A 55067-nucleotide genomic window follows, 5' to 3' on the forward strand; every position below is an offset into this window, starting at 1 on the left:
GCCGTCGTCGAGGACATCGAGGCGGCGCTGGCCGGCGACCCGCCGCCCGGTCACTGAGGGGTCCGGATGCTGCGGTACGCGCTGCGTCGCCTCGCGATCTCGGTCCTGGTCCTGTTCGGTGCGGCGACGGTGGTCTTCTTCGCGATGCGGGCGGTCTCCGGCGATCCGGCGACCGCGGTGCTCGGGCCCGACGCCGACCAGTCGGCCGTCGAGGCGCTGCGCCGGGAGTACGGGCTCGACGCCTCGCTACCCGTCCAGTACGTCCAGTTCCTCCGGCGGGCCGTCGCCCTCGACTTCGGTGAGTCGTTCCGGCTCCACGACGCCGCGACGGACCTGGTGCTCACCCACCTGTCGGCGACGGCCGCCCTGGCGCTGACCGCCTTCGCGATCGCCCTGGTCCTCGGCTTCGCCCTGGGCACCCTCGCGGCGACCCGACCTAACGGCCTGGTGGACCGGGTGGTGTCGGTGCTGTCGATGCTCACCCAGTCCCTGCCGACGTTCTGGGTCGGCATCATGCTGATCCTGGTCTTCTCCCGGTTCCTGCACCTGCTGCCCAGCTCCGGCGCGGCGTCCCCGACCGCGATGATCATGCCGGCGGTGACGCTGGCCCTGCCGCTGCTCAGCGTGGTGCTCCGGCTGGTGCGCTCCGGGTTGCTCGACGTGCTGCACGAGGACTACGTGGTCACCGCCCGGGCCAAGGGCCTGTCCGAGACCCGGGTCGTCGGCTGGCACGCGATGCGCAACATGCTGATCCCCGTCGTCACCGTGGCCGGCCTGGAGTTCGGCAGCCTGCTGGGCGGCGCGGTGATCGTCGAGACCGTCTTCGCCTGGCCGGGGGTGGGTCGGCTGATGACCGACGCCATCGCCGCCCGCGACTACTCGGTCGTGCAGGCCTGCGTGATCACCGTCGCGGTGATCTTCATCGTCATCAACCTGCTCGTCGACCTGCTGTACGTCCGGCTGGACCCCCGGGTCCGCGAGAGCGTCTGAGAGGTGACCACCGTGTCCGACGGCGTACCCGGCCCGGCCGTGCTCGGCGCCCCGCTCGTGCCCACCGACGGCGGCCCGCCCGACCCGACGCCGACCCCACCGGCCGCCCCACCCGGCCGCCGACGTCGCCGGCTGCGCCTGTGGCTCCCCCTCGGGGTGATCGCCGCCTACCTGGTGGCGGGGGTGATCGGGCCGCTGATCGCCCGGTACGACCCGATCGCGACCTCCGTCGCCGACCGGCTGCTCCCCCCGGGCAGCCGGATGTCCGACGGCGGCCTGGCCCTGCTCGGCACCGACCAGGTCGGCCGGGACCTGCTACCCCAGATCATGCAGGGCGCCCGGATCTCGTTGCTGGTCGGCGCGGCGACCCTGCTGCTGGCCGGCACGGTGGGCGCCGCGATCGGCATCCTCTGCGGCTACCTCGGCGGGGTGGTGGACGCGACCGTCATGCGGCTGGCCGACATCCAACTGGCCTTCCCGTCGATCCTGCTCGCCGTCTTCGTCGCCGGCGTGCTCGGTTCCAGCGTCACCAACGTCGTACTCACCCTGTCCATCACCACCTGGCCGATCTTCGCGCGGGTGGCCCGCGCGCAGACCCTGGCGACCCGCTCCCGGGACTTCGCCAACGCGGCCCGCACCCTCGGCGCCGGCCCCTGGCACGTCGTCCGGCACTGCGTGCTCCCCGCGGTGGCCAGCCCGTTGCTGGTCATCGCCACCGTCCAGCTCGGATTCGTCATCGTCGCCGAGGCGTCGCTGAGCTTCCTGTCCCTGGGCATCCCGGCCGGTACGCCGAGCTGGGGCACCACCATCGCCAACGGACGCGACTACCTGGCCAGCGCCTGGTGGATCGCCACCCTGCCAGGCCTGGTCCTGGCCGTCTTCGTGGTCTGCGTCGGCGTGCTCGGCGACGAACTACGGGACCGCTCCGATCCGAACCTCTCCACCCGGTAACCCGTCAGCGAAATGGGAACACATGAGACCTTCGACCACCCGACTCGGTGCGCTGGCCCTCGCCGGCGTACTCGGACTGACCGCGTGCTCCTTCGGCTCCGACGACTCCGCCGGTGACGGCGGCGGCGTCACCACCCTCCGGGTCGCCAACCCGACCCCGGTGGTCTCGTTGAACCCGTTCGCCGCGAACTCGGCGGACCAGCCCACCCTCACCGTCGTCCAGGAGGTCTTCGAGACCCTCGTGGTCCGCCAGGACGGGAAGATCGCCCCGAAGCTCGCCGAGAGCTGGACCAACCCCGACCCGCTGACCTGGCAGTTCGTGCTGCGCAGCGGCGTCACCTTCGCCGACGGGACGCCGCTGACCAGCGCTGACGCCAAGGCGTCGCTCCAGGCGCTGATCAACGGCAAGGGGCCGCTGGCCGGGCTGTGGGCCACCGTCGACGACATCCGCACCCCCGACGAACGCACCCTGACCATCCACACCACGAGCCAGCTCGGCACCGTGCTGAGCAACCTCACCCTGCTCTGGATAGCCCCCGCCGCCAAGCTCGGCGACACCGCGTTCTTCGACGCCCCGTACGGCACCGGCCCGTTCAAGGTCTCGTCGTTCACCGCCGGCCAGGGCGTGAACCTGGTCCGCAACGACAACTACCGGGGCGACCGGCCGAAGCTGACCAGCATCTCCTACCGCTACATCCCCGAGGTGTCCGGCCGGGTGACCGCGCTGTCGAACAACGAGATCGACGTGACCTGGGGCCTGCCGCCGGACCAGCTGACCGGGCTGCGGGACAACAAGGACCTGACCGTCCGGTCGTTCCCCACCTATGCCAACTACTACATCTGGTTCAACAGCTCCCGCAAGCCGTTCACCGACGCGCGGGTCCGGCAGGCCATGTGGCACGCGGTCGACTTCGCCAAGATCAGCAAGTCGCTGTTCGACCAGGCCGGAACCCCGGCCACCGGCCCGCTGCCGGAGGCCGTGTTCGGCGCCGCCGGGCAGAACCCGTACACCTACGACCCGGCCAAGGCCCGGCAGCTGCTCACCGAGGCCGGCTACCCGGACGGGTTCAGCACCACCATGATGTGGAGCAGCGGCTGCTGCACCAACGGCAACTCCTTCGCCGACGCGATGATCAGCGACTGGGCCAAGGTCGGCATCGTGGTCAAGCCCCAGGAGCTGGAACGGGCCACCTGGCTGGACAAGCTGCTCAAGCTCGACTGGGACAGCACGATGACCACCGGCAGCACGGTCACCGGCGACGCCGACTTCACCCTGGCCCGGCTCTACCTGTCCACCGCCAAGCGCAACGGCTACGCCAACCCGGAGCTCGACCGCGTCCTGCTCGCCGCCCGTGCCGAACTCGACCAGGACAAGCGGGCCACCCTCTACGCCCAGGCCGGCAAGATCGTCTGGGACCAGGCGGTGGGCATCTTCCCGCTCGACCTCAACGGCAACGTCGTGCTGCGCGGCACCGTCGACGGGTTCACCCCGACCCCGAACGACCTGCCCGACTTCGCCGGCGTATCGCTGCGCTGACCCGAGAACCGGACCCGGAGGACCCGATGGTCGCACCACCGCACACCCCCCGTCCCCTGTTGACGGTCGACGATCTCGTCGTCTCGTTCGACGGCCCGCTCGGCGCCTACCGGGCGCTCAACGGCGTCTCCTTCTCCGTCGCCAGGGGCGAGACACTGGCGATCCTCGGGGAGTCCGGGTCCGGTAAGTCGGTCACCGTCCGCGCGGTCATGGCGCTGCTGCCCCGGCACAGCGCGACGATCGAACGCGGCACCATCCGGTACGACGGCGAGGAGATCTCCGCGCTGCCGGTACGGCGTACCCGCGAGTTGTCCGCCACCGAGATGGCGATGGTCTTCCAGGACTCGCTGACCGCGCTCAACCCGGTGGTCCGGGTCGGCCAGCAGATCGCCGAACTGTTCCGGGTCCGGCAGCGCACCTCACGCCGGGAAGCCTGGCGGCGCGCGGTCGCCGGCCTGGAACGGGTCGGCATCCCGAACGCCGCCCGCCGGGCCCACGACTACCCCCACCAGTTCTCCGGCGGGATGCGCCAGCGGGTGGTGATCGCGATGGCCCTCGCCCTGCGCCCCCGGCTGCTCATCGCCGACGAGCCGACCACCGCGCTGGACGTGACGGTGCAGGCGCAGATCATGGACCTGCTGCGCGAACTGCGCGAGGCCGACGGGATGTCGATGATCCTCATCACCCACGACCTCGGGGTGGTCGCCGACGTGGCCGACCGGGTCGCCGTCATGTACGCCGGAACGGTCGTCGAGTCGGGGCCGCTGCGCACCGTGTACGACGCCCCGGCCCACCCGTACACCCGGGGGTTGATGGCCTCGGTCCCCGCCCCCGACCGCCCCGGCGAACGGCTCACACCGATCGAGGGGATGCCGCCGTCGCCGCTGGCCACGCCGGCCGGCTGCCCGTTCCACCCCCGGTGCCCCGCCGCCCGCGCCGCCTGCCGCACCGACCGGCCGACCCTGCGCACCGTCGCCGCCGGCCACGAGGCGGCCTGCCACTACGCCGAGGAGGTGATGGCCGGTGTCGACATCGCCGAAGCGGCTTGAGGTCCGACAGCTTCGGGTCAGCTACCCGACCCACGGTGGCCCGCTGCGCCGGGCGGCGGCCGTACACGCCGTGGAACGGCTCAGCCTCACCGTCACCACCGGCCGCACCCTCGGCCTGGTCGGCGAGTCCGGCTGCGGCAAGTCCACCCTGGCCCGGGCCATCGTCGGCCTGCGCCGACCGACCGGCGGCGAGATCTGGTACGCCGGCGAACGGGTCGACAACGCCGACGCGGCCCACCGACGCCGGTTGACCGCCGAGATCCAGATGGTCTACCAGGACCCGTACTCGTCGTTGAACCCGCGCAAGAAGGTGTCCTTCATCGTCACCGAAGGCTGGCGGGTGCACCGCGGTTCCGTCCCCCGCGACCAGTGGCCGGCCCGCACCACCGAGCTGCTGGCCCGGGTCGGTCTCGCCGCCGAACTCGCCGACCGGTATCCACACCAGTTGTCCGGCGGCCAACGCCAGCGGGTCGGCATCGCCCGCGCCCTGGCCATGTCGCCCCGGATCCTGGTCTGCGACGAGCCGGTCAGCGCGCTGGACGTGTCCGTCCAGGCGCAGACCCTCAACCTCCTCGCCGACCTGCGGGCCGACCTCGGGCTGGGCTACCTGTTCATCGCGCACGACCTGTCGGTGGTCCGGCACATCAGCGATGACCTCGCGGTGATGTACCTGGGCCGGATCGTGGAGACCGGACCAGCGGCGACGGTGTACGACACCCCGGCCCACCCGTACACCCGCGCGCTGATCTCGGCGGCCCCCGTGCCCCGTCCCTGGGCGACGCCGCCGGCCGAACGCATCCTGCTCACCGGCGAGGTGCCGTCCCCGGCCTCGCCACCGTCCGGCTGCCGCTTCCGCACCCGGTGCCGACTCGCCCAGCCGCGCTGCGCCGAGGTCGAACCCGAACTGCGGACGGTCGCCGGACGCGAGGTCGCCTGCCACTACGCCGAGTCCAGCCTCGCCGACGCTTTACCGTCGACCACGGCGGTGACCCGGTGAACGGCGCCGAACCCGTCCGCGTCGGGGTCGACCTGGGCCAGGGCGGCTGCCGCGCGGTGGCCCGGCACGGCCGCTCGACCGGGCACGCCGAGACCCCCGGCTACTGGACCGGTGACGCCGACACCCGGATCGCCGACGCGGTGGCCGGCGCACTGGCCGACCTGGGCCCGCCCGACCCGGACACCACCGTGCTGGTCGGCGTCGGCATGACCGGGCTCAACGGCCGGCCACCGGCGACCGACGCCCTGCAGGCCCGGCTGCGCGCCCTCGGTCGACCCGGGCGGCTGCGGGTCGCCGACGACAGCGTGACCGCGTACCTCGGTGCGCTCGGCCCGGTCCCCGGCGCGGTCGTCGCCGCCGGCACCGGCGCGGTGGTCCTCGCCGCCGACGCCGCCGGCCGGACCGCCCGTTCCGACGGCTGGGGCGCCGACCTCGGCGACCGGGGCTCGGGACACTGGATCGGCCGGACTGCGATCCGGACCGCCCTGCGCGACCGGGACCGCGCCGCGCCCGGCCGGCTCGCCGACGCGGTGACCGACGCCTGGGGGCCGGTCGAGACGCTGCCGGCCCGCTGGCGGGCCGACCCACCGACCCCGGAACGGATCGCGGGCTTCGCCACCACGGTCGCCGACCTGGCCCGCGCCGGTGACGACGACGCCGCACGGATCTGGCGTCGGGCCGGCGAACTGCTCGCCGAATCGGTGGTCGGAGCGCTGTTCCGGGTCGGCCTCGAGGCGACCCCGGTCCCGGTCGCCGGCACCGGCGGACTGTTCCGGGCCACCGACCTGCTGTGGTCGCCGTTCACCACGGCGCTGCGGGCCGCAGCGCCCACCGCGCAGCCGGTTCCGGCCGCCGGTGACCCGCTCGCCGGTGCGCTGGCCCTGGCCGACGGGCCACCCGGCACCGGCCCGTTTCCCGGGCTCACCGTCCAGATCGACTTCGACGCAAAGGCAGAACACCGATGAACGTGGCCGATGCCCTCCGTGGACGCCTGATCGTGTCCTGCCAGGCCCAGGGCCAAAGCCCGTTCCGGGACACCGGACACATGATGGCGATGGCGGCCGCGGCCGTGCTCGGCGGCGCCGCTGGCCTACGCGGGCAGGGCGTGGACCACGTGCGCGGCATGGTCGACCTCGGAGTACCCGTGGTCGGACTGGTCAAGCGGCACACCCCCGGCAGCCCGGTCTACATCACCCCGTCCGAGGCCGACGTGACCGCGCTGACCGACGCCGGGGCGCAGATCGTCGCGGCCGACGCCACTGGCCGCCCCCGGCCCGGCGGGGAGAAGCTGTCCGACCTCGTCGCGGCGACCCACGCCGGCGGGGCGCTGTTCATGGCCGACGTCGACAGCCTCGACGCGGCCATCGCCGCCGTCGACGCCGGCGCCGACCTGGTCGGCACCACCCTGTCGGGATACGTCACCGGCCGCGTCCCCGACGGACCGGACATCGCCCTGGTGGGGAAGCTGAGTCGACATTGTCCGGTTCCGGTCATCGCGGAGGGGCGATACCGTACCCGTACCCAGGTCTCGGCGGCGTTCGACGAGGGTGCATGGGCAGTCGTCGTCGGCACCGCCATCTCGGACCCGGTCAACACCACGCGCAGGTTCGCGCAGGCCTGCCCGCATCCCCGGTTGGACTCGTGATGACCACCAAACTGAGCCAGATCCGTACCGAACTCCGGCACCGCGTCGCGGCACTGCCGGCGCACTCGGCCCTGCCCCGCGAGCGGGACCTCGCCGAGGAACTCGGCGTGAGCCGGACCACCCTCCGGCAGGCGCTACGCGAACTGCTCGACGCCGGCCTGGTCTACACCATCCGGGGACAGGGCACCTTCGTCTCCGACACCCGGATCGCCAAGGGCACCAGCCTCAGCGGGTTCACCGAGGACATGCTGGCCCGCGGCCTGCTGCCGAGCAGCAAACTGATCGTCGCGGACGCGATGGTCGCCCGCGACGCGGACGCCTCGGAACTCGGCCTGCCCGAGGGGTCACTGCTCTACCGGGTGGAACGGCTCCGGCTCGCCGACGGCGCACCGATGTGCCTCGAAGAGGTGCACCTGCCGGCCGACCTGTTCCCCGGCCTGCTGGTCGAGAACCTCGACACCGGGCTCTACGGGATCATGAAGGACCGCTACCACGTCCAGGTCACTGTGGCCCAGCAGATGATCGCCGCCGTCGTGCCCACCCCCCGGCAGTGCGACCTGCTGGAGATCCCACCCTCGGCGGCGCTGCTGGAGGTCCGCCGGATCGGCTACGACGGACGCGGCCGGGCCGTCGAACGCGCGGTGTCGCTCTACCGGGGCGACCGCTACCACTTCTCCCTGACCGCACGACGAGGCGAGGCAGACTGATGCGCACCACCGCACCGACGGCGGAGCAGCACACCGACGTCCTGGTGGTCGGCGGGGGCGTAGGCGGGATCGCCGCCGCGCTGGCCGCCTGCGAGGGCGGCGCCCGGGTCGTCGTCGTCGAGCCGTACCAGTGGATCGGGGGGCAGCTCACCTCGCAGGCGGTGCCGCCGGACGAGCACCCCTGGATCGAGACACACGGCGCGACAGCCAGCTACCGGCGGTTCCGCCAGGCGGTACGCGACCACTACCGGACCTGGTACCCGCTGACGCCCGACGGGTCCGGCCGACCGCTCAACCCGGGCAACGGCTGGGTCAGCCCGCTGTGTCACGAACCCCGGGCCGCACTGGCCGTCCTCCAGGCCATGATCGCCCCCTGGCGGGCGGCGGGGCGGCTGACCGTGCACACCCGGGCGCAGGTCGAACGGGCGCACACCGACGGGGACACGCTGACCGCCCTGACCGTCCGACTCGCCGACGGCAGGCTGCGTCACCTGACCGCCAGCCTCGTCCTGGAGGCGAGCGAGACCGGTGAACTGCTGGCCCTGGCCGGCATCGAACACCGCACCGGCACCGAGTCACAGGCACAGACCGGCGAACCGAACGCCCCGGACCGGCCCGCCCCGCTGAACATGCAGGCGACCACCGTCTGCTTCGCCCTCGAGCACGTCGACGGCGACCACACGGTGGACCGGCCAGCCGACTACGACCACTGGCGCACCCGGACCGCACCCGGCTGGCCGGGCCCCCTGTTCAGCTGGACCTATCCCGATCCGCGCACCGGTCGGGCAATCACCGGCCGGTTCACCCCCAACCCCGGCTCGGCGGCGAACTCGATGGAGGAGGGCCTGATCGCGCCGGAGCTGTGGACGTACCGGCGGATCCTCGACCGGCGGGCGTTCCGGCCCGGCCTGTTCCCCAGCGACGTGACGGTGGTCAACTGGCCGATGAACGACTACCTGGACGGGCCGCTGTTCGACGTGCCGGATGCCGAACGGCACGTCCGACGGGCCAGACAGGCCAGTCACGCGTTCCTGTACTGGCTGCAGACCGAGGCACCCCGCCCGGACGGCGGCACCGGCTTCCCCGGCCTGCGGTTGCGCCCCGACGTGACCGGCACCGACGACGGCTTCGCGCAGGCGCCGTACATCCGGGAGGCCCGCCGGCTGGTGGCGGTGACCACGCCGACCGAGCAGGACCTGTCGGTCGCGGTGCGGGGCGCCGCCGGTGCGGTCCACTATCCCGACACGGTCGGCACCGGTCACTACCGGATCGACCTGCACCCGACGACCGGCGGTGACGGATACCTCGACGTGGCGGCGCACCCGTTCGAGATCCCGCTGGGGGCGTTGCTACCCGAGCGGGTCACCAACGTGATCGCCGCCGGCAAGGCCGTCGGCACCACCCACATCACCAACGGCTGCTACCGGGTGCACCCGGCCGAGTGGTCGATCGGGGAGGCCGCCGGCGCGCTGGCCGCCTACTGCCTGGACCGCCGGACATCGCCGCACGGGGTCCGGGCCAGCCCGAAACTGCTTGCGGACTTCCAGTCCGAGCTGGCCCGGCGGGGGGTCGACCTGCGCTGGCCGACGATGGCGACGGCCCGGGGACCGGCCGGAGGCGGCGCACTGCCGAGCTGAGTCCGATGTGCCGGGAGCCCGGGTGCCGGCGAGTTCCCTCGGCCGGCCGACGCGCTCCTCGACTGGGCCGGGCAGCATCTGCCCGCCATCAAGGAGGCCCGCCGGTCATACGACGAGGCAGGGTACCCCCGCGCATCTCCTGACCGACCCGTCGCGGCAGCGACGCTCCCCCGGGCCACGCATCGGATCCGGCCGGGCCAACTCCCCGACGGCTACCGACACTGCTGATGTACCGCCGACGCGTCGATCAGGCCCTGGTATCGGTGGTTGTCCACGTCGAATCTGCACGGGGCCTCAACGCGGCAGGTGGAGAAGCTGGTCGAGCAGCTCAGGATCGGGGTGGTGCCGCCCGGCGGATCCTGCGGCACTGCCGGACGCATTACCTGCGCAACCCGCTGGCCAATGTCCCCAGATCCGCGCAGCCGTGGATCGTCAGCCTCGTCCGCACGATCTTCGACCATCCCGACCCTACCCCGCTCGCGGCATAGCGTCAGCCCCGAACCCGCAATGACCGTCTCTTACACCACTCAACTGTCGCAACTGCTATCTGCTCGGTGGGTCCTGCCGCCGTACCCCGCCTGCCCACCCGCCTCCGCCTATTGCATCCACCAGAGTGAGAGGGCTATATTCATAGCAGCCACTCAATCGAGGCTTACACGGGGGAAAGGTAACACGATGGAAAAAAGAGTGCCGTGGATCACTGGTGCCAAAAAGTCAATGCAGGTGGCGTTGCTAGTCGGCATGACCATCGCCACTAGCCTCACGGTCGCCACGAACCCGGCTCAGGCAAGGGCTCAGAGCTGCCAGTCCGCTAGCGTCTCAGCGATTCTGGATTACCGTGACGGCACCCAGTCGACGTTCAGCTGCACCGGCACGTACTATCCTTTCAACAAGGACGCGACCAAATTCAGAAGCCGTGGCTGGTCGGGCTACATCACTTACAGCACTGGCAGGCAGGACACGTTCTGCAACAACGACAACTTCTGGTACCCGGACTACGCCAGGGTGACCAAGCTGGTGCTTTCGCCAACCAAACTCTGTTAAGGCAACTCACACCTTTCGCTGAATCCTATCGCCAATAATAGCGGCCCTAGTCCTTTGACTAAGGGACGTCTCGTAACTGGGTGGAGACGTTGTCTACGGCTGGGTCTGTGGTCACCAGGTCAGGGCGATGTTGTGCAGGTTGGCGATGCCGGAAGCAGCAGCGGTCAATGTGCGGGCGGCGCGGCGGTAGTCGCGCAGGATCTTCCAGTTCTTCATCCTGGCCAGGGTGTGTTCGACCTGTGCGCGGACGGTGCGGTGCTGGGCATTCAGGTCCTGCTTCCAGGCCGGTAGCGGGCTGCCGTCGCGGTTCTTGCGGTACGGGATGATCACCTCGGGGTCGCCGCGGTAGCCGCCGTCGGCCATGACGGGCCGTCCGGCCAGCGCCTGGTCGATGCCGGAGGTGCGGTAGACGATCGTGTCGTTGCGGTTGCCCGGCTGGGGCTCGCCGACGGCGATGACCAGGCGGGTGCTGGCGTCGATGGCCACTTGTAGGTTGGTCGAGTACCGGTAGTTCTTGCTCGGCGCCGCGAGGCGGTGGTCTCGCGTCGGGATGAGGGTGCCGTCGACGATGGCGATCTGGTCGACCGGCCGGCGGCGCACGGGTGCGAGGACCAGCAGCGGGCCGAGGGTGTCGATGACTCGGTGCGCGGCGGAATGCGACACTCCGAACAGCGGGCCGATCTGCCGCATCGTCAGGTTCGTGCGCCAGTAAACGGCGACCAGCAGCACCCGGTCGGGAAGATCGAGAGCCCACTGCCGGCCCGGCCGACCGTCAGCAATCCCGTCCCCGCCACGCTCGGCGACCAGGCGGGCCAGCCTGCGGAACTGGGCGGGGGTCAACCCAGTGAACGGGAGGATCCACTCCTGGCGGGCTGCGGAGATCACCTGCACCCACGCATCCTCGATGATCATCCTCAGCGGACAGGCGCGGGGGCCATGAGGAGTGGACGTCTATCAGAGAGGACGACGTGAGCAGCCAGTACATCGTCATTACCGGGGGACCCGGTGCCGGCAAGACCACGCTGATCGACAGCTTGCGGCGTGCCGGTCACGCCTGCGTCGACGAAGCGGGACGACAGATCATCCAGGACCAGCTGTCGATCGGCGGTCAGGCGCTACACGCCGGCGACTCACGACTGTTCGCCGAGGTCATGCTCAGTTGGGAGATCCACTCCTACCGCCAAGCCAGCCAACATCCCGGACCCGTCTTCTTCGACCGAGGGATCCCGGATCTGGTCGGCTACTACCTCCTACTCGGCCAGCCCGTCCCCCCGCATGTGACCGCCGCCGCGCAGCTGTTCCGCTACCACCAGCGTGTGTTCATCGCCCCGCCCTGGCCGCAGATCTACACCACCGACAGCGAACGACACCAAGACTTCGCCGAAGCCGTCCGTACCCACGACGCCATGGTCGCCGCCTACATCCAACACGGCTACCAGCTCAGCACCCTGCCCCGCACCGACGTCGCCTCCCGCGTCCAGTTCATCCAGCAACACACCGCAGCCATCGACCACGGACCTCCCGGATCACCTCGCCCAAGCTGCCCCAAGTTACGAGACGTCCCTTAGGGCCGCTATTTCTACACAGGCGAGGTCTGCCCGCACAGGCCCTCGTGACATCCCCAGGGGTACGGGCAGATTCAACCCGGCCGACACCTGATGGACTCCACACCTACGACCGACAGGCCGGGGCCGCACTCGTCGGGTAATCGACGTCCGTTCAGCGCATGGTCCCCACCCCGTCAGACCATCGGGATGGGGACCATGCTCCCACACAGTTCAGGCGTCACTTGGCGTTGAAGTAGTTCGCCTCCGGGTGGTGCACCACGATCGCGTCGGTGGCCTGCTCCGGCACCAACTGGAACTCCTCCGACAACTGCACCCCGATCCGCTCCGCCCCGAGCAGGTCCACCACCTTCGCCCGGTCCTCCAGGTCCGGGCAGGCCGGGTAGCCGAACGCGTACCGGCAGCCCCGGTAGTCGTTGCGCAGCAGGCCGGCCAGGTCGGTCGGGTCGCCGGTGGCGACCGTGCCGCCGCCCGGCAGGGCCAGCTCGGAGCGGACGCGCCGGTGCCAGTACTCGGCGAGCGCCTCGGTGAGCTGCACGGACAACCCGTGCACCTCCAGATAGTCGCGGTACTCGTTGGCGGCGAACATCTTGGCGGTGTACTCGCTGACCGGCTGCCCGACGGTGACCAACTGCAACGCCACCACGTCCAGCCCGTCGTCCTTCGGACGGAAGAAGTCGGCCAGGCAGAGCCGCCGCTCCTGCCGCTGCCGGGGGAACGAGAACCGGGCCCGCTCGCTGTTGCCGTTCTCGTCCAGCACCACCAGGTCGTTGCCCTCGGAGTAGGCCGGGAAGTAGCCGTACACCACGGCCGCCTCCAGCACCTGGTCGGCGATCAGCCGGTCCAGCCAGTACCGCAGCCGGGGCCGTCCCTCGGTCTCCACCAGCTCCTCGTACGACGGACCCTGGCCGCCCCGCGACCCGCGCAGCCCCCACTGGCCGAGGAAGGTGGCCCGCTCGTCCAGCAGCGCCGCGTAGTCGGCCAGCGGCACCCCCTTGACCACCCGGGTGCCGAAGAACGGCGGGGTGGGCACCGCCACGTCGGTGGCCACGTCGGAACGGACCGAGGAGTCGTTCAGCTCCGGCAGCACCTCGGTGACCATGGCGCGCTGCTTCTCCCGACGGGCCCGCCGGGCCGCCAGGGCCGCCTCCCGCTCCGGGTCGATCACGGGTGCGCCGCCACGCTTGGCGGTCATCACCCGGTCCATCAGGGCCAGCCCCTCGAAGGCGTCCCGCGCGTAGTGCACCTGGCCGGGGAACATCGCCCGCAGGTCGTCCTCGACGTACGCGCGGGTCAGCGCCGCCCCGCCGAGCAGCACCGGCCAGCGCTCGGCCACCCCGCGCGAGGCCATCTCGGCGAGGTTCTCCTTCATGATGACGGTGCTCTTGACCAGCAGCCCGGACATGCCGATCGCGTCGGCCCGGTGCTCCTCGGCGGCGTCGAGGATCGCGTTGATCGGCTGCTTGATGCCGATGTTGACGACCTCGTAGCCGTTGTTGGACAGGATGATGTCGACCAGGTTCTTGCCGATGTCGTGCACGTCGCCGCGCACGGTGGCCAGCACGATCCGGCCCTTGCCGCCGTCCTCGACCGCCTCCATGTGCGGCTCCAGGTAGGCCACCGCCGTCTTCATCACCTCGGCGGACTGGAGCACGAACGGCAGCTGCATCTGCCCCGAGCCGAACAGCTCACCGACGACCTTCATGCCGTCCAGCAGGATGTCGTTGATGATGGACAGCGGGGACCGGCCCTGCGCCATCGCGGCGTCCAGGTCGGCCTCCAGGCCGTTGCGCTCGCCGTCGATGATCCGCCGCTTGAGCCGTTCGTCCAGGGGCAGCCCGGCCAGTTCCTCGGCCCGGGTGGCCCGCGCCGACGCGGCGTCGACGCCCTCGAAAGCCTCGATGAACCGCTGCACCGGGTCGTAACCCTCGCGCCGCCGGTCGTAGATCAGGTCGAGGGCGACCTCGCGCTGCGCCTCGGGGATCTTGGACATCGGCAGGATCTTGCTGGCGTGCACGATCGCCGAGGTCAACCCCGCCTGCACGCACTCGTGCAGGAACACCGAGTTGAGCACCTGCCGGGCCGCCGGGTTGAGGCCGAACGAGACGTTCGAGATGCCCAGGGTGAAGTTGACCCCCGGGTACCGGGCGGCGATCTCCCGGATCGCCTCGATCGTCTCGATGCCGTCCCGACGGGTCTCCTCCTGGCCGGTGGCGATCGGGAAGGTCAACGCGTCGATGAGGATGTCCGACCGGTCCATCCCCCACCGGCCGGTCAGGTCGTCGATCAGCCGGGCCGCGACCCGGACCTTCCACTCCCGGGTACGGGCCTGCCCCTCCTCGTCGATGAGCAGCGCCACCACGGCCGCCCCGTGCTCGGCGATCACCGGCATCACCCGCGCGTAGCGGGAGTCGGGGCCGTCGCCGTCCTCGAAGTTGACCGAGTTGACCACGCACCGCCCGCCGAGCATCTCCAACCCGGCCTCGATCACCGCCGGCTCGGTGGAGTCCAGCATGATCGGCAGGGTGGACGCGGTGGCGAACCGACCGGCCAGCTCCCGCATGTCCTGGGTGCCGTCCCGGCCGACGTAGTCGACGCACAGGTCGAGCAGGTGCGACCCGTCGCGGGCCTGGCTGCGGGCCACCTCCACGCAGGCCTGCCAGTCGGCGGCGAGCATCGACTCACGGAACGCCTTGGAGCCGTTGGCGTTCGTCCGCTCCCCCACCATCAGCACCGACGCGTCCTGGGCGAACGGCACCGGGTGGTAGATCGACGAGACGCCCGCCTCGTGCCGGGGCTCCCGGGTCGCCGGGGTGGCGTCGTGCAGCCGCTCGGCCAACGCCCGGATGTGCTCCGGGGTGGTGCCGCAGCAGCCGCCGATCAGCCCCACGCCGTACTCGCCGACGAACCGTTCCAGGGCGTCGGCCAGCTCCGTCGGGCTCAGCGGGAAGTACGCCCCGTCGGCGGTCAGCACCGGCAGGCCGGCATTCGGCATCACCGACAGCGGGATCCGGGAGTGCTGGGAGAGGTACCGCAGGTGCTCGCCCATCTCGGCCGGGCCGGTCGAGCAGTTCAGCCCGATCAGGTCCACGCCGAGCGGCTCGATGGCCGCCAGCGCCGCCCCGATCTCGCTGCCCACCAGCATGGTGCCGGTGGTCTCCACCGCCACGTGACAGATGATCGGCACCTGCTGGCCCAGCTCGACCATCGCCCGCTTCGACCCGACCACGGCCGCCTTGACCTGGAGCAGGTCCTGGCAGGTCTCGATGATCAGCGCGTCCGACCCGCCGGCGATCAGCCCGGCGGCGTTCTCCTGGTAGGCGTCCCGCAGCGTCGCGTACGGGGCGTGGCCGAGGGTGGGCAGCTTGGTGCCGGGGCCGATCGAGCCGAGCACGAACCGGGGCCGCTCCGCCGTGGCGTACGCGTCGGCGGCCTCCCGGGCGATCCGCGCGCCGGCCTCGGACAGCTCCCGGATGCGCTGCGGGATGTCGTACTCGGCGAGGTTGGCGAGGTTCGCGCCGAACGTGTTCGTCTCGACGCAGTCCGCGCCGGCCGCCAGGTATGCCTCGTGCACGCCGCGCACCACGTCGGGCCTGGTCACGTTGAGGATCTCGTTGCAGCCCTCCAACCCCTCGAAGTCGTCGAGGCTCAGGTCGGCAGCCTGCAGCATTGTCCCCATCGCGCCGTCGGCGATGAGAATCCGGTCGGCCAGCACATCCCGCAACGAAGTCCGCACAGGTTCAGGTTAGTGCGAGAGTCCGGTCGATTGCTGACCCCCGGCGCCGTCCCACTATGTGTCCCTCCGCTCACCGGGCCGGTTCGTGCCGGCTCGGCGACCCGGCGGACCGGCGCGGCCGACGGGCCACCCGCCGCGCCGGGACGTAGGCTGGCGGACGTGAAGGACATCAGGGACGCCACCGTGCACGGCGGGCGGGTGACCGGGCCGACCCCCGGCACCGTCGGCGACGAGCGGGGCGAGGTGACGGCGTGACCGAGTTCGACGGGCTGCCGGTGCTGCGGTCCCCGGTGGCGATCGCCGCCTTCGAGGGCTGGAACGACGCCGCGGACGCCTCCACCGCCGCCGTGGAACACCTCGAACAGGTCTGGCAGGCCCGGGAGATCACCGAGATCGACCCGGAGGAGTTCTACGACTTCCAGGTCAGCCGCCCGACCATCACGATGTCCGACGGCGAGACACGCCGGGTGGAGTGGCCCACCACCAGGTTCATGGTGGCCAGCCCCGAGGGCACCGAGCGCGACGTGGTGCTGATCCGGGGCATCGAGCCGAGCATGCGCTGGCGCACCTTCTGCCAGCAGGTGCTGGAGATCTGCCACAGCCTGGAGGTGGAGCGGGTGGTGCTGCTCGGCGCGTTGCTGGCCGACGTGCCGTACACCCGGCCGTTGCCGATCAGCGGCAGCGCCTCCGACGCCCAGGCCGCCCAGCGGTACCAGCTCACCCCCACCCGTTACGACGGTCCCACCGGCATCGTCGGCGTGCTCCAGGACGCCTGCACCCGGGCCGAGGTCGACGCGGTCTCGTTCTGGGTGCACGTGCCGCACTACGCCAACAACCCGCCCTGCCCGAAGGCCACCCTGGCCCTGCTGCACCGGGTCGAGGACGTGCTCGACCTGCCGGTGCCGATGGCCGACCTGGCCGAGGAGGCCGCCGAGTGGGAGCAGCGGGTCCGCAGCGCCGCCGAGCAGGACGCCGAGTTGGGCGAGTACGTCCGCGAGTTGGAGGAACGGGTCGGTGACGCGGGCATCACCCCGCTGACCGGGGACGAGATCGCCCAGGAGTTCGAGAAGTACCTGCGCCGTCGGGGCGGTTCCGCCGGCCCCACCGCCGGTTCCTGGTGACGACGCCCACCGCCAGCCCGTCCTGATCAGCCGGCCCGTCCTGATCAGCCGGCCCGTCCCGGTCGGTCGGCCGCCGGGGCGGGCCGGGTGCCGTCCGGCCCGGGACGCCGGGCGTGTTCCGCCGCCCCCGCCACTCCCCGCAGCGTCAGCGGTCGCGGGTCCGATCGCCGGGGCGTGACCTGACGTCCGCACGAGTTGTCCGGGGTGATCGTGTGTCCGGGGTGGCGCCGCCACTCCCGCTAGGGCATCCTAGGAACCTAGCTGTCATGAGGAGGCGGGCGTGCAGATCAACCCGGGAGCCGCCGAGTTCCCGCACCGGCAGATCGCCGCGCAGCTCAAGGCCCAGGTACGCCGGGGTGACTGGGGGCCGGGCGAGCGGTTGCCGTCCATCCCGGCCATCGCCGAGATGTTCGGGGTCGCCAAGCAGACCGTGCAGCGCGCCGTCGACCAGTTGCGGGTCGAGGGCATCCTGATCACCAAACCGGGCTCCGGTACGTACGTCCGGGGCACCCGGCGACGGCTCAACCGGCTCTCCCGGGGCCGCTACGGCGGCTTCCGGGGCTACCACGCCGACCTCGCCGCCCGCTACCGTCAGCAGCTCGTCTCGGTCGGCCGGGCACCCGCCCCGCCCGAGGTGGCCGACGCGTTCGGCGTCGCCGACGGCACCGAACTGCTCTGCCGCCGACACCTGGTCCGCACCGACGACTCCCCGGTGGAGGTCGGTGCCTCCTGGTTCCTGCCGAAGGACACCGCCGGCACCTCGCTGGAGCGGGCCGAGGCGTTCGGCCGGCCGCTCTACCAGGAGGCCGAGGAGGCGACCGGCCGCCGGTACGCCACCGCCGCCGACACCATCAGCGCCCGCCAGCCCAGCCGGGAGGAGGCGGAGACCCTCCAGATCCGCCCGGACACCCCGGTGCTGCACCTGCTGCACGTCGCCTACGACGCCCACCGCAGACCGATCGAGGTCGCCCAGGCCACCTGGCCCGGCCCGATGACCACCCTGACCGAGGAGTACCAGGTCCCCGCCCCCGCGCCGGACCCGGATCCGGACCCCGGCCTGGTCCTCGGCTGACCGGGATACCACCGCCGCACACCGGCGGGCGACAGTGGGCGGGCCGCCCCGGCCGGGTCGCCCCGGGAACGCCTCAGGTGCGCGCGGTGGCCACCAGCACGGCCACCCCGAGCGCGACGACGACCAGTGAGGCCACCACCCCGAGCGCCTCGCCCACCCGGGGCGGGACCGTGGCGCCCAGGGCCGCGCCGATCATCGCGAGCACGGTCTGCCACAGCAGCGAGGCCAGACCGGCGGCGGCGACGAACACGGCGGGTCCGATCCAGGTGCCCGTCGAGGCGGTCACCATCCCGGCCAGCGCGAAGAAGTACAGCAGGGTCAACGGGTTGATCGCGGTCAGGAGCACGAACCGGGCGTAGACCGACCGGTGTCCGGTCGCCACGCCGGCACCGGCCGGACCCGTAGGACCCACCCCCACCGGCACCGGACCGCCGGCGGCACCGGCCCTGGCCAGGTCTATGGCGACCGGACCGGCCCCGGGGACGGTGGCGGCCGGAGGACCGGCGGCGACGGGGCCGACCGGGGCGGGACGCGCCCCGGTCTGCGCCCGACGCAGAGCGATCAGCTGGTAGCAGCCCAACACGACGATCACCACCCCGGACAGGTAACGGGGGGTGTCCCCCCACGAGGCGATCACCGGCGCGAGCGCGGCCCCGGTCAGGAGCGCGCCGAGGCAGTACAGGGTGTCGACGGTGGCCACGCCGGATGCGGCGGCCAGCCCGCTGCGGTGGCCGCGCAGCATCCCCTCCCGGACGACCAGCACCCCGATCGCCCCCAGCGGCATCGCCACCCCCAGCCCGGCGGCGAAGCCGGCGACCGCGAGCACCACGACGTCATCAGCCATCCCCCGAGTCTGGGCGAAACGCGCGCGAGCCGCCGACAATTATCCGGCGGCACCGTACGATTCCCGGTGTGGACGATCTGGACGAGCAGATTCTCGGCATTCTGCAGGACAATGCGCGGTGCTCGTTCAGTGAGATCGGCCGACGGATCGGCCTCGGCACCAACGCCACCGCCGCCCGGGTCCGCCGGTTGGAGGACGACGGCGTCATCCTCGGCTACACCGTCGTCACCGGCCACGACGCCCAGGCACCCCACGGTGGCCTGGAGGTGTTCGTCGACGTGCTCCTCGACGCCGACACCGACTACGAGACGTTCGTCGCCGCCATCGCCCCGATCCCGCAGATCATCGACGCGGTGCACATGACCGGCCCCTACGACTACCTGCTGCGGGCCCGGCTGCGGGACACCGCGGCCCTGGACGCGCTGCTGCGTCGGCTCAAGAAGAGCTGCGGCGTGGTGCAGACCCAGACCCGGGTCGCGCTGCGCCAGCCAACGTCACGACGCGGCGGTCGGTGAGCGCACCCCCACCGTCAGCGGCCGGGCGGGACCAGCCTGGTGATCCGCTCCCACAACCTCGCTGTCAGAGACGGATGCCGAGCAGCGCGTCGACGGTGGTGGCGAAGAGCGCGGGGGCTTGCGGGTCGTCGCCGGTGCCGGCGAGCGCCGCCGCCGCCCACCCGTCGGCCAGCGCCAGGGCACCCGGGGTGTCCAGATCGTCACCGAGGCGCTCGCGTACGCCGGTCAGGAAGGCCGCGCCGGACGGCCCGGACGGCGCGATGGCGGCCCGCCGCCACCGGTCCAGCCGCCGGTGCGCGGCGTCCAGCACCTCATCGGTCCAGGCCCGGTCGTCCCGGTAGTGACCGGAGATCAGCCCGAGCCGGACGGCCATCGGGTCGACCCGGTCGGCGCGCAGCCGGGAGACGAAGACCAGGTTGCCCTTGGACTTGGACATCTTCTCGCCATCCAGGCCGATCATGCCGGCGTGCACGTAGTGGTCGGCGAAGGGCGCCTCGCCGGTGAGCCGTTCGGCGTGCGCGGCGGAACACTCGTGGTGCGGGAAGATCAGGTCGTTGCCGCCGCCCTGCACGTCGAGCCGGTCGCCGAGCAGGTTCAGCGCGATCACCGTGCACTCGATGTGCCAGCCCGGCCGGCCCGCGCCCAGCTCGCCGCCCGGCCAGGACGGCTCGCCGTCGCGGGCGCCGCGCCACAGCAACGGGTCGAGCGGATCGCGTTTGCCGGCCCGGTCCGGGTCGCCGCCGCGCTCCGGGAAGATCTCCAGCATCTGCTCCCGGCTCAGGTTGGACTCGTAGCCGAACGCCGGGGCGGCGGCGACGTCGAAGTAGACGTCGCCGCTGCCGTCGTCGAGCCGGTACGCGGCACCGTCCTTGAGGAGTTCCTGGACCCGGTCGGCGATCTCCGGGATCGACTCCACCGCGCCGACGTAGTGCGCGGGCGGGATGATCCGCAGCGCCTCCATGTCCTCGCGGAACAGGGCCGTCTCCCGCATCGCCAGGACCTTCCAGTCCTCGCCGTCGCGCTCGGCCCGCTCCAGCAGCGGATCGTCGATGTCGGTGACGTTCTGCACGTACCGGACGGTCAGCCCGGCGTCGCGCCACATCCGCTGCACCAGGTCAAAGGTGATCATGGTGGCGGCGTGCCCCAGATGGGTGGCGTCGTACGGGGTGATGCCGCACACGTACATGGTCGCCGGGCCGGCGGGACGGCTCGGGTGGACACCGCGCCGGGCCGAGTCGTACAAGCTCAGTGGCCCGCCGTCACCCGGCAGCCGTGGCACCTCGTGCCCCACCCAAGAGTCCATGACCGTCAGCCTAACGAGCGCTCCGGCCACCCCGGAGCAACCGCCCGGGTGATCAACGCGACAACGACTCAGATGGGCGGCCAGGGCATCGCCGGCCACTCCTGCGGCGGCAGCGGATAGCGGCCTGCGTCCCGCAGCCGCCGTACCCGGGCACCCACCTCGGCGACCTCGCCGAGGGTCAGGTGCTCGGCCAGTTCGTCGCCCAGCTCCCCGGCGAGCTGCCCGGCGAGGGCGTCGAGCACCTGCACCGCGTCCGGCGGGAGCTGCTTCCCGGCCCAGCCCCACAACACGGTCCGGAGCTTCTCCTCCACGTGGAAGCAGACCCCGTGGTCCACCCCGTAGATCCGGTCGTCCGCGCCGGCCAGCACGTGACCGCCCTTGCGGTCGGCGTTGTTGAGCACCGCGTCCAGCACCGCCAGCCGGGCCAGCCGGGGATCGTCCGCGTGCGCCAGGGCGTACGCCGACCCGTCCTCGTCCCGGGCCGCGGCCACCGGGAACCAGCGCGGCGGCACCGCCTCGGCCGGCACGAAACCGACCAGCGGTTCGACGTCGTCGGGCTCGTCGATCCAGAGCTGACACGACCCCGGACCGAGCGGACCGTCCCGCAACACCGTCGGCGGTACCAGGTCCCAGCCGGTGGCCCGGGAGACGAGGTAGGCGGAGACCTCCCGGCCGGCGAGGGTGCCGTCGGGGAAGTCCCAGAGCGGACGCTCACCGCGCACCGGCTTGTAGACGCAGCGGGCCGTCCGGTCGCCCAGGGTCAGGGTCGCCCGCAGGGTGGTGTTGGAGGCGTCGACCAGCCGACCCTCAAGCTCCAGTTCACCGTCGCACAGCAGCCGGAGCGCGGCGCTGGCATCCTCGCGCTGCATCTCCGACGAGGTCACCGGTGGTAGCCGTTGTGCCGCGGGCAGAGGTGACCGGCCGGGTCGAGCGGCTGGCCGCAGAGCGGGCAGGGCGGACGACCGGCGTTGACCACCCGGCGGGCCCGCTCGATGAACTCGCGGGTCGCCTCGGGCGTCAACCGCACCCGCAGCCGGTCGAGATCCTCGTCGGGTTCCTCGTCGTCGTCCTCGTCGTCCTCGTCGTCGCCCAACTCGACCTCGGCCTCCGCCTCGCCGGCGGCGATCGCCTCGATCACCACGGTGGCCGAGTCCACGTCGAACGCCAGCCCGAGGGTACCGACCCGGAACTCCTCGTCGACCGGGTTGTCCAGCGGGTCGTTGTCGCCGACGGCGGCCGGCGCCTCCGGCAGCTCGACACCGAACCGGCGCTGCGCCTCGGAGAGCAGTTCCTCCAGCTTCTCGGCGAGCAGGGACACCTGGACCTTCTCCAGGGCGACGCTGACCAGGCGGCCACCGCCACGGGCCTGGAGGAAGAACGTGCGCTCCCCGGGCGCCCCGACCGTCCCGGCGACGAACCGCTCCGGCGGCTCGAAGGCGTGCACCTGGTGGGTCATACCCACGACCCTATCCGGAGCGTGGAACCGTCGCGCAAGCCACCGACGTCGAATCAGCCGAGGGCGAAACGGCACGGCCCGGCACGGCGGCGGCCGGACGGTTCAGCCGGCGCTCCCCGCGCCCCCGCCGACGGCCGCGTCGGAGTCGGCACCCCGGGCGGCCCGACGCCGCCGCTTGGGCCGCGGTGGCACCAGACCGGCCAGGTCACCGCCGGTGTCGTTGAGCCGGACCAGGAACGGCCGCAGCGGGGTGTAACGGATCGCGGTGACCGAGGCCGGGTCGGCGACGAGGCGTTGGAACAGGTCCAGGTGCATCCCGAGGGCGTCGGCCACGATGGCCTTGATCACATCGCCGTGGCTGCACGCCAGCCAGACCGCCTCCGGCCCGTGCTCCGCGGTGATCCGGGCGTCCCAGGCGCGGACGGCGGCGACCGCGCGGGCCGACATCTGCGCCATCGACTCGCCGTCGGGGAAGACCGCCGCACTGGGATGCTGCTGCACCACCGGCCAGAGCGGCTCCTTGGCCAACTTCTTCAGCGGCTGTCCCTCCCAGGCGCCGTAGCCGCACTCGACCAGCCCGTCCTCGACCACCGGCTCGGCCTGCGGCAACGCCAGCTCGAGGGTCTGCCGGCAGCGGATCAACGGACTGGTCACCACCGCCGCGAGCGGCACCGGCCGCAGCCGCCCGCCGACCGCGACCGCCTGGGTGCGGCCCGTCTCGTCCAGCTCGACCGGCTGGCGGCCGGCCAGGCCACCGTCGGCGTTCGCGGTCGTCCGGCCGTGTCGCAGAAGCAGAAGGGTCGCCACGTCCCCACCCTAGGCGCAGTCCGGACGGCGACGGCCCCCGACACCGGCGGCGGTGTCGGGGGCCGTCGGCCGGGTCGGATCAGGTGGCGCTGATCGTGCCGGTGAGCAGCAGTGCCAGCACCAGGGTGCCGAGCGCCACCCGGTAGAGCACGAAGACGTACAGGGTGTGGTGCGCCACGTACCGCAGCAGCCAGGCGATGGCCGCGTAGCCGACGCCGAAGGCGATGATGGTGGCGACCACCATCTGCGCCACCGACGGCACCGAGGTGCCCGGTGCGGCCGGCTCGAAGACGTCCCCGACGCTGAAGATGCCCGACATCACCACCGCCGGGATGGCCAGCAGGAACGAGTACCGGGCGGCGGCCTCCCGGGTGAGGTTGAGCAGCAGGCCCGCGGTGAGCGTGCCGCCGGAGCGGGACACCCCGGGGACCAGCGCCATCGCCTGGGCGAAGCCCATCACGATGCCGTCGCGCATCCGGAAGTTCGCCAGGGTACGGGTCTGCCGGCCCCAGTACTCGGCGAAGGCCAGCACGAAGGCGAAGACGATCAGGGTGGTGGAGACCACCCACAGGTTGCGCCCGGCGGTGCGGATCTGGTCCTTGAACAGGAATCCGAACAGCCCGATCGGGATCGAGCCGACGATCACGTACCAGCCCATCCGGTAGTCGAGGCTGGACCGGACCGAGGAGTCCCTGATCCCGACCAGCCAGGTCCGGGTGATCCGCCAGATGTCCTTGGCGAAGTAGATGAGCACGGCCGCCTCGGTGCCCAGCTGGGTGACCGCGGTGAAGGACGCGCCCGCGTCCCGGTCGAAGAAGATCGCCGAGGTGATCCGCAGATGCCCCGACGAACTCACCGGAAGGAACTCGGTGAGCCCCTGGACGATGCCCAGGACGATGGCCTCGACCCAGGTCACTCGCCGACTCCCGAGAGGTCGAGGGCCTCGGCGACGGTCCGCAGGGTCTGCACGCCGCTCTCGCGGTCGGCCACGAACAGGGTGACCGACAGGGTGGTCACCCCGGCCGCCGCGTACTCCCGCATCCGGTCGGCGATGCGTTCCTTCGGGCCGAGCAGCGAGGTGCGGTCGATGAACTCCATCGGCACCGCCGCCGCCGCGTCGCGCTGCTGCTTGGCCAGGTAGAGGTCCTGCACCCGGCGGGCCGCGTCGCCGTAACCCATCCGGGTGGCGAGCTGGTTGTAGAAGTTCTGCTGCCGGCTGCCCATCCCGCCGACGTAGAGCGCGGCGTACCAGCGGACCAGTTCGGCGCAGGCGGCCACGTCGTCGCCGACCACCACCGGCACCGACGGCACCACGTCGAAACCGGCCAGTTCCTTGCCCGCCCGGGCCCGGCCCGCCCGTACCGAGGCGAGCTGTTCCTCGGCGAACTCCGGGGCGTAGAAGACCGCCAGCCAGCCGTCGGCGATCTCGCCGGCCAACTCCAGGTTCTTCGGGCCGACCGCGGCCAGGTAGACCGGGATGTGGGCGCGCGGCGGGTGGAAGCCCAGCCGCAACGCCTTGCCGGGGCCGTCGGGCAACGGCAGCGTGTAGTGCGCGCCGTCGTAGCTGACCTCCTTGCGGGCCACCGCCAGCTTGACGATGTCGACGTACTCGCGGGTGCGGGCCAGCGGCTTGGCGAACCGGACGCCGTGCCAGCCCTCGGAGACCTGCGGGCCGGAGACCCCCAGGCCCAGCCGGAACCGGCCACCGGAGAGCGCGTCGATGGTCGCCGCCGTCATCGCGGTCATCGCCGGGGTCCGGGCGGGGATCTGCATCACCGCGCTGCCCAGGTCGATCCGCTCGGTCTGGCCCGCCATCCAGGCCAGCATGCTCGGCGAGTCGGAGCCGTACGCCTCCGCCGCCCACACCACCGAGTAGCCGAGGCGGTCCGCCTCCTGGGCGAGCGCCAGGTAGCCTGCCGGCGTACTCCACGCTGTCTGATATCCGAGGTTGAGCCCGAGTCGCACTGATCCTCCCCATCCCGCACCCACAGGTCGCATCAGGTTACGCAATGGCCCGGCCCCCGCCGCCCACCGGCTCGCCCCGGCCGTCGGGCTACCGGAACGGACCGCGGCGGGGTGGACGACGAGCGACCGGGCCGGCGCGTGGAGTGCCCAACGAGCGACCCGGGGCGGTGGTGACGGTCGGATCGGCGACCCGACAGGCAGAGATGCCGGGAGCGAGGATATCGGTTGCGCCGGGTTCGAAATAAGGTTCACCCATGCAACAGCGACCGCTCGGCCGAAGCGGGCTGGCGGTTTCCCGGCTCGCGCTCGGCACCATGACCTGGGGCCGGGACACCGACGCCGACGACGCGGCGGCCCAGCTGAAGAGCTTCCTCGACGCGGGCGGCAACCTGGTCGACACCGCCGACGTGTTCGCCGACGGGGACGCCGAGTCGGTGCTCGGGTCGCTGCTGGGCACCCTGGTCCCCCGCGAGGACGTGCTGATCGCCACCAAGGCGGGCCTGCGTCCGGGCAGTGGCCGGCGGCGCGACGGCTCCCGGGGGCACCTGCTGCGTACCCTGGACGCCTCCCTGCGCCGGCTCGGCACCGACCACGTCGACCTGTGGCAGGTACACGGCTACGACCCGGACACCCCGCTGGAGGAGACCCTCGCCGCACTGGACCACGCGGTCGCCTCCGGCCGGGTCCGGTACGTCGGGGTGTCGAACTTCTCCGGCTGGCAGACCGCCCGCGCCGCCGCCTGGCAGGCCGCCTGGCCGGGCCGGTCCCCGGTGGTCGCCACCCAGGTCGAGTACTCGCTGCTGGAGCGGGGGGTGGAACGGGAGGTGCTGCCGGCCTGCGCCGCGCTCGGCCTGGGTGTGCTGCCCTGGTCGCCGCTGGGGCGGGGGGTACTGACCGGCAAGTACCGCAACGGTCGCCCCGCGGACTCGCGGGCCGCCTCGGCGCACTTCGAGCCGTTCGTCGCCACCTACCTGGAGCCGCGCTGCTCCAGCATCGTGGAGGCGGTGAGCATCGCCGCCGGTGGACTGGGGGTGTCCCCGCTGGAGGTGGCGCTGGCCTGGATCCGGGACCGGCCGGGGGTGACCGCGCCGATCCTCGGCGCCCGGACGGTCGGCCAACTGCTCGGCGCGTTGCAGGTGGAACGGATGACCCTGCCGGAGGAGATCACCACGGCACTGGGCGACGTGTCCGCGGTGCCGGTCGGCTACCCGGAACGCGAGGGCTGAGCCCGCCACGGACTCCGCGGCGGGCGCGGCCGCCCCCGGTGGTGGCGCGGCGCACCGGGTAGGGGGTGGCGCCGGGCCGCCGGGCTGGGCAGCATGGGTGTCATGGACTACGAATACGCGCCGCTGCGGTTGCCGCCCAACGTCGACCGGTTGACCGCCGCGGCGCAACTGGCGATCCAGGCGGAGTTCTCCGGCTGGGAGCTGGCCCGGGTGCAGCTCTTCCGGGACGGCACCCGCAAGGTGGTGCTGCGTCGCCGTCGGGTCGCCCAACCCCAACCCGGCCTGTCCTACTGACCCGCCCGGCACCCAGAGGCAGCCCGGCACCGGGAGGCCAGCCGGCACCCGGAGGCGGCGGCCCGGGAACGGCCGGCCCGGGGCCGCCCCCGGGCCGGCCGCCACCGGCTAGTGCTGGTGCCCGGCGTGGTCGTGGTCGTCCTCGTCGAGGAACGGGTGCTCGTCGAGCCGGCCCACCAGCCGGTCGTCGGCGGCGGGGGTGAACGGGCCCACCGGATCGTCGTCGCTGAACGACTCCAGGTCGACCGGGGTGCCCACCTCGCTGACCATGACCACGCCGTCCAGCGGCTCCAGCTCCGGCACGTCCAGGGCGCCGAGCGAGCCGTCACCGCTCTGCAACAGCTCCAGCACCGCCTCGCCCACCCCCTCGACCGGCGCCGGCTCGTCCCCCTCGGGGGTGCCCTCCCGGCGGGCCACCTCGGCGACCCGCAGCAGCGCCGAGACGCTGGGCACCCGGTAGTCACGGCGCTGCCGCACCGAGATGACCTGCGGGTGCGGGTCGGTGGCCGGCTCGCCCTCGCCGGAGCCGAACCGCTCGTCCGCCTCGTCCGGGTCGATCGACTCGACGTCCCAGGGCGTGACCTCGCCGAACGCGTCGAGCAGCTGCTCGTCGTAGGCGAAGGAGGCGTTGTTCAAGGCCACGTACGCCTGCCAGACGTCGTCGTCGTCGATCCGCCCCTGGGCGGCCCGCACGGCCGTCAGGTGGGCACGGGCCGCGTCGATCACGCGCTCCAGGGCGACGTCCAGCTCACCGTGCTGGTCGGTCATGAGGCAGTCCCTTCGAGGAATGGGGGGTGCGGCACCGGCACCGGTCAGCAGTTGCGGAGGAACCGGTCGAGCACCCGCACGCCGAACTGTAGTCCGTCCACCGGAACCCGCTCGTCGATGCCGTGGAACAACGCCGAGAAGTTGAGGTCCGCCGGCAACCGCAGCGGGGCGAAACCGAAGCAGCGCATGCCGAGCTGGGCGAACGCCTTGGCGTCGGTGCCACCGGAGAGCATGTACGGCACCGGCCGGGCTCCCGGGTCCTCGGCCCGCAGCGCCGTCGACATCGCCTCGACCAGGTCGCCGTCGAAGGTGGTCTCCAGGGCGGGCTGGCGCTGGATGTACTCGATCTCGATGTCCGGGCCGACCAGCTCGCGCAGCTGCCGCTCCAGCAGCTCCGACTGGCCGGGCAGGCTACGGCAGTCGATGGTGGCGGTGGCCCGCCCGGGGATGACGTTGTCCTTGTAACCGGCGGCCAGCCGGGTCGGGTTGGCGGTGCTGCGGACGGTCGCGCCGATGATGTTGGCGATCGGGCCGAGCTTGGCGATCGCGGTCTCCGGGTCGTCCGGGTCCAGCTCGACACCGAGCACGTCGGACACCTCGGTCAGGAACGCCCGTACGGTGGGGGTGACGGTGACCGGGAAGCGGTGCCGGCCGATCCGGGCCACCGCCTCGGCCAGCGCGGTGACCGCGTTGTCGTCGTGGATGAACGACCCGTGCCCGGGACGGCCCCGGGCGTGCAGCCGCAGCCAGTCCAGGCCCTTCTCGGCGGTCTCGATCAGGTAGAGCCGTTGGGCGTCGCTGATCGAGTACGAGAAGCCGCCGACCTCGCCGACCGCCTCGGTGCAGCCGTCGAAGAGATCCCGGTGGCGCTGGACGAGGAAGTGGGCGCCGTAGTCGCTGCCCGCCTCCTCGTCGGCGGTGTACGCCAGCACGATGTCGCGGGGCGGGCGGACGCCGGTGCGCTGCCAGTGCCGCACCACCGCCAGCACCATCGCGTCGAAGTCCTTCATGTCGATCGCGCCCCGGCCCCACAGGTAGCCGTCGCGGACCTCCCCGGAGAACGGGTGCACCGACCACTCGTCGGCGTCGGCCGGCACCACGTCCAGGTGGCCGTGCACCAGCAGCGCGTCCCGGCCCGGGTCCACGCCGGGGATGCGGGCGACCAGGTTGGCCCGGCCCGGCGCGGACTCGTGGATCTCGGCGTCCACACCCACCTCGGCGAGCTTCTCCGCGACGTACTCCGCGGCCCGGCGCTCGCCGGCGCTGGTGGCGTTGTCACCGGTGTTGGTGGTGTCGATGCGCAGCAGGTCACGGCAGAGGTCGACGACCTCGGCGGTGGGGTCGGGCGGGGCGGAAGCGGCGTCGCTCGTCATCGCCTCTTTCTACCAGTCACCGGCCGCGCCGCGAACGACCCGACCCGACCCGGGCCGCGCGGTCCCGACCCGGGCCGGCTGCCGGTGCCGGCCGGCTCCGGTCCGGGCCGCCGGCACGGACGTCCCGGGGTTTGCCGACCGTCGGGTACGGGTACCGGCGCTGGCGTCCCCGTTCCGCCCGTCGCACCGGCCGGCGACCCGAGCCGGCCCCGTCGAGGAGGGCGTCATGTCCGCCGTTCCCCTGCCCCCGCTGCCACCGGCCGCCGACGACGCCTACCGTCCCGGCGGACGCAGCATGGCCGACCTCGCCGACGCCGAGCACCGTCAGCTGCTCGACCTGGTCGACCAGGTCACCGACGAGGGCCTGGCGGTGCAGCGGCGGCGGGAGGTGCTCCAGGTGCTCACCGCCATGGTGTCGCGGCACCTGTCGGCCGAGGAGCAGTACCTGCTGCCCGCCGCCCGCGCCGCGCTGCCCACCGCCGCCGCCCGGGTGGACCGGGAGGTCGCGGCGGACGTGGCGCTGCTCACCGCGCTGAAGGCCCTCGGCGGCCCGGACGACCCGACGCTGGCCGACGTGGCGGCCCGGATCCGGCGGCACGTGCAGGCGGTCGCCGAGCTGATCACCCCGCTGCGCGAGGTGGCCACCGACGCGGAGTTGATCCGGCTGGGCAACCGGTGGGCGATCGCCGAGGAGGCGGCCCCGACCCGACCGCACCCGGGCACCCCGGCCACCCCGCCGTGGAACCGGATCGTCGAGCCGGCCGTAGGGGTGGTGGACAAGCTGCGGGACGCGGTGACCGGCCGCCGTACCCAGTTGTCCGACCTCACCCGCCGTTCCGGGCGGTGATCGGTCGACCCCTATCCGTCAGGTATGGCGGCCCGGTTCGGTCCAGACCCTTCCGTCTATCGACGTGTGGCCATACCGTCACCCTATGAACCTGGAGCTGCGCCACCTACGGGTGGTCTGCGCGATCGCCGAGACGGGCAGCGTGACGAAAGCCGCGTCCACCCTCGGCCTGGCCCAGCCGGCCCTGACCGCCCAGCTCCAGCGCATCGAGCGGACGCTGGGCGGCCCGCTGTTCGAACGGGACCGCCGGGGTGCCCGCCCCACCGCCCTGGGTGAGTTGGTGCTGTCCCGTGCCCGGGTGCTGCTGCCGGCGATGAAGGGCCTCCAGGACGAGGCGGCCCGGCTGGCCGGCGCGGACGACGCCCTCGGCCGGTACCGCTTCGGCGGGGTGAACAGCCCGATCCTGGGTCGACTGGTGCACCGGCTCGCCGCCGAGCAGCCGCACGCGCAGATCACCACCTACGCCTCCTGGTCGGCCGACGAACTGGCCGCCCTGGTCGCCGGCGGCCGACTCGACTTCGCGCTGACCGGCATCTGCGGCGACGCCAGCCCGCCGGCGGAGTTCGGCCTGGCCTGGCGGGAGGTGGCGGTCGACCCGGTGCTGGTGCTGCTACCGGCCGCCCACCCGATGGCCGACCGCGACGAGGTCGGCCTGGGCGAGCTGCGGCACGAGCAGTGGGTGGCCGCGCCGGGTGACGGCTGCTTCGGCGACTGCTTCGCCGCCGCGTGCGCCCGCGCCGGTTTCACCCCCCGCAAGGTGTACGAGACCGACGTCCGCGGCTGCATGGACCTGGTCGATGCCGGTGAGGCGGTGGCCCTGTGCCAGGCCACCTTCCGCCCGGTCGCCGGTCTGGTGACGCGACGGCTGGCCGGCACCCCGCTGCGGTGGCGGCTGCTGCTCGGCTGGCACCCGGAGTCCCCGGCGGCCCGGGTCGCCGAGGCGGTGCTGGAGGACGCGGTGGCCGCGTACACCGACTCGCTGGCCGCGCACCCCGACTACCTGGCCTGGCTGCTGCGGCATCCCGAGTTCGGCGCCCGGGACAGCGGTCCGGCCCGCGCGACCGGGAGGGTGCGAACGGCGTGACGACGGGTATCAGCCCTGCATGACCGATCTCCATCCGGCCGCCGACCAGCGGGAGCTGCTGCGTCGGGCGGCCAGCGCGCACACCGCCGCCGCCCGGGACGTCGAGGCGTTCCTGCGCCGGCTGCCCGAGGTGCCCGACCCGGCCGACATCACCGAGTACGCGACGCTGCTCAGCCGGGAGGAGCAGACCCGCGCCGACCGGCAGGACGCCGCCGACACCGCCGGCCTGCAACTGCCCAGCCTGGAATCCGAGTAGCCGACCGGGGTACCGGGCACCCGGGACGACTCCCGGGTGCCCCGCCGTCCCACCGGCGGACCGCCGGCCCGGCCTCCCCGCCCGCCCGGGACCGCCCGGCGGTCCGGGATGCCCCGGGCAGGCCCGGATGACCCGGGCGGGCCGGGACGGCCGGCGGCCCGGGCGGGGACGGCCGGCGGCCCGGGCGGGGACGGCCGGCGGCCCGGGCGGGGACGGCCGGCGGCCCGGGCGGGTCAGCGTTCGATGAGGACGTCGTGGCCCAGGTCGAGCAGGGCGTGCCGCCACTCGTCGTCGGCGTTGCCGCCACCGGGCTTCTCGTCCACCAAGGACCGGATCCGGTCGATCGCCGCCCGCATCACCTCGACGTCGGCCGGGGTGAGGTCGACCTTGCGCTTACGCAGTACCGCCAGGATCTGCCGGCCGGGCTCGGGCAGGTCGAGATCCGGGTCGGGGCCGAACGCGTCCTCCCCCGACCCCCTGGTCAGTAGCCACTGCCGCAGTTGCTCGGAGGGGACGTTCACCTCGGCGTGGAAGTCCTCCCAGAGCACCTCGACCTCGGGGTCGAGCCGCTGTTCGCGTGCCATCACGCCTCCTCTTCCGGTGGCCCGGGCGGTGCCGGGTTCCCGTGGTCGGTCCACTGCTTCGGGCCCTCCGGCGGCACCTGGACCCGGGCCGGGTTCGCCGTCGGGGCTGCCGGGATGGGTGCGGTCCGTCCGGCGTTCTCCTCGGTCTCCTCGGGTTCGGTCATCTCCGCCCTCCTCTCATCGGGGATGCGAGGTGGTGGCGGGAGCGTGCTCGCGGTCGCCGGCCGAGACGTCGAAGGTGAGCTGCCCGTCCCGCGCGTCGACGGTGACCTTCTGCCCCGGTGAGAGCCGGTTCTCCAGCAGCATCCGGGAGAGCCGGTTGTCCACCTCGCGCTGGATCACCCGGCGCAGCGGGCGTGCCCCGAACTCCGGCTGGTAGCCGTGCTCGGCCAGCCAGTCCGTGCCGGTCGACGTGACCTCGACCTGGATGTCCTGGGCGTGCAGCCGGCGGCGGGTCTCCTCCAGCAGCAGCCCGGTGATCTGCCGTAGCTGTTCGGCCTCCAGCCGCTGGAAGATGATCGTCTCGTCGATCCGGTTGAGGAACTCCGGGCGGAAGTTCTCCTGGAGCCGACGCATCAGTCGTTCCCGCAACTCGTCGGCCTCCTGCTGGTCGCCCTGCGCGCCGACGCCGAACCCGACGGTCCGCTGGGCGCCGGTGATCAGCTCCGACCCCAGGTTGCTCGTCATGATCAGCACGGTGTTCTTGAAGTTGACCGTACGGCCCTGGCTGTCGGTGAGCCGGCCGTCGTCGAGCACCTGGAGCAGGATGTTGAACACGTCCGGGTGGGCCTTCTCGATCTCGTCGAGCAGCACCACGGCGTACGGGCGGCGGCGGACCGCCTCGGTGAGCTGGCCGGCCTCCTCGTAGCCGACGTAGCCGGGGGGCGCACCGACCAGCCGGGCCACCGTGTGCCGTTCCTGGAACTCGCTCATGTCCACCCGGACCATCCGGTCGGCCTCGCCGAAGAGCGCCTCGGCCAGGGCACGGGCGAGTTCGGTCTTGCCGACGCCGGTGGGGCCGAGGAAGAGGAAGCTGCCCATCGGCCGGTTCGGGTCGGCCAGCCCGGCGCGCGAGCGGCGGACCGCCTCGGCGATGGCCTCGACCGCGTCGTCCTGGCCGATCACCTTCTGGTGCAGGTGTCCCTCCAGCCGCAGCAGCCGGTCCCGTTCCTCCTCGGTGAGCTGGCTGATCGGGATGCCGGTGGACCGGGAGACCACCTCGGCGATCTCCTTCGTGCCGACCGACGGGACCTGATTGTCCCCGCCGTCGCCCCGGGCCCGCCCGATCTGCGCCTCCAGCTCGGCGAGCCGGTCCCGCAGGGCGGACGCCTTCTCGTACTGCTCGTCGGCGACCGCCTGCTCCTTGTCCCGGCGGACGTCCTCCAGTTGCTGTTCCAGTTCCCGGACGTCCGAGGCGGGGGTCCGGGTGCGCAGCCGCACCCGGGCGCCGGCCTGGTCGATCAGGTCGATCGCCTTGTCCGGCAGGAACCGGTCGGTGACGTACCGGTCGGAGAGCTCGGCGGCGGCCACCAGCGCCTCGTCGGTGAACCGGACCTGGTGGTGGGCCTCGTACCGGTCCCGCAGGCCGCGCAGGATGGCCACCGTGTCCTCGACATCGGGCTCGGGCACCAGCACCGGCTGGAACCGGCGGGCCAGCGCGGCGTCCTTCTCGATACTGCGCCGGTACTCGTCCAGCGTGGTCGCCCCGATCACCCGCAGCTCGCCCCGGGCCAGCGCCGGTTTGAGCATGTTCGACGCGTCCATCCCGCCCTCGCTGCCGGCGCCGCCCGCGCCGACCAGCGTGTGGATCTCGTCCAGGAAGATGATCAGCTCGTCCCGGTGCGCCCGGATCTCGTCGATCACCTTCTTGAGCCGTTCCTCGAAGTCGCCCCGGTAGCGGGTGCCGGCCACCAGACCGGCCAGGTCGAGCTGGACGACCCGCTTGCCGAGCAGGGTCTGCGGCACGTCGCCGTCACAGATCCGTTCGGCCAGGCCCTCCACGATGGCGGTCTTGCCGACGCCGGCCTCCCCGATGAGCACCGGGTTGTTCTTGGTCCGCCGGGACAGGATCTCGACCGCCTGCTCGATCTCGTCGGCGCGACCGATCACCGGGTCGATCTGGTCGTTGCGGGCCAGGTCGGTGAGGTCCTGGCCGTACTGGTCGAGGGTGGGGGTGCCCCGGTCGGGTTTCGGACCGGTCATCGGTCCGCGTTCGGCCCCGGCCGCCTGGAGCGACTCGGGCTGGATCCGGCCGGCGGCGAGCATCCGACCGGCCGGGGACTCGGGGTTGAGCGGCAGGGCCATCAGGATGTGTTCGGGTCCGATGTAGTTCGCGCCCATCGCCCGGGAGAGCTGGTGCGCGTCGAGCAGTGCCCGCTTGGCCGCCGGGGTGAGCGACAGGTTCGGCGGCACCTCGCCGCGCGGAGCACCGTCGCCGCGTCCGCCGAGCGCGTTGACCAGGGCGTCCGGGTCGGCACCGGCGCGGCGTACCAGGTCCCGCAGGGGGTCGCGCTGCAACGCCGCCCAGAGCAGGTGGTCGGTGTCCAGGTCGGTGCTGTGTTTCTGGGCGGCCCGTCGGGCGGCGTCGGCCAGCATCTCCCGGGCGTCGGCGGTCATCAGGCGGGTGATGTCGACCCGGTGCGCCGGGCGGCGTCCGCCCTCGCCCCGGCCGAAGTACCGGGCCAGGAACTCGTCCCACGGGTCGGAGCCGAAGTCCCCGGGTCCTAGCATGGCTGTCCTCCGCTCCTTGGGCCGCGGCAGGGTCGCCGGCGGCGACACCCGGGCGCGACACGATCGCCGGTGGCTACCCGTCGGTCGTCCCGACAAACGCCCCGAGATGGCAGGCTGGACGGATGGAATCCCACCCGTTGCTGATCGTCGACGGTGCGAACGTGGTCGGCTCCCGGCCGGACGGCTGGTGGCACGACCGGGCCGGTGCGGCGGCCCGACTGCGTGACCGGTTGGTCCCGGTGGCCGACGTGGGCGTGCCCCCGGAGTTGCCCGCGCCCGTCGAGGTGGTGCTGGTGGTCGAGGGCGCGGCCCGGGACGTGCCGGGGGTCGCCGGGGTACGCACCGTCGCGGCGCCGGGCTCGGGCGACGACACGATCGTCGACCTGGTGCGCGACGCGCCGGACCGGCGACGGCTGGTGGTCACGGCCGACCGGGAGCTGCGCGGGCGGGTGGGCGCGCTGGGCGCCGAGGTGTACGGCCCCCGCTGGCTGCCCGGCTGAGCCCGGCCGGGCGATCCCGCACCGGGTACACCGGGGTTCCGCACCGGCCCGGTCGGACGGACATGCAGTCCCGTTGACGGGATCAGATGTCTTTTTCACGGGACGAGCCCGGGGACTTCACGCACGTCAGGACGGTGACCGGGCACCCGGGCAGCGACACCGACAGGGCGGATGTTCTCTCCCCGTCGGGTATACGTTGTAATGGAGATCTCCCCGCCCCCAGGAGGTCACCGTGGCGAGCGTCGCCGAACTGAAGGCCGCGATCGACATCGCCCTTCAACAGATCGGTGACGGGCAGACAGCCGTCCAGGCCGCCGGGGAGAAACTCTCCGAAGCACAGCAGACCCTCGCCGGGGCGTTGGAGGGCAGCGGGCACGAGACCGTCGAGGCGGCCCAGGCGTCGCTCACCCAGGCCGGCCAGGAGCTGGAGGAATGTCTCGCCGCGACGCTCGTCGCGGTGGAACAGGCGCAGCTCTACGTGTCGTCGCTGTAGCGGGCCGCCGTGTCCATCGTCGAGGACGTCGGAGCGCAGGTACGGGCCGCCGCCGAGGAGTTCCCCCTCGCCCAGCTCGCCCTGGCGCTGGAGAAGTTCGGCCAGGCCACCGAGCGGCTGCGCTGGGTCCGCCAGGAGTCGGCCAACCCGATGGGAGTGCCGGAACTCGCCGCCGCCACCGAGCACGCCGAGTCGGCCGGGCACGCCCTGCGGGTCGCCCAGGAACAGCTCACCGGCTATCTGGCCGCGATCGGGCTGGCCCCCGACGGCCCGCCCCCGCCCCGGGCGACCGGTCCCGCGCCGAGGCACGACGGGCCGCGCGGCGACGCCACCCCGCCACCGGCCGCCCCGCCACCGGCCACCGAGGAGGACCCCACGGTCAAGCGCTGGTGGGCGGTCCGGGTGGCCGAGCTGACCGGCGGCCGGGAGGGTCCGCCGGAGCAGCCCGACGAGCGGGTCGCCGACTCGCGGGAGCTGCTGCGTCGGGTGGTCACCGGAATCCGCTCCGGCGACCGGGACCGGCTGCACCGGGAGCTGCGCGCCGCCCACGCCGACGTCGGCCTCGGCCTCGCCGCGATCGCCCCGCCGCTGCTGCGTGACCTGGCCGGCGAGCTGCTCGGGCATCCACCCCGCGCCGACGACCTGCCCCGGCTGCGCCGGGAACTGGACGGTCGGGTCCGCGACCTGCTGCCCGGCCTGCCACCGCCGGTGCTGGAAACCCTGCTCACCCGGGTCTGCCGGATGCCCCCGCCACGCCGGGGCGAGGGGGACGGCGAACAGCCGCACGCCGCCGATCCCGCCGTCACCGCCGGGGTGCTGACCGGCGTGCTGCTGGCCCGGCTCGGCCGCGACCTGCCCCGCGAGGAGCCCGACCCGTCCCGGCAGCCGGCCCCGCAGCCGCCCGAGCGGGCACCGGAGACCGACCGGTCCCGACCGCGGCCACCCGCCGAACGTCGCCCCGAGCCACGCCCACCGCGCCGGCCCGAGCCGACCCCGCAACGCCGGCCCGCGCCGAGCCCGCCACCGGGAGCGGGACCACCTCCCGGATTGAGCGCACCGGGCCGCAGGAGCCCGTGGACGGACGGCAGGCCCCATGGCTGACCTGCGGGCCCAGCTGGCGGCGCGGGTACGGGGGATGCTCTCCGAGGCGCTCGGCGTCACCCGTACCCGGCTCGCCTCGGCCGAGTCGGAGCTGAGCGTCGCCCGGGACCGGCTGACCCGGGTCCGGCGGGCCGCCGCCACGGTGCCGCAGCGGGTGGGCGTCGAACGCGACCGACGGCTGGTCGAGATCGACCAGCGGCACGCCGCGCGGCTCGCCGAGCTGGCCCACCGGGCCACCGAGGCGGCCCGTCGGGAGGCCCCCGGCGCGGCCTCCGCGGCCTGGCCGCAGTGGCGGCCCACCCCGACCGGACGCGGCGAGACCCCCGGTCCGCTGCGGATCGGCACCCTGCGGGTACCCGGCGCGGAGCCCGTCCCGGCGCTGGTGCCGCTGCTCGACGCCGGTCACGTGCAGCTGCACGGCGACGACCGGGAGGGTGCCGACGCGGTGGTGTCGGCGCTGCTGCTGCGAGGGGTCGGCCGGGCCGACCCGGGCGCCGTCCGGCTCTACGGCTACGACCCCGAGCACCTCGGCGGCGGGCTGGCCGGCTTCGCCCCACTCGGCACCGCCGGGCTGCTCACCTTCGTCGGTCCGGGCGGCCTGGCCCGCCTCCTCGACGACCTGGTGGAGCAGATCCGCCGGATCAACGAGACGGTGCTCGCGGGCGAGTACGGCTCCCTGCGCGCCCTGGCCCTGGCGACCGGCCGTCGGCCCGAGCCGTGGCGGGTGGCGGTGCTGCTCGGTGGCGACGAGTTGTCCCGGCACGAACGCGGCCAGCTCGACCGGGTGGTCCGCACCGGCGTGGCCTGCGGGGTGCACCTGGTGGTCCGGGGCATCGACCTGCCGGACGACCCGAGCCTCACCCGGATCGTCGCCGGGCCGGGCGAGGCCCGCATCGGCACCCCGCCCGGCCCACCGGTTCGCCTCGATCCGCCGCCACCGGCCACCCTGGTCACCGACACCTGCCGGGAGGTCGCCGCCCGGGTCAACGCCGGCCCGCCGCCGACGCCCTTCACCGACCTGCTCCCGCCCCCGGAGCAGATGTGGAAGGAGGATTCGGCGCACGGACTGACCGCGCCGATCGGCGAGGGTCCGCACGGCCGCCCGGTGCTGCTGAACCTCGGCGACTACCCTCCGCACGCCCTGATCGGTGGGCCGTCCGGCACCGGCAAGACCAACCTCATCTTCGCCTGGATCGGCGCGCTGGCCGCCCGCTACTCCCCCGCCGAACTGGAGTTCTATCTGCTGGACTTCAAGGAGGGGGTGTCCTTCGCCCGGTTCGCGCAGGGCCGCCGCGATCCGAGCTGGCTGCCGCACATGCGGCTGGTCGGGATCAACGTGAACACCGACCGGGAGTTCGGTCTGGCCCTGCTGCGCTTCCTCGCCGAGGAGCTGCGCCGACGGGCCGACGCGGCCAAGAAGCACGAGGTCACCAAGCTGGCCGAGCTGCGGGCGGTGGATCCGACCGGGCACTGGCCCCGGATCGTCGCGGTGGTCGACGAGTTCCAGGCGCTGCTCGCCGGCCGGGACGTGGTGGCCCGGGAGGCCGCCGACCTGCTGGAGGACCTGGCCCGCCGGGGCCGCTCGCAGGGCATCCACCTGGTGCTCGCCTCGCAGGACGTCCGGGGCATCGAGGCGCTGTGGGGGCGGCCCGCCCTGGTGGCCCAGTTCACCCTGCGGATCGCGCTGCCCAAGGCGCTACGCATCCTCGCCGAACGCAACGACGCCGCGCAGGCGCTGCCCCGGCACCACGCGGTGGTCAACGCCGAGTCGGGGATGACCGAGGGCAACCAGGTGGCCCGGATCCCGTCGGCCAGCGACTGGGAGACCTGGAGCGAGTTGCAGCACCGGTTGTGGAGGATGCGGCCCGCCGACGCCGCCCCGGCGCGGCTCTTCGACGGCGACGCGATCCCCCGGCTCGCCGAGGCCCCCGATTTCCGGGCGCTCACCCCGCCCGGGGACGACCTCCCGCCGCGCGGGCCGGTCGCCGTCCTGGGTGAGATCATCGACGTGCAGTCCCGGTCGGCGGCGCTGCGGTTGCCCCGGGCGCCAGGCCGTAACCTCGCGGTCCTGGGCACCCGGGTCGACGAGGCGTGCGCGGTGCTCGACGCCGCCGCCCGCTCACTGGCCCGCCAGCACCGCCCCGGCAGCGCCCGGTTCTCCATCGCCTGCCTCGACCCGGACGCCGACCCGGCGGCCCGCGCCCTCTACGAGGACCTCGCCGACGACGCCGCCTGGTACGACGAGGAGACCGTCGCCGAGCTGATGACCGAGACGGCGACCGCGCTGACCCGACCCGGCACCCCGTCCACCCCGCACTACCTGCTGCTGTTCGCCGTGGACGCGGCGGCCGGGGCGCTGGCCACCGGTTCACCCGGAGCCACCGGCCTGGACCGGTTGCGCCGGATCCTGCACGACGGGCCGGAGCGGCGTACCCATGTGCTGGCCTGGTGGCGGGGGGTGGCCCGGATGCGGGCCGACCTGGGCGGGCCGGCCGCCCGGACCGACCAGATCGGCGCCTGGGTGGCCCTCGACGTGCAGGGCGGCGAGCTGGGCTCGGCGCTCTACCCGGGTTCCGGCGGCCCGGACTGGTACCCGCGTCCGTGGCGCGGACTCTTCTTCGACCGGGCGGTGCACCGCACCGGACAGGTGATCATCCCCTATGGTCCGTCCCGATGAACGAACCGGTCGCCAGTGACACCTACGCCGCCCACGTCCGCCGGCTCGCCGAGCTGACCGGTCGGGTGGCCGCCCAGCGGGCCGAGGCGCAGGCCTGGCACGACCAGCAGTGCGTCGCCGCCGAGCGGGCCGTGCAGCAGGCGGTCACCCAGCTCCACGACGCCGAGCAGGAGGTGACCGACGCCCGGTCAATGCTGGAACGAGTCGACACCGAGGTCGGTCACCTCTGGGCCGAGCTGCGGTCCCGGTTGGGCACCCGCCGGCTCGGCGACCCGCCGGGGCCGGCCCGGGACGTCACCGGCGACCCGGTGCCCCTGCTGCACGGGGTACGCGAACTGCTCGACCGTACCGGCCAGCGCGGTGAGCTGCCCGGGTCGGTCAACCCACTGCTCGCCCTCTGCGGGGTGGCCGGGGCGGTCGTCGCGTACGCCCTCGGGGCCGCCGCCCGCGCGGTCGGCCAGCGCTACGGCGGTGACCTGGCGGTGGGTATGCCGGTGCTGGCACTGGTGGTCACCCTGCTCGGCCCGGTGGCCGGGCTGGCACCGGCGAAGCGGCTGGCCGACCGGCGGCACGCCCTGCTCGGCCCCCGCCCGCTGGCGATCGTCCTGGCCGCCGGGGTGCTGACCACGGTGCTGCTGCTGGTGTCCAGCCGCTGACCGGTCCGCGTCACACCGGGACGGCCACCGCCTCCCGCAGCAGCCGGCGGGCCAGCACCAGCCGGTCGGCGTCGTCGTCGAGGCCGGGCAGGTCGCCCACCCGGACGCCGGTCGAGCCGAGCAGGGCACGCAGGGCCGGCGCGCACTGGGCGGGCAGGGTGACGGTGCGGTCGGTCAACCGCAGCGCCACCCGACCGTCGGCGGTGGCGGTGAGCTGCCAGCGCAGGCCGTCCCGGGGGGCGATCCTGCTGTCCGCCGCCAGCGTGTCGAGCGCGGCGGCCTGGGCGAGCGGCCGGATCGGGGCCGGGCGGGCGGCCGGCCAGGCGCGGTCGCGCAGCCGGGCGGCGACCGCGACCGGGTCGGCCCCCAGCAGCCAGTCGCGCAGCGCCTCCACCGTCTCGGCCAGCTCGGGCTCGATGGCGTCCGGGTCGGCGACGTCGGTGCCGAAGGGCAGCCCGGCCCGCAGCCGGGGATCCTCGGCGGCCAACGCCAGCAGCTCCTCGACCAGGGCGTACCGGGTCAACGCGCGGACGCCGACGGTCAGGTGCAGCGAGCGGGACTCCTGTGCCTGGGCACTGTGCAGCCAGCCGCGCGGCAGGTAGAGCGCGTCGCCGGGTTCGAGGACCACGTCGAGCGCCGCCGGGCCGTCGGCGGTGGCGGACACCTCGTCGGCCCGCCCGCCCCAGGGCTGCCGCTCCAGCGGGTCGGTGAGCACCGGCGGGTGGATCCGCCAGTGCTTGCGGCCGTCTACCTGGAGCACGAAGACGTCATGGGTGTCGTAGTGGGTGGCGAAACCCTGACTGCCCGGCGGCGTGAGGTAGGCGTTGACCTGCAACGGCTGGGTCAGGGCGGTGCCCAGGTCCCGGGCGAAGTCGATCAGGGCGGGCCAGAGCCGGTGCAGCCCCTGGAGCACCAGCGTCGCGCCGGAGGCGTACAGCTCCAGGATGCGCTCGTCGCGGACCTGGTCGCCGATCTCCGCACCCGCCCCGCCGCCACCGGTGAACCGGGCCGCCGGCACCAGCTGGCCGTCCTTGGCCACCCGTAGGAACGGGGTACGCAGCCCGCGCCGGCTGAGCAACTCGTCGGCGTCCTCGGGGCTGAGCAGGTCGGTGAACCCGTCGGTGTTGGGTAGCTCGGCGGCCCGCGACAGCAACGGCGCCCGGCCCCAGTGGGCAGCGGCGAACTTCTCCGGTTCGAGGCTGACGCAGCGGGCCAGTGCCGACGCCGCGGCGGGCGGGACCGCCGGGCGGCCGTGGCCGCCCGGCGGATCGATGATCGCCATGGTGTCGGTCAGCGCGCGCTGCCGTCGGCGCCACCGTCGTGCTGGCCCGGGGTCGCCCCGCCGTCCGCCGGACCCTCGGCGCTGCCGTCGGCACCACCGTCGTGCTGACCCGGGGTCGCCCCGCCGTCCGCCGGACCCTCGGCGCTGCCGTCGGCACCACCGTCGTGCTGACCCGGGGTCGCCCCGCCGTCCGCCGGACCCTCGGCGCTGCCGTCGGCACCACCGTCGTGCTGACCCGGGGTCGCCCCGCCGTCCGCCGGACCCTCGACGCCGCCGCCGCTGGTGGTCTGAATGTCGTCGTCGTTCAGTGCCATGGGTGCTCCCTCGGATGTGCTGCCCCGCCGTGGGGCGGGGTCTGTCGTGAGCGGGTGGTACCCCCGACACGATCTTCTCTAACCCCACCGTAGTCGGCCCCTCCGACGCACGGACCCGGATCGTCGGGACGGGTGGCCACGGGTCCGGTCAGGGAATCAACCGTTGCAGGTCCCGGGGCATGCCGGACTTGACGTCCTGCCATTCGCCCTGGGTGACGTGCCGACGCAGGGTGTCCAGTACCACCTGGGCCACCCGCTCCGGGCCGCCCTCCACGTCGTAGGGGAAGCCCTGACGGATCTCGTAGAGGAAGTCGTCCCGGTTCAGCTTGACCGGCACGTTCTCCGGCTGCCAGCCGTCGAAGTAGATGCCCCGCACCAGCACCGGTAGCTGCGCCGCGAACTCCGCGCACTCGGTCACGGTCATCCGGTCCCGCAGCAGGTGCAGCACCGTCCGCAGGGCCGCGTACGACTGGTTGCGCTGCGCCCGGGGCCAGCCGTACGCCTGCTCGATGTCCTTGAGGATCAGGTTGGTCTTGTCCACGGAGGAGTCGACCGCCGACATCAGGTGCTCTGCCATCGCGGTCACCCCCCGGCCTTCGGATCGCCGTCTGACCGCCGGTCCTCGGCGCGTCGGGGCGGCCCCGACGGTCCCCGCCCCTGCCGGGCCGGGCTGCCGGGGCGGCCGGGCCGCTCCGGTCGACGACTGTCCCCGCCCGTACCGACGACGTGCAGCACCGCGCCCCGCCGCGGATCCGCCACCACCCGTACCTCCATGTCGGTCACCTCCGTGCCTGTGCTCGGTGTCCGGCCGGAGGACCCGGCCGGCAACTGTCCCGGCCCGCACGACCCGACCGGGACGTCCCCGGCCGGACGGCCTACCGGCACCACCCATGCTGGCCGGTGGCGGGGTGAGCCGTCCTCACCCGCAGGGGGTGAGCCTGACGGGGTGAGCCGGAGCCGACGGCCGACGGGCAGGCTGGACGCCGTGCCGTCGACGGTGGACCCGGAGCGCGTCCAGCCCCGGCCGGGTGGTCGGCCCGCAGGGCGCCCGGTCACGGCCGGGGCAGTCCGGAGGGCGCTCGACCCGGCCGGGTGGTCGGCCCGGCGACCCGGACCGTGGCGTCGGCATCGGTCCCGCCCACGGGACGGGGCACCGGCCCGGAGGCGGACCGGTGCCGGTGGCAGGTGACCGCCTCAGGCGGCCCGCCGCTCCCGGTGCTGCTTGCAGGCCACGCACGAGGTGGCCGCGGGGAAGATCTCCAGCCGCTCGACCGGGATCGGCGACGTGCAGCCCTCGCAGAAGCCGTAGGTCCCCTCGTCCAACCGGGTCAGGGCGTGTTCGAACTGGGCCCGACGGTCGAGGATGGCGCGCAGCAGGGACTGGGCGGTGTCCCGCTCGGCGGTCTTGGTGCCGCTGTCGGCCTGGTCGTCGCCGGCGGTGTCACCGACCTCCACCAGCCGTAGCACCTGGCTCTGCGCGACCGTGTGCTCGTACTCGGCGGAAAGCTCGTCGTAGCGGGCCCGCAGGGCGATCCGGATCCGGTCGGCCTCCACCTCGGTACGTGCGGTGCCGACGCTGTCGTGGACGAGCATCGCTGCCTGCCTTTCCTTGGCCGGGCGCGCGGGGACCTGCCCCGGACGCGGACGGCACGGCGAGATCATCCGTGCCCTGTGAGCCGGGCGATTACCCAGCGTCGCCGCCCGGTAAACCACCGGATTCCCCGGGCCGTCAGTCGGTGTCGTCGCGGTGCACCAGGGCCGGGTGGCGGGGGTCGTCGACCCGCACCACCACGTCGGCGAAGGAGGCCGGGGCGACCTCGTCGGCGTACCGGGCGAACGCCGGAAGGGTCCACCGCTGCGCCGGGTCGGTACGGCGGGCCAGCGCGCCCGGGGAGAGGTGCAGGTGCACGGTGACGTCGAAGGGCAGTCCCCCGCCGAGCAGCAGCGCCCCGCTGACCAGCAGCACCGTGCCCGGCAGCAGATCCTGGTAGGGCGCCCGGCTGGCCCGGTCGGTCCCGGTGTCCCAGAGCGAGGGCAGCACCCGGCCGGTACCGCCGGGACCGGCCGGGTCGAGCACCTCCCGGCGCAGTCCGGCCTCGTCCGTCCATCCCTCGTAGTAGGCGTCCGGGTTGGTCCGACCGAACTCGAAGCGGACGGAGGCGGGGCGGAGGAAGTCCCCGGCCCGCAGGTGCAGCGCCGGACGGCCACCCGTGCGCAGCGGATCGACCAGGGCGTCGGCGAGCCGGTCGGGGGCCGCGGCGGGGGCCCCGTCGACGGCGACCCGCAGGTGGCCGGGGCCGCGGGTGGCGGCGGTGCGGAGCCGCTCGGTCAGTTCGGCGACGAGCCGGTCGGGCGAGATCGGGCGGACACGCATCCGACCATGGTGCCCCGCCGGGCGACGGCCGGTCCCGGTGCCCCGGTCAGCCGGTGCGGTCGACGGTGACCCGGGCCTCGTCGGCGAGCCGGTAGCCCACCCCGTAGACCGTGGTCACCAGCGGGACGTCCACGCCGACCTTGCCGCGCAGCCGGCGGACGTGCACGTCCACCGTACGCACACCGGCGTGCTCGTACCCCCAGACCGCGTTCAGTAGTTGCAGCCGAGTGAACACCCGCCGGGGGTGGGCCACCAGGTGGAGCAGCAGGTCGAACTCCAGCCGGGTCAGTGGCAACGGCTCGCCGTCGCGCAGCACCGAACGGGAGGAGGCCAGGATGTGCAGCATCGGGATGGTGGCCGCGAGGGTGCGGGCCGGGGGCCGCCCGGTGGGGGTCTGCTCGGGTCGCCGCTCGGCGGGAACGCCGGTGGTGGTGATGGTGCCCTCACCGCGTTCCAGCATCTCCCGGGCCGCCTCCAGCAGCCGGCGGGCCGGCGGGGTGAGCGACTCCTCGCTGGCCAGCGGGATGGACAGGGTGACGGTGAGCACGGGTGTGGTGGCGTGGGTGGGCCGCCGCTGGCCGCCGGGGGGCCGACCGGGAACCGAGGGCTGGGACGTATGCCAACCGGCGCGCGAGGATGCAGGGCTGACCGACATGGTCCTCCTTGGGGCTGGTCCGGAATCTCCCCACGGCCCGGGACGCCGCTGCATCGATGCTTCCCGGCCCCTGGACGGGGGTCAAGGGGCGACCGCGTTGCATGAATGTGACAATCGACGAACAGTTAGCAGCCGATCCCTCGCTCTGCGTACGAGCCAGATGATTACAGCAGAAGCGCCGAACTGCCCGGATACGGGGGTGCCCGCCCGGTCAACGACGGCCGGCACGACGCGACGCACCCGCTCGGACGAGTCGGGTGCGTCGCGTCGTGCCGGTGATACTCAGTGAAACCGTTCGATCCGTACCCGCGCGTCGTCGGCGAGCCGGTAACCCACCCCGTACACGGTGGTCACCAGGGGTGCGTCCGCGCCGAGCTTGGCGCGTAGCCGGCGGACGTGCACGTCCACGGTGCGCACGACGGCGTGCTCGTACCCCCAGACACTGGCGAGCAGTTGGAGCCGGGTGAAGACCCGGTGCGGGTGCTCGGCGAGGAAGAGCAGCAGGTCGAACTCGATGCGGGTGAGCGGGATCTCCCGGTCGCCGTGGCGCACCACCCGGGTGCCGGCCAGAATCCGCAGGGTCTCCGGGCCGCCGTCGGCCGGCACCGGCTCCCCGACGGTCGGCGTCGGGCGCGGGGCCGGCACCGCCGACAGCAGGCGCGGTGCGGCCGGTTCGCTGAACCGGACCACCCCCTCCCCCGTCTCGGCCAACTCGCCGAGCAGGTCGACCAGGCGGGCCAGGCGGGGCGTCAGCGGCCCGGCGGCCAGGTCGAGGGTGATGGTCAGCGACGGCGTGGACCGGGGCCGGCCCGGCGCCACCCGGTCGGGGCGGCCCGGCGGGTGCGGACGCGCGGTGAGGGTGACGAGGGACATGGGAGCCTCCTGTGTACGGTGCGTCCGCCAGGCCCGGTGGGGCGCGACGGTCAGTGCGGCGTCCGGCCGGCGGTCACCGGCGGCGCGAGGGGCGGGGTGTGGTGCGACGGTGTCGGCCCCAGGGCTGGCAGACCGGCGATCCGCCAGGCGACGAAGCCGCCGACCACGTCGGTGGCCCGGTGCAGGCCGATGTCCTGCAACGCGGCGGCGGCCAGCGACGAGGTGTAGCCCTCCTGGCAGATCACCAGTACCGGCAGGTCGTAGTCGACCGCCTCGGTCAGCCGGGCCGGGCAGCGCGGGTCGAGCCGCCATTCCAGGACGTTGCGTTCGATCACCCGCGCGCCCGGCACGGTGCCGTGGGCGGCACGCTGGGCGGCCGGTCTGATGTCGACCATCAGCGCCCCGCCCCGGTGGGCCAGGTGCGCCTGCTCGGGATCGAGCCGGCGCAGCCGGTTCCGGGCCTCGGCGAGGATCTCGTCGATGCCGCGCGACCCCGGGGGCGGGGCCGGACAGCTCTCGGTGGGGATGGTGTGCAACGGCATCGTCGCGGTCCTTCCATGGGCGAGCCGACGGGTGGGGGGAACGGGAACGGGCGGGGTCACCAGGAGATACCGGCCCGGTCGATCTCGGCGGCCCGGAGCCGGCCGTCGACGAGGTGGTAACGGGTCATGTGCCGCAGAGCCGGCAGGTAGACGTGCACGCTGACCGCGGGCTGGTCACCGCGGTTGCCCACCTGGTGCACGTGTCGGGGGCCGAACCGGCGGCCGGCACCGGCGGTGAGGCGGTGCGGGCGCAGCCGGCCACCGGAGACGGTCTGCTCGGTCAGCTCGCCGGCCACCACCAGGAAGGCACCGGAGGAGCCGCCGTGGTCGTGCAGGTCGGTGCCCTGGCCGGGTAGCCAGCTCAGCGCCCAGACCTCGTGGTCGCCGGTCGAGGCGAGCAGGGCGTACCAGCGCTCGGCGCGGTCGAATCGCAGCGGCACCGACCAGGTGGTCGGGTCGGTGTACCGGCCGGCGACGGTGAGCAGGTCGGTGGTGCGGGTGCTGGTCATGGTTACTCCCGTGTGACGCGTCTCCGGACACTCTAAACGTCAAAGCCTATAGGTTTAGTAGGTAATACCGGATGCTGGGATGCCGGCTGCGTCCGCGACGATTCCCTGTCGTGGCCGGCACGGTCGGTCCGCGCCGCCCACCCGCACACCGACCTCTAGGCTGGACCGGTGACCGAGGAGTTCGACGCCGAGACACTGGCCTTCGCCCACCGGATGTTCGACCTGGCCCGCGCGGGCGAGGCCGCGGAACTCGGCAGCCAGGTCGACGCCGGGCTCCCGGTGAACATGACCAACGCCAAGGGCGACACCCTGCTCATCCTGGCCGCCTACCACGCCCGCCCGGAAACCGTCGCGGCGCTGCTGGCCCGGGGCGCGGACCACCGCCGGGTCAACGACCGGGGGCAGACCGCGCTCGCCGCGGCGGTCTTCCGACGAGACACCGAGACGGTACGGGCACTGCTCGACGCCGGCGCCGACCCCGACCACGGCACCCCGTCGGCGGTGGAAACGGCCCGCTTCTTCGACCTGCCGGACATGCTCACCCTGCTCGCCGGCCCCTGACCCGGCACCGGCCCGGCACGGTCACCCGGCCGGAGGCGGCCCACCGTCGGCACCGCTCCCCCGAGTGGCCCAGGGGCCGGTCAGGCCGACCCGACGTGGCCCAGGGGCCGGTCAGGCCGACCCGACGTCCCGCGCGGCCGGCCGGACCGCCTCGATCAGGAACCGTCGGGACCGGGCGACGAACGCGCCGTCGGCCCGGATCCGCGCGTGCAGCCGTTCGAGCTGCGGGCGGTACCGGTCCACGTCGAAGTCCGGCACGGTCCAGACCACCTTGCGCAGGAACCAGACCACCGCGCCGATGTCGTGGAACACCGCCCGCAGGGTGGCCCGTTCCAGGCGTACCACGTCGAGGCCGGCGGTCCGGGCGGCGGCGACCGCCTGGGCGGTGTGCCGGGTGGCCGGCGGCGGCAACGGCCCCAGCACCGCCTCGCTCAGCTCCCGCATGGTGCCCGCGCCGATCTGCTGGGACAGCAAGCGCCCGCCGGGCCGCAACACCCGGGCGATCTCCGCCCAGTCGGTGTCCACCGGGTGCCGGCTGGTCACCAGATCGAAGCTGGCGTTCCGAAAGGGCAGCCGGGAGCGGGGGGCGACCTGGACCACCCGGCCGCCGACCCGACGCAACGTCCGCCGGGCGACCGCGACGTTCGGCGGCCACGCCTCGGTGGCGACCAGCAACGGCGGCGGCTGCGGCACCTCGGCCAGCACCTCGCCCCCACCGGTGTCGATGTCCAACGCCGCGTCGACCGCCGCCATCCGGGCGGCCGCCTGGCGGGCGTAGCCCCACGGTGGACGTTCCTCGGTGGCCCGGCCGTCCAACCAGCCGAACCCCCAACCGTCCACCGGGGCGGCCGCCGCCTCGGCGATCAACTCGGCACAGCTCCGCTCGACCATGCGCCCACCCTGTGCCACCGGGCCACGACCGGCAACCCGATTAGCCACCGGCCGCGCACCCACCCGGCGGTCAGGGGGTGGAGCGGAGGATCTCCACGGTGGAACCGGCGGGCACGCCGTCGAGGGTGTCGAAGCCGGTGGGCTCCCGGTGGCCGGAGTCGAACTGGCGCATCAGCCGGGCACCGAGCCCGACGCCGACCGCGCCGACGGCCAGCGCGACCAACTCGGTCACCAGCAGCATGCCGGTCGCGCCGCGCTGCGGGGCGTCCGCCCGGATCAGGCAGGCCAGCAGGAAGAGCGCGGCCATACCCGCGTTGACCATGTTGAACATGACCATGGTGCGGCGGTGCGGCCCCGGCCGTACGTCCCACAGGTCGACCATGCCGGCCGCCCCGGCGAGCCCGGCGGCCACCAGGGCGGCGATCGCCGTCCAGTAGCCGACCTCACCGAGGAACACCGGGCCACCCGCCACGTCGGCGAGGTCGAAGACGGTGGCGCTGACGAAGAGCCCGAACGGGAACGTCACCAGCATCGGTTGGATGGGATGCCCCTGCACCCTCAGGCGGCTCTCCATCGGTTCCTCCCCAGGATCGACCCAGCTCACCGGTCCAGGGTGCTACCCGAGGTCCCGCCCGGCGAAACGGGCACGCCAGGATTCGCGGGGCCGGGAAGAAACGACACCCGGCCGCCGGACGGCAACCGTCCGGCGGGTGACACCCGACAGCGGTGGAGGAATCACGACTCGCGGGGGCGGGAAACCGTGGTGACCAGCCGCTCCGCCACCTCCCGCAGCGGGATGTCCAGCGAGGACGCCGCGCTGCGCAGCACGTGCAGCGCCTCGGGGGCCGGGCAGCCGCGCTGCGTCATGATCACCCCGACGGCCTGGCCCACCACGTTCTCCCCGAGCAGCGCGCCGTCGCGCTCACCGGCCCGCTCGGCCCGCCTGGCCCGGTCCCGGACGGCGGCCAGCAGCAGCCCGGCGTGCTCGGCCAGCAGCATCGCGGTGAGCTGCTGCCGGGTGCCCAGCAGGGCGGCCCGGTCGGCGTACAGGTTGATCGAGCCGATCGACTGCTCGTCGACATCCACCGGAGCGGAGATCACCCCGCGGACGCCGAGCCGGCGGGCGCTCTCGGACCACGCCGGCCACCGGTCCTCGGTGGTGAGGTCCGCCGCGATGGTCATCTCCCGGCGACGGATCGCGTTCATCGCCGGTGACTCCCCACCGTGCCCCAGGTCGTCCAGCTCGGCCAGCCGGGGATCGGAGGCGGCCACCCCGGCGGGTTCCCCGGCCCGCAACGCGGTGAACCCGCACCAGACCACTCCCGGCACGGCGTCGGCGGTGATCTGGACCAGCTCGGCCAGTGCCGCGTCGAAGTCGTCGACCGCGATCAGCCCCGCGGTCAACTCCCGTAACAGGGCGGCCGTCTCCAGCACCCCGAGCGTGTCACTCGTCAGCTCCCGCATGTCCAGTCTCACCGAACCACGGGCTCCGTAGCGCACCAGCCGCCCGCCACCGGCGTCGTTGCCTGCGTCATCGTCGTGATCTCTCTTCCGAGTCGTGAGCCTGGGGCTACTACCCTGCCAAAACCGGATCGAAACCGCGTAAAGCAACCCCTCCGGTGCCGGACCGACCCGGAGGGGTTGCTCGTGACGTTCAGCGGGCCGCGGCGAGCCGGCGGCCGACCGAGGCGATCAGCCGGTCCAGTTCCGAGCCGAACGGGTTGTCGTGCACCAGGTACGTCCAGGTCGCGCTGGGCCGGACCAGCTTGGCGGCGTCCGGCTCCCAGTCCTCGGCGAACTCGGTCTCCTCGAAGGTGGCCAGGGTACGCGTCTCGATCTCGGGGATGAGGTTGGTGAACGCCGGCACCGCCGCCCGGTGGAACTCGTCGAGCGGGTCGAGTCGACCCAGCGCCCGCAGGTGCACACCCTCACGCACCTCGGACAGCTCGGCCAGATGCTCCGCCCAGAGCCGGTCGGTGTGGTAGAGCGCGATCGACCGGGCCACCCGGGCCAGCAGGTCCTCGTCCATCTCGCCCGCCTTGTCCGGCATCCGGTCGAGCAGCATCAGCGCGGCGATGTCGGAGGTGAGCAGGCGCTCCCGACGCTCGGCCAGTGCGATCCGCTGCTGCTCGATGACCACGCTGTAGCGCCAGGTGTTGCGGTGGATCTCGTGGTTGACGCCCTCGGCGACCCGCTGGGCGTGCTCCACCGCGTAGTCGACCTGCTCGTCGGTGACCAGGCCGTCGGCGTTCATCCGGGGCGACGCCGGAACCGTGTCGCCGGCGTGCCGGACCACCAGGTCGTCCTCCAGGCTGACGAAGAAGACCGAGCCACCGGGGTCGCCCTGCCGGCCGGCCCGGCCGCGGAGCTGGTCGTCGACCCGCCGGCTGTCGTGCCGGCCGCTGCCGATCACGTACAGCCCGCCCAGCTCGGCCACCCGCTCCTGGTCGACCTGGTCGCTGCCGCCGAGCCGGATGTCGACACCCCGACCCGCCATCTGGGTGGAGACGGTCACCGCGCCGTACGCGCCGGCCTCGGCGATGATCGCCGCCTCCTCGTCGTCGTTCTTGGCGTTGAGCACCACGCACGGCACCCCGGCGGCGTCCAGGGCGGCGGCGAGCCCCTCGGACTCCTTCACGTCGAGCGTGCCGACCAGCACCGGACGACCCGCCTCGTGGCAGCGCCGGATCTCGTCGACCAGCGCCTCGTCCTTCTCGGCCCGGGTCGCGTAGATCCGGTCCGGCTCGTCCTCACGGACGCAGGGGGTGTTCGGCGGGATCACCGCCACCTCGAGGCCGAAGAACTCCCGGAGCTGGTCGCCGACCAGCACCGCGGTCGCCGTCATACCGCACAGCTTGGGGTAGAGCGCGATGTACGCCTGCACGGCGATGGTGCCCAGCACCTCACCCTCGGCGGTGGCGTCCAGGCCCTCCTTCGCCTCCACGGCGGCCTGGAGGCCGTCGGGCCAGCGACGGCGCTGGGCGACCCGGCCGCGCATCTCGTCGATCAGCTCGACCGAGCCGTCCCGCACGATGTAGTCGACGTCGCGGTGCAGCAGGGCGTGCGCGTGCAACGCCACGTTCACCGCCGAGAGCTGCCCGACGTGCTCGGTGTCGTACAGGTCGATGCCGCCCAGCTTGGCCTCGACGGCGGCCAGGCCCTCGGTGGTGAAGGCGACGCTGCGGCCGTCGTCGGCGACCGTGTAGTGCCGGCCCTTGCGCAGGCCGCGCACCAGCGCGGCGGAGGCGTGCACCGGGTCCTGCTCACCGGTGACCGAACCGGCCAGCACCATCGGCACCCGGGCCTCGTCGATCAGGATCGAGTCGGCCTCGTCGACGATGGCGGTGGCCAGCGGCGGCTGGACCCGGTCGGCGATGTCGGTGACGAGCTGGTCGCGGAGGAAGTCGAAACCGGCCTCGCTGACCGAGACGTAGGTGACGTCGCAGCCGTACGCCGCCCGCCGCTCGGCCGGGGTGGACGCCTCGTTGACCCAGCCCACGCTCAGTCCGAGCAGCCGGTAGACCGGCGTCATCCACTCGGCGTCCCGGCGGGCCAGGTAGTCGTTGACCGTGAGCACGTGCACCGGGCCGTTGCCCAGCCGGACGTGCCCGTAGGCGGCGACGGTGGCGGTCAGCGTCTTGCCCTCACCAGTGGCCATCTCGGCGACCTTGCCGGACAACAGCGCCATCGCACCGAGCAGCTGCACGTCGTACGGCCGCTGGTCGAGGCCACGACGGGCGGCCTCCCGGCCGACGGCGCAGATCTCCACGTACTCCGTGGCCGCACCGGCGGCCTCGGTCAACGCGGCGTCGTCCAGCGCCGACAGCTCGTCCTCGCGCGCGGCGATCCGCGGCAGCAGCTTCTCCAGCGGAGCGAGGTCGACCGTCGTCCCCGGGCGCTGGAGGAACCGGCGGAACCTGCTCTTCAACCGTTGCGACACACCCATGAGCGGCAACGGTACGCGAACCCGGCCGGAAAAAGCTGCCCGGTCCGGGCGTGGTGGCCCCGGTGTCCAGTTCCCGGCACATCCGGGCAGGTCAACGGGGGTGATCAACCCCGCCTGCGGGAAAGGGTTGCAGGCGGCCGTCAGAGGCACGGGCTGACGGCCGTCGATGATCAACAGGGTTACTCCCGGCGGGGCGGGGCCGAAGGAAGCTCACCACCTCTCGGGTGGGGGGTCGACGGCAACTCCCCCACGACGGCTACCCGGGGTCGGATGGTCATCGACACCACGCCCCCGCGCACGACGGGAAGAAAGAACCTCTCCCGGTCGGCCGAGAAGTCCGAGGGATCACCCCCGCATGCGCGGGGAGCAGTACACACGCCCCCGGCCTCTGCGCTCGGATCAGGGATCACCCCCGCATGCGCGGGGAGCAGAAGCTCTGGCGTCGTGGTCATCCGGTGACAGCCGGATCACCCCCGCATGCGCGGGGAGCAGATCTCGTGGGTGCCTCGGTCGCCGTCGACGGCGGGATCACCCCCGCATGCGCGGGGAGCAGGGACCGTGGATCTCGCAGGCACGCACGAGCCTGGGATCACCCCCGCATGCGCGGGGAGCAGAGGTCGGGGCCGAAGCGGCGGTGGGCCTCGTTGGGATCACCCCCGCATGCGCGGGGAGCAGACGAACAGCGCGCCCAGCAAGGTAACCAGGCTAGGGATCACCCCCGCATGCGCGGGGAGCAGACTTTCTGAGCTGGGGCGCTGTAGATCAACTTACTGGATCTACTTCACTTGTCGGCGCACGCCACTTCCTGCCGGCCGGCGAAGCCGAGAAAGCCCTGCCAGGCCGCCGGAGTGAACACGAGCACCCCACCGTCGCGGTCCTTGGTGTCACGCACCAGGACAACGCCGGGCAGGTTCCCCGCGACCTCCACACAGTTGCCACCGTTGCCGCCGCTCTTCGTGCTCTTGTGCCACCGCGCCCCGGTCAACTCCATGGTGCAGCCACTTCCTGCCGGCCGACGAAGCCGAGAAAGCCCTGCCAGGCCGCCGGAGTGAACACGAGCACCCCACCGTCGCGGTCCTTGGTGTCACGCACCAGGACGACACCGGGTAGATTCCCCGCGACCTCTACACAGTCTCCACCGTTGCCGCCGCTCTTCGTGCTCTTGTGCCACCGCGCCCCGGTCAGGTCCATGATACAGCCGCTTCTCTCAGGAGATCGAGGGTCCGTCCACGAGGGAGCGCCTCGCCACGGATGCGTTCCCAGCGCCGTTCAAGGTTAACAAGGTCGGACGGCTTGTCCAGGATCTGCGCCGGGGCCGGACCGTCCACGTGGGCCACCCGCGCCCCCTCCGGCAGGTCGGCGATGACGAACGGCCCGTCGAGCCCCGGGTAGCTCGCGGCGTCGGCCGGGACGACGTGCAGTTGCACGTTCGGCATCTCGGCACAGGCGAGGAGGTGGGCGAGTTGGGCCGCCATGAGCGCCCGGCTGTCGCCGACCCGGCGGCGCAGGACGCCCTCGTCGAGGACGGCGACGAGCAGGGGGCTGCGTTCCCGGTGCAGGATCGCCTGGCGGGCCAGTCGCGCGTCGGTCAGCTCGTCCATCGCCTCGGCCGACAGCGTGCCGCCGGTGAGTGTGGCCCGCGCGTACGCCTCGGTCTGGAGCAGGCCGGGCACCCAGGCCAGTTGAAAAGCCCGTAGCGTGGTCGCCTCCCGCTCGATGTCGACCCAGGGCCGGAACCAGACCGGCTCGCGCCGCTTGACGATGTCCGGCCAGAGGGCGTCGACATCTCGCTCCAGCAGGTCTGCGACGGTGGCCCGGTGCCGGCTCTGGGGGATGTGTCCGGGGTTTGCCCAGCGGGCCACGGTCTTGGGGTGCAGGCCGAGTTGTCCCGCCAGACTCTCGGCGGTGTATCCCGCCTCGGCGAGCGCTTCGACAAACGCGTGATTCATGCCTTTTCCCTCCCCGAACAATGCAACTGTCCGCAAGAGTTAGCACAACGCTGTGTGATTGTCTAGGCACTCTCGGCAAGCTGGCGGCAGGACGACGACGCCGTTCCGGTCGAGCACCAGCGGCGACGCCTGTCGGGTGGGGCCGCACGACGAGGGGTGGGCGGCCCCACCCTCCACACCCGAGGGACAGGACGCCACCATGCCGCAGCACAACCGCCTACAGCACCACCATCCGGCGCCACGGCCCGGCACCCCCACGCCCGCGCTGTCGCCGCCCGAGCCGTCGCCGAGCACCCCGACACCGCCCACACCCGGCCCGCCCCCGGAGGGCGGCCCGGTGAACCACCGTCCGCTCCGGGCGGGTGACGTGCTGCTCCTGACCCGCACCGCGTCACCGCAGTTCACCCAGCCGATCACGGTACGGGTCATCCGCGAGCTGACCGACCGGCACACCTACCAGGGATGGGTGTGGATCACCGCGTACCAACTGGACGCCGCCCATCAAGCGGTCCGGCGCCGCGAGCTGTACGTCCGCCGCGACGGCCTGCACTGGCTGCCCGCCCCCACCCCACCGGCACCCCGACCACGGACGTCCGGCACCCCGCCGGTCCGGCGCACCAACCAGCGCGCACCGACCGCACGACGGGGACGCCTACCGGGCGACGAGCCCACTCCCTGACCGGCGCACCCAGCTGTCTGACCCGTCGTTTCCCGCACCGGCTCCCACAGGCTCCAGCGCATCGCCGGACTCGACGCCGCGCCCGATGATCACCTTGCCGAAATGAAGACGACACGCAGGAAGGAGTGCTTCATTCTGCAAAGTGATCACGGAGCAGTCCGAACGGGGCGGGACGACACGCCGCAAGGCGATCATCAGGCGCGGCAACCCTGCGGTTGGGGCGGGAGTCAGCAGGTGAGGACGACCTGGAGTTCCTGGCGGCGGCGTTCGGCCAGGTCGGTGAGCAGGGCCGGGGCCGCCTCGAACGGGACCACCGCGGAGATCAGGTGCTGGCGGATCAGGTCGCCGTACCGGCGCAGCAGGTCGATCGTCTCGGCGGACAGCCGCTCCCGGTCCCAGGTGGGGGCGAGGCCCCGGGGCACCCGGCCGATCTGGGCGCACCGCAGCGACAGGCCGTTGTGGTGGAACTCCTCACCGAGCCGGACGGTCTCCGCGCCGCCCTGGTAGAAGGCCAGGTCGATGACGGTGCCCTGGGGGCGCAGCAGGCGCAGCGCCAGGTGCAGCGCCCAGGCCTGGCCCCGGCACTGGAACACCATGTCCGCGCCCCGGTCCCCGGCGCTGTGGTGCCAGCGGGTCTTGAGCAGCACCGCCGGATCGTCGGCCTCCGGGTCGAGGGTTTCCAGGCCGAGCGCCTCGGCGACCTGCCGGCGCTGCGGGGTCGGGTCGAGCACCACCACCGAGGCGGCCCCGTGCCGCTTGGCGAACAGGGCGGTGAGCAGGGCCACCACGCCGCCGCCGACCACCGCCACCCGACGGCCGCGCACCCCGTCGCCGAGCGACCGGACGTCGGTGCCGCACAGGTCGGCGGCGGCGTGCAGCAGGCCGTTGGCGCAGATCGGCCCCATGTGTGCCACATAGATGCCGAGCATCGGGTCGAGGTCCCCGGGGAGCGGCACGAACCG

59 protein-coding genes and 1 CRISPR repeat array (2 of these 60 only partly in view) are annotated in these 55067 nt (G+C 73.2%); of the genes, 28 read left to right on the forward strand and 31 right to left on the reverse strand.

What is annotated here, in order from left to right; translation table 11 throughout:
- The 12 genes from O7612_RS17465 to O7612_RS17520 all read left to right on the forward strand — a co-directional run.
- Positions 1–57 carry the 3' end of a Gfo/Idh/MocA family oxidoreductase gene (locus O7612_RS17465; protein WP_282265616.1) on the forward strand. The gene continues 927 nt to the left of window position 1, outside the view, so the window shows 57 of its 984 coding nt (coding positions 928–984); its start codon lies off the left edge, out of view; the stop codon is at positions 55–57.
- Positions 58–66: 9 nt separating this feature from the next.
- A complete protein-coding gene (locus O7612_RS17470; RefSeq protein WP_282265618.1) occupies positions 67–990 on the forward strand; it encodes an ABC transporter permease in 924 nt (307 codons plus the stop codon).
- A 3-nt stretch (positions 991–993) separates the two neighbouring features.
- Positions 994–1941 (forward strand): ABC transporter permease, encoded by a 948-nt coding sequence (locus tag O7612_RS17475; protein ID WP_282265620.1) that lies wholly within the window; start codon positions 994–996, stop codon positions 1939–1941.
- A gap of 22 nt (positions 1942–1963) precedes the next feature.
- Positions 1964–3478 carry an ABC transporter substrate-binding protein gene (locus O7612_RS17480; RefSeq protein WP_282265622.1) on the forward strand — a complete coding sequence of 505 codons (1515 nt, stop codon included), beginning with the start codon at positions 1964–1966 and terminating at the stop codon, positions 3476–3478.
- Between the two features lie 26 nt (positions 3479–3504).
- Entirely contained in the window at positions 3505–4527 is a 1023-nt protein-coding gene (locus O7612_RS17485) for an ABC transporter ATP-binding protein (protein WP_282265624.1), read from the forward strand.
- Entirely contained in the window at positions 4502–5524 is a 1023-nt protein-coding gene (locus O7612_RS17490) for an oligopeptide/dipeptide ABC transporter ATP-binding protein (RefSeq protein ID WP_282265626.1), read from the forward strand. The genes O7612_RS17485 and O7612_RS17490 overlap by 26 nt, the downstream gene beginning before the upstream one ends.
- The gene (locus tag O7612_RS17495) at positions 5521–6489 is read left to right on the forward strand and encodes a BadF/BadG/BcrA/BcrD ATPase family protein (RefSeq protein ID WP_282265628.1); all 969 of its coding nucleotides are present in this window, start codon (positions 5521–5523) and stop codon (positions 6487–6489) included. The genes O7612_RS17490 and O7612_RS17495 overlap by 4 nt, the downstream gene beginning before the upstream one ends.
- Positions 6486–7169 (forward strand): putative N-acetylmannosamine-6-phosphate 2-epimerase, encoded by a 684-nt coding sequence (locus O7612_RS17500; RefSeq protein WP_282265630.1) that lies wholly within the window; start codon positions 6486–6488, stop codon positions 7167–7169. Before O7612_RS17495 ends, O7612_RS17500 begins: the two co-directional genes overlap by 4 nt.
- A complete protein-coding gene (locus O7612_RS17505) occupies positions 7169–7876 on the forward strand; it encodes a GntR family transcriptional regulator (RefSeq protein WP_067309956.1) in 708 nt (235 codons plus the stop codon). The genes O7612_RS17500 and O7612_RS17505 overlap by 1 nt, the downstream gene beginning before the upstream one ends.
- Entirely contained in the window at positions 7876–9513 is a 1638-nt protein-coding gene (locus O7612_RS17510) for an FAD-dependent oxidoreductase (RefSeq protein ID WP_282265636.1), read from the forward strand. Before O7612_RS17505 ends, O7612_RS17510 begins: the two co-directional genes overlap by 1 nt.
- A 227-nt stretch (positions 9514–9740) precedes the next feature.
- Positions 9741–10001: a transposase gene (locus tag O7612_RS17515; protein ID WP_282265637.1), complete on the forward strand. Its 261-nt coding sequence runs from the start codon at positions 9741–9743 to the stop codon at positions 9999–10001.
- Positions 10002–10188: 187 nt separating this feature from the next.
- Entirely contained in the window at positions 10189–10557 is a 369-nt protein-coding gene (locus tag O7612_RS17520) for a hypothetical protein (protein WP_282265641.1), read from the forward strand.
- A 111-nt stretch (positions 10558–10668) separates the two neighbouring features.
- Here the strand turns inward: O7612_RS17520 and O7612_RS17525 are convergent, their stop codons facing one another.
- On the reverse strand, positions 10669–11448 hold the full coding sequence (locus O7612_RS17525; RefSeq protein WP_282273946.1) for a transposase family protein: 780 nt from the start codon (positions 11446–11448) through the stop codon (positions 10669–10671).
- 77 nt (positions 11449–11525) lie between these two features.
- Here O7612_RS17525 and O7612_RS17530 point away from each other — a divergent pair, with 77 nt between their 5' ends.
- Entirely contained in the window at positions 11526–12125 is a 600-nt protein-coding gene (locus O7612_RS17530; RefSeq protein WP_282265643.1) for an AAA family ATPase, read from the forward strand.
- A gap of 217 nt (positions 12126–12342) precedes the next feature.
- Here the strand turns inward: O7612_RS17530 and metH are convergent, their stop codons facing one another.
- Positions 12343–15858 carry a methionine synthase gene (gene metH / locus O7612_RS17535; RefSeq protein ID WP_282265645.1) on the reverse strand — a complete coding sequence of 1172 codons (3516 nt, stop codon included), beginning with the start codon at positions 15856–15858 and terminating at the stop codon, positions 12343–12345.
- Between the two features lie 251 nt (positions 15859–16109).
- Between metH and O7612_RS17540 the strand changes: the two genes are divergently transcribed.
- Together O7612_RS17540 and O7612_RS17545 are read left to right on the forward strand one after the other, a co-directional pair.
- Complete coding sequence (locus O7612_RS17540; protein WP_282265646.1) at positions 16110–16979, forward strand: PAC2 family protein; 870 nt, start codon at positions 16110–16112, stop codon at positions 16977–16979.
- Between the two features lie 280 nt (positions 16980–17259).
- Positions 17260–18051 carry a GntR family transcriptional regulator gene (locus O7612_RS17545; protein WP_282265647.1) on the forward strand — a complete coding sequence of 264 codons (792 nt, stop codon included), beginning with the start codon at positions 17260–17262 and terminating at the stop codon, positions 18049–18051.
- Between the two features lie 73 nt (positions 18052–18124).
- On the opposite strand, the gene O7612_RS17550 is transcribed toward O7612_RS17545, so the two are convergent.
- On the reverse strand, positions 18125–18895 hold the full coding sequence (locus tag O7612_RS17550) for a LysE family transporter (RefSeq protein WP_282265648.1): 771 nt from the start codon (positions 18893–18895) through the stop codon (positions 18125–18127).
- Positions 18896–18963: 68 nt separating this feature from the next.
- On the opposite strand from O7612_RS17550, the gene O7612_RS17555 reads away from it, so the two are divergent.
- Positions 18964–19410, forward strand: coding sequence for an Lrp/AsnC family transcriptional regulator (locus O7612_RS17555; RefSeq protein WP_282265649.1), 447 nt, complete (start codon positions 18964–18966; stop codon positions 19408–19410).
- A gap of 64 nt (positions 19411–19474) precedes the next feature.
- Here O7612_RS17555 and mshC read toward each other — a convergent pair whose 3' ends face one another.
- The 6 genes from mshC to O7612_RS17585 all read right to left on the reverse strand — a co-directional run bounded on the left by mshC (position 19475) and on the right by O7612_RS17585 (position 24941).
- Positions 19475–20713 (reverse strand): cysteine--1-D-myo-inosityl 2-amino-2-deoxy-alpha-D-glucopyranoside ligase, encoded by a 1239-nt coding sequence (gene mshC / locus O7612_RS17560; protein ID WP_282265650.1) that lies wholly within the window; start codon positions 20711–20713, stop codon positions 19475–19477.
- 68 nt (positions 20714–20781) lie between these two features.
- Entirely contained in the window at positions 20782–21582 is an 801-nt protein-coding gene (locus O7612_RS17565) for an SCO1664 family protein (RefSeq protein WP_282265651.1), read from the reverse strand.
- 11 nt (positions 21583–21593) lie between these two features.
- Positions 21594–22169, reverse strand: coding sequence for a DUF3090 domain-containing protein (locus O7612_RS17570; RefSeq protein WP_282265652.1), 576 nt, complete (start codon positions 22167–22169; stop codon positions 21594–21596).
- Between the two features lie 102 nt (positions 22170–22271).
- Positions 22272–22976, reverse strand: a complete 705-nt coding sequence (locus tag O7612_RS17575) for a histidine phosphatase family protein (protein WP_282265654.1) — start codon at positions 22974–22976, stop codon at positions 22272–22274.
- A 79-nt stretch (positions 22977–23055) separates the two neighbouring features.
- Complete coding sequence (locus O7612_RS17580) at positions 23056–23892, reverse strand: undecaprenyl-diphosphate phosphatase (protein WP_282265656.1); 837 nt, start codon at positions 23890–23892, stop codon at positions 23056–23058.
- Positions 23889–24941 carry an LLM class F420-dependent oxidoreductase gene (locus O7612_RS17585; protein WP_282265657.1) on the reverse strand — a complete coding sequence of 351 codons (1053 nt, stop codon included), beginning with the start codon at positions 24939–24941 and terminating at the stop codon, positions 23889–23891. Before O7612_RS17585 ends, O7612_RS17580 begins: the two co-directional genes overlap by 4 nt.
- A 254-nt stretch (positions 24942–25195) precedes the next feature.
- On the opposite strand from O7612_RS17585, the gene O7612_RS17590 reads away from it, so the two are divergent.
- Complete coding sequence (locus O7612_RS17590; RefSeq protein WP_282265658.1) at positions 25196–26167, forward strand: aldo/keto reductase; 972 nt, start codon at positions 25196–25198, stop codon at positions 26165–26167.
- Between the two features lie 102 nt (positions 26168–26269).
- A complete protein-coding gene (locus O7612_RS17595) occupies positions 26270–26461 on the forward strand; it encodes a DUF5703 family protein (protein ID WP_067305588.1) in 192 nt (63 codons plus the stop codon).
- 108 nt (positions 26462–26569) lie between these two features.
- Here the strand turns inward: O7612_RS17595 and O7612_RS17600 are convergent, their stop codons facing one another.
- Positions 26570–27229: a hypothetical protein gene (locus tag O7612_RS17600; RefSeq protein WP_282265659.1), complete on the reverse strand. Its 660-nt coding sequence runs from the start codon at positions 27227–27229 to the stop codon at positions 26570–26572.
- A 44-nt stretch (positions 27230–27273) separates the two neighbouring features.
- Complete coding sequence (locus O7612_RS17605) at positions 27274–28602, reverse strand: M20/M25/M40 family metallo-hydrolase (RefSeq protein ID WP_282265660.1); 1329 nt, start codon at positions 28600–28602, stop codon at positions 27274–27276.
- Between the two features lie 226 nt (positions 28603–28828).
- On the opposite strand from O7612_RS17605, the gene O7612_RS17610 reads away from it, so the two are divergent.
- The 3 genes from O7612_RS17610 (at position 28829) to O7612_RS17620 (ending at position 30789) form a co-directional block, all read left to right on the forward strand.
- Positions 28829–29449: a hemerythrin domain-containing protein gene (locus O7612_RS17610; protein WP_282265661.1), complete on the forward strand. Its 621-nt coding sequence runs from the start codon at positions 28829–28831 to the stop codon at positions 29447–29449.
- Positions 29450–29534: 85 nt separating this feature from the next.
- Positions 29535–30533, forward strand: a complete 999-nt coding sequence (locus tag O7612_RS17615; protein WP_282265662.1) for a LysR family transcriptional regulator — start codon at positions 29535–29537, stop codon at positions 30531–30533.
- A gap of 19 nt (positions 30534–30552) precedes the next feature.
- A complete protein-coding gene (locus tag O7612_RS17620; protein WP_282265663.1) occupies positions 30553–30789 on the forward strand; it encodes a hypothetical protein in 237 nt (78 codons plus the stop codon).
- Positions 30790–31022: 233 nt separating this feature from the next.
- Here the strand turns inward: O7612_RS17620 and O7612_RS17625 are convergent, their stop codons facing one another.
- The 3 genes from O7612_RS17625 to O7612_RS17635 are packed head-to-tail and all read right to left on the reverse strand — an operon-like array spanning position 31023 to position 34103.
- The gene (locus tag O7612_RS17625) at positions 31023–31373 is read right to left on the reverse strand and encodes a DUF3140 domain-containing protein (RefSeq protein ID WP_282265664.1); all 351 of its coding nucleotides are present in this window, start codon (positions 31371–31373) and stop codon (positions 31023–31025) included.
- Positions 31373–31537, reverse strand: a complete 165-nt coding sequence (locus O7612_RS17630) for a hypothetical protein (protein ID WP_282265665.1) — start codon at positions 31535–31537, stop codon at positions 31373–31375. Before O7612_RS17630 ends, O7612_RS17625 begins: the two co-directional genes overlap by 1 nt.
- A 13-nt stretch (positions 31538–31550) precedes the next feature.
- A complete protein-coding gene (locus O7612_RS17635) occupies positions 31551–34103 on the reverse strand; it encodes an ATP-dependent Clp protease ATP-binding subunit (RefSeq protein ID WP_282265667.1) in 2553 nt (850 codons plus the stop codon).
- A gap of 122 nt (positions 34104–34225) precedes the next feature.
- On the opposite strand from O7612_RS17635, the gene O7612_RS17640 reads away from it, so the two are divergent.
- The 5 genes from O7612_RS17640 (at position 34226) to O7612_RS17660 (ending at position 39530) form a co-directional block, all read left to right on the forward strand.
- Positions 34226–34603, forward strand: a complete 378-nt coding sequence (locus O7612_RS17640) for a hypothetical protein (RefSeq protein WP_067305471.1) — start codon at positions 34226–34228, stop codon at positions 34601–34603.
- Between the two features lie 232 nt (positions 34604–34835).
- The gene (locus tag O7612_RS17645; RefSeq protein WP_067305468.1) at positions 34836–35096 is read left to right on the forward strand and encodes a hypothetical protein; all 261 of its coding nucleotides are present in this window, start codon (positions 34836–34838) and stop codon (positions 35094–35096) included.
- Between the two features lie 9 nt (positions 35097–35105).
- Positions 35106–36197, forward strand: a complete 1092-nt coding sequence (locus tag O7612_RS17650) for a hypothetical protein (protein WP_282265673.1) — start codon at positions 35106–35108, stop codon at positions 36195–36197.
- Positions 36190–38874 (forward strand): FtsK/SpoIIIE domain-containing protein, encoded by a 2685-nt coding sequence (locus tag O7612_RS17655; RefSeq protein WP_282265675.1) that lies wholly within the window; start codon positions 36190–36192, stop codon positions 38872–38874. Before O7612_RS17650 ends, O7612_RS17655 begins: the two co-directional genes overlap by 8 nt.
- Entirely contained in the window at positions 38871–39530 is a 660-nt protein-coding gene (locus O7612_RS17660) for a hypothetical protein (protein WP_282265676.1), read from the forward strand. The genes O7612_RS17655 and O7612_RS17660 overlap by 4 nt, the downstream gene beginning before the upstream one ends.
- A 10-nt stretch (positions 39531–39540) precedes the next feature.
- On the opposite strand, the gene O7612_RS17665 is transcribed toward O7612_RS17660, so the two are convergent.
- From O7612_RS17665 to O7612_RS17705, 9 genes are all read right to left on the reverse strand, one after another.
- On the reverse strand, positions 39541–40812 hold the full coding sequence (locus tag O7612_RS17665; RefSeq protein WP_282265678.1) for a cupin domain-containing protein: 1272 nt from the start codon (positions 40810–40812) through the stop codon (positions 39541–39543).
- Positions 40813–40820: 8 nt separating this feature from the next.
- Positions 40821–41126, reverse strand: coding sequence for a hypothetical protein (locus O7612_RS17670; RefSeq protein WP_282265679.1), 306 nt, complete (start codon positions 41124–41126; stop codon positions 40821–40823).
- A 148-nt stretch (positions 41127–41274) separates the two neighbouring features.
- Complete coding sequence (locus O7612_RS17675; protein WP_282265680.1) at positions 41275–41703, reverse strand: DUF2267 domain-containing protein; 429 nt, start codon at positions 41701–41703, stop codon at positions 41275–41277.
- A 617-nt stretch (positions 41704–42320) separates the two neighbouring features.
- Positions 42321–42719, reverse strand: coding sequence for a TraR/DksA C4-type zinc finger protein (locus O7612_RS17680; protein WP_282265681.1), 399 nt, complete (start codon positions 42717–42719; stop codon positions 42321–42323).
- 136 nt (positions 42720–42855) lie between these two features.
- Positions 42856–43500, reverse strand: a complete 645-nt coding sequence (locus O7612_RS17685) for a uridine kinase (protein ID WP_282265682.1) — start codon at positions 43498–43500, stop codon at positions 42856–42858.
- A gap of 46 nt (positions 43501–43546) precedes the next feature.
- Positions 43547–44155 carry a winged helix-turn-helix domain-containing protein gene (locus O7612_RS17690; RefSeq protein WP_282265683.1) on the reverse strand — a complete coding sequence of 203 codons (609 nt, stop codon included), beginning with the start codon at positions 44153–44155 and terminating at the stop codon, positions 43547–43549.
- A gap of 282 nt (positions 44156–44437) precedes the next feature.
- Positions 44438–44941 (reverse strand): winged helix-turn-helix domain-containing protein, encoded by a 504-nt coding sequence (locus O7612_RS17695; protein ID WP_282273947.1) that lies wholly within the window; start codon positions 44939–44941, stop codon positions 44438–44440.
- 137 nt (positions 44942–45078) lie between these two features.
- The gene (locus tag O7612_RS17700; RefSeq protein WP_282265685.1) at positions 45079–45570 is read right to left on the reverse strand and encodes a rhodanese-like domain-containing protein; all 492 of its coding nucleotides are present in this window, start codon (positions 45568–45570) and stop codon (positions 45079–45081) included.
- Positions 45571–45626: 56 nt separating this feature from the next.
- The gene (locus tag O7612_RS17705; protein WP_282265686.1) at positions 45627–46079 is read right to left on the reverse strand and encodes a cysteine dioxygenase family protein; all 453 of its coding nucleotides are present in this window, start codon (positions 46077–46079) and stop codon (positions 45627–45629) included.
- Between the two features lie 168 nt (positions 46080–46247).
- Here O7612_RS17705 and O7612_RS17710 point away from each other — a divergent pair, with 168 nt between their 5' ends.
- Positions 46248–46640, forward strand: coding sequence for an ankyrin repeat domain-containing protein (locus tag O7612_RS17710; RefSeq protein ID WP_282265687.1), 393 nt, complete (start codon positions 46248–46250; stop codon positions 46638–46640).
- A 111-nt stretch (positions 46641–46751) separates the two neighbouring features.
- On the opposite strand, the gene O7612_RS17715 is transcribed toward O7612_RS17710, so the two are convergent.
- The 7 genes from O7612_RS17715 to O7612_RS17745 form a co-directional block, all read right to left on the reverse strand.
- A complete protein-coding gene (locus tag O7612_RS17715; RefSeq protein ID WP_282265688.1) occupies positions 46752–47531 on the reverse strand; it encodes a class I SAM-dependent methyltransferase in 780 nt (259 codons plus the stop codon).
- A 70-nt stretch (positions 47532–47601) separates the two neighbouring features.
- Complete coding sequence (locus tag O7612_RS17720; protein ID WP_348774235.1) at positions 47602–48105, reverse strand: DUF2231 domain-containing protein; 504 nt, start codon at positions 48103–48105, stop codon at positions 47602–47604.
- A 161-nt stretch (positions 48106–48266) separates the two neighbouring features.
- Positions 48267–49007, reverse strand: coding sequence for a GAF and ANTAR domain-containing protein (locus O7612_RS17725; protein ID WP_282265690.1), 741 nt, complete (start codon positions 49005–49007; stop codon positions 48267–48269).
- 178 nt (positions 49008–49185) lie between these two features.
- A complete protein-coding gene (gene secA2 / locus O7612_RS17730; RefSeq protein WP_282265691.1) occupies positions 49186–51477 on the reverse strand; it encodes an accessory Sec system translocase SecA2 in 2292 nt (763 codons plus the stop codon).
- 341 nt (positions 51478–51818) lie between these two features.
- Positions 51819–52214: a CRISPR direct-repeat array (repeat unit 29 nt; unit sequence GGGATCACCCCCGCATGCGCGGGGAGCAG).
- A 44-nt stretch (positions 52215–52258) separates the two neighbouring features.
- A complete protein-coding gene (locus O7612_RS17735) occupies positions 52259–52468 on the reverse strand; it encodes a DUF397 domain-containing protein (protein ID WP_282265692.1) in 210 nt (69 codons plus the stop codon).
- Positions 52459–52668 carry a DUF397 domain-containing protein gene (locus tag O7612_RS17740; RefSeq protein WP_282265693.1) on the reverse strand — a complete coding sequence of 70 codons (210 nt, stop codon included), beginning with the start codon at positions 52666–52668 and terminating at the stop codon, positions 52459–52461. The genes O7612_RS17735 and O7612_RS17740 overlap by 10 nt, the downstream gene beginning before the upstream one ends.
- Complete coding sequence (locus O7612_RS17745; protein ID WP_282265694.1) at positions 52659–53426, reverse strand: DUF5753 domain-containing protein; 768 nt, start codon at positions 53424–53426, stop codon at positions 52659–52661. Before O7612_RS17745 ends, O7612_RS17740 begins: the two co-directional genes overlap by 10 nt.
- Positions 53427–53763: 337 nt before the next feature.
- On the opposite strand from O7612_RS17745, the gene O7612_RS17750 reads away from it, so the two are divergent.
- Complete coding sequence (locus O7612_RS17750; protein WP_282273948.1) at positions 53764–54105, forward strand: hypothetical protein; 342 nt, start codon at positions 53764–53766, stop codon at positions 54103–54105.
- Between the two features lie 227 nt (positions 54106–54332).
- On the opposite strand, the gene O7612_RS17755 is transcribed toward O7612_RS17750, so the two are convergent.
- Positions 54333–55067, reverse strand: partial view of a zinc-binding dehydrogenase gene (locus O7612_RS17755; RefSeq protein ID WP_282265695.1) — the 3' portion only. 354 nt of this gene lie beyond the right edge of the window; 735 of the gene's 1089 nt are visible here — the last part of the coding sequence; its start codon lies beyond the right edge, outside the window — the gene reads right to left on this strand; the stop codon is at positions 54333–54335.

The sequence above is a fragment of the Micromonospora sp. WMMD987 genome (genome assembly GCF_029581435.1).
Lineage (GTDB): Bacteria > Actinomycetota > Actinomycetes > Mycobacteriales > Micromonosporaceae > Micromonospora > Micromonospora rifamycinica.

Excerpts from the sequence above, each read along its gene's own strand:
- O7612_RS17470 (WP_282265618.1), top strand. The coding sequence starts at position 67 with ATGCTGCGGTACGCGCTGCGTCGCCTCGCGATCTCGGTCCTGGTCCTG.
- O7612_RS17520 (WP_282265641.1), top strand. The coding sequence starts at position 10,189 with ATGGAAAAAAGAGTGCCGTGGATCACTGGTGCCAAAAAGTCAATGCAG.
- O7612_RS17705 (WP_282265686.1), bottom strand. The coding sequence starts at position 46,079 with ATGACCAGCACCCGCACCACCGACCTGCTCACCGTCGCCGGCCGGTAC.
- O7612_RS17600 (WP_282265659.1), bottom strand. The coding sequence starts at position 27,229 with ATGACCGACCAGCACGGTGAGCTGGACGTCGCCCTGGAGCGCGTGATC.
- O7612_RS17605 (WP_282265660.1), bottom strand. The coding sequence starts at position 28,602 with ATGACGAGCGACGCCGCTTCCGCCCCGCCCGACCCCACCGCCGAGGTC.
- O7612_RS17740 (WP_282265693.1), bottom strand. The coding sequence starts at position 52,668 with ATGGACCTGACCGGGGCGCGGTGGCACAAGAGCACGAAGAGCGGCGGC.
- O7612_RS17640 (WP_067305471.1), top strand. The coding sequence starts at position 34,226 with ATGGAATCCCACCCGTTGCTGATCGTCGACGGTGCGAACGTGGTCGGC.
- O7612_RS17700 (WP_282265685.1), bottom strand. The coding sequence starts at position 45,570 with ATGCCGTTGCACACCATCCCCACCGAGAGCTGTCCGGCCCCGCCCCCG.
- O7612_RS17485 (WP_282265624.1), top strand. The coding sequence starts at position 3,505 with ATGGTCGCACCACCGCACACCCCCCGTCCCCTGTTGACGGTCGACGAT.
- O7612_RS17720 (WP_348774235.1), bottom strand. The coding sequence starts at position 48,105 with ATGGAGAGCCGCCTGAGGGTGCAGGGGCATCCCATCCAACCGATGCTG.
- O7612_RS17745 (WP_282265694.1), bottom strand. The coding sequence starts at position 53,426 with ATGAATCACGCGTTTGTCGAAGCGCTCGCCGAGGCGGGATACACCGCC.
- O7612_RS17515 (WP_282265637.1), top strand. The coding sequence starts at position 9,741 with ATGTACCGCCGACGCGTCGATCAGGCCCTGGTATCGGTGGTTGTCCAC.
- O7612_RS17610 (WP_282265661.1), top strand. The coding sequence starts at position 28,829 with ATGTCCGCCGTTCCCCTGCCCCCGCTGCCACCGGCCGCCGACGACGCC.
- O7612_RS17615 (WP_282265662.1), top strand. The coding sequence starts at position 29,535 with ATGAACCTGGAGCTGCGCCACCTACGGGTGGTCTGCGCGATCGCCGAG.
- O7612_RS17680 (WP_282265681.1), bottom strand. The coding sequence starts at position 42,719 with ATGCTCGTCCACGACAGCGTCGGCACCGCACGTACCGAGGTGGAGGCC.
- O7612_RS17665 (WP_282265678.1), bottom strand. The coding sequence starts at position 40,812 with ATGGCGATCATCGATCCGCCGGGCGGCCACGGCCGCCCGGCGGTCCCG.
- O7612_RS17550 (WP_282265648.1), bottom strand. The coding sequence starts at position 18,895 with ATGGCTGATGACGTCGTGGTGCTCGCGGTCGCCGGCTTCGCCGCCGGG.
- O7612_RS17565 (WP_282265651.1), bottom strand. The coding sequence starts at position 21,582 with ATGCAGCGCGAGGATGCCAGCGCCGCGCTCCGGCTGCTGTGCGACGGT.
- secA2 (WP_282265691.1), bottom strand. The coding sequence starts at position 51,477 with ATGGGTGTGTCGCAACGGTTGAAGAGCAGGTTCCGCCGGTTCCTCCAG.
- O7612_RS17735 (WP_282265692.1), bottom strand. The coding sequence starts at position 52,468 with ATGGAGTTGACCGGGGCGCGGTGGCACAAGAGCACGAAGAGCGGCGGC.
- O7612_RS17690 (WP_282265683.1), bottom strand. The coding sequence starts at position 44,155 with ATGTCGGTCAGCCCTGCATCCTCGCGCGCCGGTTGGCATACGTCCCAG.
- O7612_RS17655 (WP_282265675.1), top strand. The coding sequence starts at position 36,190 with ATGGCTGACCTGCGGGCCCAGCTGGCGGCGCGGGTACGGGGGATGCTC.
- O7612_RS17500 (WP_282265630.1), top strand. The coding sequence starts at position 6,486 with ATGAACGTGGCCGATGCCCTCCGTGGACGCCTGATCGTGTCCTGCCAG.
- O7612_RS17510 (WP_282265636.1), top strand. The coding sequence starts at position 7,876 with ATGCGCACCACCGCACCGACGGCGGAGCAGCACACCGACGTCCTGGTG.
- O7612_RS17570 (WP_282265652.1), bottom strand. The coding sequence starts at position 22,169 with ATGACCCACCAGGTGCACGCCTTCGAGCCGCCGGAGCGGTTCGTCGCC.
- O7612_RS17480 (WP_282265622.1), top strand. The coding sequence starts at position 1,964 with ATGAGACCTTCGACCACCCGACTCGGTGCGCTGGCCCTCGCCGGCGTA.
- mshC (WP_282265650.1), bottom strand. The coding sequence starts at position 20,713 with ATGGACTCTTGGGTGGGGCACGAGGTGCCACGGCTGCCGGGTGACGGC.
- O7612_RS17635 (WP_282265667.1), bottom strand. The coding sequence starts at position 34,103 with ATGCTAGGACCCGGGGACTTCGGCTCCGACCCGTGGGACGAGTTCCTG.
- O7612_RS17715 (WP_282265688.1), bottom strand. The coding sequence starts at position 47,531 with ATGGTCGAGCGGAGCTGTGCCGAGTTGATCGCCGAGGCGGCGGCCGCC.
- O7612_RS17670 (WP_282265679.1), bottom strand. The coding sequence starts at position 41,126 with ATGGCACTGAACGACGACGACATTCAGACCACCAGCGGCGGCGGCGTC.
- O7612_RS17505 (WP_067309956.1), top strand. The coding sequence starts at position 7,169 with ATGACCACCAAACTGAGCCAGATCCGTACCGAACTCCGGCACCGCGTC.
- O7612_RS17595 (WP_067305588.1), top strand. The coding sequence starts at position 26,270 with ATGGACTACGAATACGCGCCGCTGCGGTTGCCGCCCAACGTCGACCGG.
- O7612_RS17620 (WP_282265663.1), top strand. The coding sequence starts at position 30,553 with ATGACCGATCTCCATCCGGCCGCCGACCAGCGGGAGCTGCTGCGTCGG.
- O7612_RS17660 (WP_282265676.1), top strand. The coding sequence starts at position 38,871 with ATGAACGAACCGGTCGCCAGTGACACCTACGCCGCCCACGTCCGCCGG.
- O7612_RS17590 (WP_282265658.1), top strand. The coding sequence starts at position 25,196 with ATGCAACAGCGACCGCTCGGCCGAAGCGGGCTGGCGGTTTCCCGGCTC.
- O7612_RS17675 (WP_282265680.1), bottom strand. The coding sequence starts at position 41,703 with ATGGCAGAGCACCTGATGTCGGCGGTCGACTCCTCCGTGGACAAGACC.
- O7612_RS17625 (WP_282265664.1), bottom strand. The coding sequence starts at position 31,373 with ATGGCACGCGAACAGCGGCTCGACCCCGAGGTCGAGGTGCTCTGGGAG.
- O7612_RS17685 (WP_282265682.1), bottom strand. The coding sequence starts at position 43,500 with ATGCGTGTCCGCCCGATCTCGCCCGACCGGCTCGTCGCCGAACTGACC.
- O7612_RS17630 (WP_282265665.1), bottom strand. The coding sequence starts at position 31,537 with ATGACCGAACCCGAGGAGACCGAGGAGAACGCCGGACGGACCGCACCC.